Source organism: Thermus oshimai DSM 12092, assembly GCF_000373145.1.
Classification (GTDB): Bacteria; Deinococcota; Deinococci; order Deinococcales; family Thermaceae; genus Thermus; species Thermus oshimai.
Genome location: NZ_KB890621.1, coordinates 110,396 through 165,711, shown reverse-complemented (window position 1 = coordinate 165,711; position 55,316 = coordinate 110,396). Strand labels below are relative to the sequence as shown.

The following is a 55,316-nucleotide window of genomic DNA, read 5'->3' as shown; positions in this document are numbered from 1 at the left end:
AGGGCGACCACTCCGGCTCCGAGCCCTTGGGGTCCACGACGAAAGCCCGCATGGAGGGGCCGATCGGGCCGGTCACCAGCAGGCCGCGCGCGTCGGCGAAGGCCATGGCCCGACCGTCGGGCGCGATCGCGCCGCCCTTGGGTTCGCCCTGCAATGGGAAGCCCCCCTCGGGGATCCAGCCCGGAACGCACTTTCCGCCGCCGAAGCGCGCCGTGCTGTCGCCCCGGCAGGCGCGCATCTCCTCGAGGCTGAACTCATAGACCGCCTGCTCCTCCGGCCGGGCAGGCCGGTAGGCGATGGCGTGCCAGCCCGTGATCTGCTCCTCGTAGCCCACGACGCGATAGGTGGCCCCGATCACCAGGAAGCGCGCCCCGTTGCGGGCTATGTCGTAGGTCTCGTCGCGGAGCGCTGGAACCTCGAACCGGTAAGGGCTGCTCTCGCCCTCCCAGCCGCTCTTCGCCCCGCGCACCAGGTAGGGGTACGACCCGCCGCCCGAGAGGATCAGGCGTTCGCCGGTCATCCAGCGGGCGTGGTAGTAGCTCGAGCTGAACACCCCCCAACTGCCCCCGGCCACCCCGGCGGCGGCCCAGCGGTCGGAGAAGGTCAGGCCCACGCGGGCGGGGTCGGGGCCCAAGGGGGTCACGACCACATAGGCGAAGGCGAAGAGGTCCCCGTCCGGCGACAGCTCGGCGTGCACGAGGTGGATGCGTTCCCCCGGCGGGAAGGCCCGTTTGCGCCCGTCCGGGCGGATGGTCACGAAGTGCGAGCGACCGGCGATCCCCTGCACCGCGCCGATGGTGCCGTTGTCGGCCATGGAGGGGCTGCGGTAGCCGCCGTCTTGGGTTAGCTGCCGCCGCTCCCCGGTAGACGGCGTGAACGCCCAGATGTTGCCCTCACGGATGTAGACGATGGACCCCTTGAGCGAGGCCAAGGGGTTGTCCTGACCCCAGACGGGCGCGAGCGCCAGCCCCAGGGCCAAGCAGGCCGCGAAGCGCTTCACCGCTAGCCCGAGGCGAGGGTACAAAGAAGCAGACGACACCAGGATGACACCTCCTCTAGGCCAAAGGCGGCCCCACGAACTCGATGCCGTAGAGCTGAGCCATCTTCCCCACGCGCTCCAGGTCCTCGGGCGTGGGCAGACCCCCAGGGGGAGGCAACTCCTCCCGCTCCGCCGGGCGGCCCATGGCCCGCACGAAGCGCTCGAAGTCCCGATGGGCGGTGAAGGTGAGCCAGCGGGCCCCCTCAGGGGACTCCACCCGGTAGGTGTGGGGCACCCCCTTGGGGGCCAGCAGGACGTCGAAGGGACGGGCGCGGTGGCTGGCCTCGCCGACCTGCAAACGGAGTTCCCCTTCTAAAACCACGAAGACCTCGTCCTCGGTGTGGTGGACGTGGAGGGGTGGGGCGTCCCCGAAAGGGGCCCGGTGCTCCAGGACGGAGAGGCCGTCCTGGCCCTCCACCTCCGAGACCCACAGGTGAACCAGGGTGTTGAAGAACCAAAGGGCTTGCATGGTTAGCCTCTCCTTCCCCGGTGGGCTCTGCGGCTCTCGCCCACCGGTCAAGGAAAGGCTAGAACGCTCTGGGTGACGGGAGGATGACCGGAGCGGGTTCAGGCCGGGTCCGGAAGGTTTGGGGCTAAGCCGGCCTCGAGGAGGCTTCTGCGGTCGGCGGGGCCCAGGGCTTCGGGGGAAATCCGTGCCAAGAGGGCCTGCACCGCCTCTCCGAGCCGCGAGGCCGCCACCGCCACCTGGGCCAGGGCCCGCGGGGCCCCTTCCAGGCCCTCGGCCAGGGCCAGGGCCTCCTTCAGGGCTTCTCGGGCCGCCGCCTCCTGGCCAAGCCCCAGGTGGGCCTGGCTGCGGTAGGCCCGGCCCAAGCAGGCGTAGGCTGGGCCCAGGACCTCCGCGGGCGAGTTTTGCAAGCACCCCAGGGCCTGGTCGAACTCGCCCGCTTCCAGGTAAGCCCGGGCCAGCACCAGCTCCAGGTACTCGCTCACGTCAAAAGACCCCAAGGCCCGCGCCGCCTGGGCCAGGCTCAGGTGGGTCAAGGGCTGGCCCCGCTCCACGTCGGCCCCTACCAGGAAGGCCGCCACCAGGACCCGCCAGTAGGGGTCCTGCCCTAGGGCCAAGCAGTGGGCCTCCTCCAGAAGGGGATAGGCCTCGGCGAAGCGGCCCTGATGGGCGTAAAGGGCTCCCAGGTAGGCGAAGACGCGGATTCGGTGGCGGGGGTCGGGGTGGGCGCGGGGGAGCTCGGGCTCCAGCAGCCCCACAGCCTCGGCGATGCGCCCTAGCCCCCACAAAGCGGCGGCGTAGGCGGTGCGGGTGAGGTGGGTGAGTTCCTCGTCCCCGAGCTTCTGGGCTAGCCGGTAGGCCTCGAGGGCGTACCCTGCCGCCCGCGGGTGGTCGCCTATGCACAAATAGGTCAGGGCCCGCAGGGCCAGGGCCCGCATCCTGAGGGGCAGGGGGCCCGCGAGCAGGGTCAGGAGCAGGGCCTCGGCCTCGCGGTAGCGCCGCTCCTCACGGTAGACATCGGCCATCTGGAGCTGGGCCTCGGCCCGTGTGGTCTCCTCCTGGCCGTGGGCCAGGGCTTCTTCCAGCATGGCCAGGGCCTCGGCGTATAGCGAGCGCTCCTGGTAGTGCTGGCCGGCCAAAAGCCACCACCGGGCCGCCCTCTCCGCCTCTTTGGCCCAAAGCCAGTGCCGGGCGATCTGGGCGGGGTGGGCTTGGGTCTCTTCGAGGGCGAGGGCCACCTGGCGGTGGAGGTGGGTCTGGAGGGGGGCCGGGATGCCCTCGCGCAGCGCTTCCCGCATCAGGTCATGGGCGAAGCGGCCCTCCCGCAGGATCTGGGCGGCCTCGAGCTCCGCCCAGGGCTCGGCCAGGTCCAGCGGTTCCGCCGCCAGCACCCGCGCGGCCAGCTCCAGGCCAAACCCTTCCCCGGCCACCACCGCCACCTGGGCCAGGCGCAAGGCGGCCGGCGACAGGGTTCCTATGCGGTGGGCGATGAGCTCCTTGACCCGGTGGGGGATGGGGAAGCGCTCCGGGGGCCTTTGCAGCCCGCCCGACTGCCAGAGGGCGCGCAGGGTTTCCAGGAGAAAGAGGGGATTACCGCCGGTGTGGCGGCTGAGGAGGGGGGCCAAGCCGGCGGGGTCCAAACCGGGTAGGCCCAAGGTCTCCAAAAGCCGGCCCACCGCCGGGGGGGAGAGGGGGTTAAGCTCCACCTGGAGGATCAGGCCGGCTTCTGCCAGCTGTTGGACCGTGGCCAGGGCCCCCGGGGCGAGCTCCCCGGTGCGAAAGCTGCCGATAAAGCGAAGAGAAAGGCCTGGTTGGGGGGAGAGGGAGCGGTGGATCAGATGGATGGCCGCCTCGAAGCTGGCCGGATCCATGTACTGCAGGTCGTCGAGGACCAGGGTCTTCACCCCCGCTTCGCCCAGCAGGCGCATCACCTCCCCAAGGGCCGCCAGAAGGCGCAGCCTGTCCTCCCCACCCTCCGCCGAGCGCACGGGGGGTGGGGGCTCCTCGGCCAGGGCCGGCAAGAGGCGGGAGAGCTCGAGCCGCACCCAGTCCGGAAGGGGGAGCACCGGATGATCGCCTAGCGCCTGGGCCAGGCCACGGGCCAGGGTGGCGAAGGGCACGGCCGCGTCCCCGGGGCGGGCTTCCATGAGGAACCAGGGGCCTCGGGAAGCCGCGAAATCCAGCATGAGCCGGCTCTTGCCTATCCCCGGCTCCCCAGAAACGAAAATGGCCTTCCCGCCCTCCCAGGCCCCCTCCAGCAGGGCCCACTCCCCCTCCCGGCCCGAGAGCACCGGCGGGCGCAGCAAGGCGAGGGGGATTTCCCGCCGGAGGGGGGGACCTTGGGCGGGCAGGACCATCCCCTGGGCGATCTCGCGGGCCAGGGCCTGGGTTTCGGGCAGGGGCTCGAGGCCCATCTCGCGCCGCAAGGTGGCCTGCAGGCGGTGGTAGGCGGAAAGGGCCGCCCCCCGGTCGCCCAGGAGGTAGCAAAGCCGCATCAGCCGCCGGCAGCCCTCCTCCGAAACCGGGTCGGCCCGGACCAGGGACGAGACCAGGGCCAGCGCCGCCCTGAGGTCTCCCCCACGCTCCAACCGCTCGGCCTCCTGGACCAACGCCTCGCGCCACAGGTCCGCCAGGTGTTCCCGCTCGGCCAGAAGCCACTCGGCGAAATCGGGGCAGTCGTCGTAGTCGTAGCCCTGGAGCAGTTCGCCCTGCAAGGCCAGCGCCTCGGCGTAGCGGCCCTGAAAGGAAAGGAGCACCAATTGGGCGGCGTCGGCCTCGAGGCCCTCCGCAAGCCGCAGCACCTCGTCCCCCCCCGCCGCCTCATACCCCCAGGCCGCCCGCCGCAACCGGCGCAGGGTCTGGGCCAGGTTGTTGCGGGCGGTGCGCTCGGGGCTATCGGGCCAGAGGAGCCCGGCCATGCGGGAACGGGGGGCGGGGCCTTCCAGGGCCAGGTAGGCCAAAACCCCAGCAGCCCTCCGCTCCAGGCGCAGGGGAGGCCGTCCCTCCACTTCCAAGGAGGCTCCCCCTAAGAGCCGCAAGCGACCGCTGGTCACGGCATCTCCCAGATTCTTTGAGTGTACCCCATCCTCTCCCCCAAAACCCAGATCTCCCAGGGCGGGGAAGCCCTTACTTGGTAATCTTTTTCACCTTTTCGCAGAGAGGCCCAGGTATTATTTAGGAGTCCTAAGGAGATGAGCATGGCGGAGATCCCCGGTTACGCCTATGGAGGTCCCCAGGCCAAGGAAGGGGATTGCTAGGAGGTGAGGCCTATGCGGAGCAAGGCAGCGGTAGGGCTTTTGGCTTTGGGTCTGGGCGTCCTGGCCCAGGAGGGGTTCCCCTACCCCGAGGGGTTCCGCTTCTGGACCCACGTGAAGAGCATGGAGATCCAGCGGGGCCATCCCCTCTACGAGGCCTTCGGGGGGCTGCACCACATCTACGCCAACCCCCAGGCCCTGGCGGGGTACCTCTCGGGCAAGCGGGCCTTCCCTGAGGGTTCGGTCATCGTCTTTGACCTCTTGGAGGCAAGGGCCGAGGGGCAGGCCCTGGTGGAGGGGCCCAGGAAGCTCATCGGGGTGATGGTGAAAGACAGCCGGCGCTACCCGGAAACGGGGGGCTGGGGGTACTACGCCTTCGGGGCCGACGGGAAGCCCCTGGCCATAGACCCCAAGGCCTGCCACGCCTGCCACCAGGGGGCGGCGAACACAGACTTTGTCTTCAGCGCCTTCAGGCCATAATGGGGGGGTGGGACCCGAGGAAAAGACCCTGGAACTCCTGGAGCGCCTGGCCCGGGCGGAGCGGGCCCTCCTCGCCCGGAGGGCCTACGCCTTGGGCCTTTCCGCCACCCAGGCGGGGGTGGTCTTGGAACTCCGGGGGCGGACCCTGAGCCCAGGGGCCCTGGCGGAGGCCCTGAACCTGGCCCCGCCCACGCTGACGGACGCCCTCCACGCCCTCAAGGCCAAGGGGCTTCTGGTGGAGGAGGAAGACCCAGGCGACCGTCGGCGCAAGCGCCTCCGGCTCACCCCCAAAGGGGAGGGGGTGGCGGAGGCCCTAAGGCCCTACCGCGCCCCCCTGGAGGAGGCCCTACGGGGGGTGCCGGATCTGGAGGGCCTCTGGACGGGCCTGGCCCACCTGGCCGCGGGGCTCATCGCCCAGGGGGTTATGGCGGAGACGGGGCTTTGCCTCACCTGCCGCCACCTGGTGCGGGAGGGGAGGGGCTACCGGTGCGCCCTCCTGGGGGTCCCCCTGGCCCCCCTGGAGCTCCGCCTGGCCTGCCCGGACCACGCGCCCCAAGTGGGGTAAGGGTCTCCTCGCGAGCATTGCCTGGAAATCGCGGGTCTAGGTAGGATATACCCCAAGGTGGCCCTCAGCTGGCAAAGCCCGGTCTACCTGGAACGGCCCCGGCTCCTGGACCGGCTACCGGAGGAGCCGGGGTTCGCGGTGGTCCTCGAGGCCCCCGCGGGCTTCGGGAAGAGCGTCCTGGCGGGACAGCTTTCCGCCCGCCTTGGGCTTAGGACCCTTTGGGCCAGCGCCCTCCTCGGGGAAGCCCAGGGCCCTCCTGGCCCGGGCCCTGGGCTTCCCCGAGGAGGCGCCCTGGGGCCCCGTCCTCGAGGCCCTCGCCGCCGAGCCCACCCTGGTGGTCCTGGAGGACCTGAAGGGGGAGGAGGAGCTAAGCCCCCTCCTCCGGGCCCTCCCCGCCCTGGTGGTCCTGGCGAGCCGGAACCCCCTCCCCTACCCTGAGCTCCCCAAGCTCCTCGCCGAGGGGCGGCTGGTGCGCCTGGGGGCGGGGGAGCTGGCCTTCACCCTGGAGGAGGCCCAGGCCCTTTTCGGGGGGCGCCCGGGGGCGGAGGAGGCCCACCGGGCCACGGGGGGCTGGCCCCTGCCCCTCTTCCTCTCCGCCCTTACCGGGGAGCCCCCCGAGCCGGGGGCCCTGGTCCGGGGCCTGAGGGAAAGCCTCAGTCCGGAGGAGTTCCAGGAAGGGCTCCTCCTCGCCGCCCTCCCCCACCTGCCCCTTGAGCTTGCCACCCCGGCCACGGAAGGGCTTTTCGCCAAGGGCCTCCTCCGCCGCCTTCCAGAGGGCTTCCGCCTCCACGACCTCCTGAAGGAGATGGCCCTCAGGAGCCTAAGGGAGGAGGTGCAAGGTGCGGTGAAGGGGGCGGAAGGGCGGCTCCCCCCTCCGCTTCTGGCCCAGGCCTACTTCCAAAGCGGCCTCCACGGGGACCTCCTGGGGCTCATGGAAAAGCCCCTGCAGATGAACCTGCCCCCGGAGACCCTCGTGGCCTGGCGGGAGGTGCTGGAACGGGGGGGGCCCCGGGCCCGGCTGCGGCTCGGGGAGGCCCTTCTCCAGTGCGGAAAGCGGGAAGGGGAGGCCTTCCTAAAGCCCCTGGCGGAGGCGGAGGACCCCCGGATCGCCCTCCTCGCCTGCGGGCACCTGGCCTACTACCTGGCCGAGATCATGCTGGAAAGGCGGCTTCCCGAGGCCCGGGGCTACCTGGAGCGGGGTCTCGCCCTTCTGGACCGGGTGGACGCGGAGCTTGCCGGCCGCTTCCTGAACGACGTGGCCCGGGTGCCCTTTGAGGAAGGGAAACCCGAGGAGGCCCTGGCCCTCCTGGAGGAAGCGCTTAAGCGCCTTCCCCAGGATAGCCCCTTCCGGCTAGCCCCCTTGGTGAACCTGGCCTTCCTGCGGTTTGAGCTCCACGGGGACCTGCTGGGCCGGATCCAGATCACAGAGGAAAGCCTTCCCCTGTACCTGCGCCACATGCCCTGGAACCTCCCCGGCCACCTGCGGGTCCTGGGGCGGCTTTACCTCCTCCTGGGGAAGCGGGCGGAGGCGGAGCGGTACCTGGAGGAGGCGGCCCGGACGGAAGGGAACCCCCTGGCGGCCCTGGAGGCGGCCATGCTCCTCGCCCACCTCAGGGGGGACGAGGGGGCCCTCTCTGAGCTGGTGGCCCGGGCGGAGCTCTGGGAGAGCCCCTACCTGGTGGGCCGGGGCCGGGCCCTTCTCGCCCTCCTCCGCAAAGACCCAAGCCTCCTGGAGGGGCAGGAGGGCTTCCTCCCCGCCCTGGCCCGGGCGGAGCTCACGGGGGACCCCACCCTCCTCCCCCCCTACCCCGAGGGGCGGGAGGAAAGGCTTTACTGGCACGCCCTGCGCTACCGCCTCCTACGGGAGGAAGGGGACCTCGAGGCCCTCCTCGGCCTCACCCAGGTGGGCGCGGGGGTCCTGCCCGGCCTCGTCCCCCTGGGGCTCCTCCCCAAAAAGCGCCCGGAGCTCGCCCGCCCTTACCCCCTCCTCGAGGTGCTCCGCTCCGGCTGGAAGGAGGCCATCGCGCTGCGGCTGGAGGAGATCCCGCCTCTTAAGGTCAGCGTGCTCGGCCGCTTCCAGGTGGAGGGCCCCTTGGGGCCGGTGGCCCTTTCGGGGAAGCTTAGGGAGGTCTTCGCCCTTCTCCTCCTCGGGCTTTCCCGGGAGGAGGTGGCCTTCCACCTTTGGCCCGACGCCTCCGAGGAGGGGGCCCTCAACAACCTTTCCGTGTGGCTTTCGCGCCTAAGGAAGGCCCTGGAGCCCTGGGGGGTGCCCACCTACCTGGGGGAGGAAGGGCTCTTGAGGGTGGAAAGCGACCTGAAGGCCCTGGAAAAGGCCCTGGAAGGGGGGGATGCGCAAAGGGCCTTGGAGCTCTACCGCGAGCCCCTCCTCCCCGGGGTGGACCACCCCCTCCTGGACCGGAAGCGGGAGGAGGTCTACCACCGGGTGCGCCGGCTTTTCCTGAAGGTGGGGGAACCCCCCTACCTGGAGCGCCTCCTGGAGCTGGACCCCTTGGACGAGGAGGCCCTCCTCCTCTGGGCCGAGGGGTGCCTGAAGCGGGGGCAGCGGGGAAGGGTCCTGAGGGCCCTCGAGGCCTACCGCAGGCGGCTTTGGGAGGAACTTGGGGAAAGGCCCTCCCCCGAGGTGGAGACCCTCTTTCGGCACCTGAATCGGTAGGCTCTTATCCCGTCCCTCTCCCGAGCTTCACCGTTGCCTTTTAGGAACTTTGTAGGCCTCCCTAGCTAGGCTGAGGATAAGGGAGGACCTCAAGGAAGGTTGCTTGTAGAAACCCTCAGGGACTCCAACTTCAAGAATGGCCCTACTACGTCCATCCGCTATGACACGGAGCGCTTTGAGCTCAGGCTTTCGGGTTCGGTCCGGCCATGAGGTGGAAATGATGGCTGAAAACGCTTTCAGGGGTGAGGGAGGATGAACAGGAAGCTCCTTCTCCGGATGCTCCTGCTGGCCACGGCTGCCCTAGCCCAGATGGGGCTCCCGGGCCTTCCGGGGACCCCGGGGCCGGCTTACCCCACCGGGCCCAAGCATACCGGGGACGACCCTTCCGAGGCCAGGCCTTCCCGGGGCCCCGGGGGCAGGAGGGATGTACCAGAACCCTAGCCTGGGGATGGCCTTCCCCCTCCCTCCGAGGTGAAACCATGGAAGAAAAAGGAGAAGTCCAGGAGCAGAAACCCCGTCCCAAGCTCCTATGGCCCCGTTCAGGACGGGACTGGCTTTTGGCGGGCCTCCTCGCCTTCCTTGTGCTCGGCATCGTGGGGAACCTCCTCCCGGAGGAGCCGGGGGAGGTGCAGGTGGGTGCGGTGCGCCTCAAGGTGCCGGAGGGCTTTGAGGTGCGCGATGTAGAGGGGGGCAAGGCCCTCCTGGCCCCCAAGGAAGGCCCTCAGGACGGCTTCCGGGAAAACCTTACGGTGCTAAAGGAGGCCCTGCCCCAGGCGGTAAACAGCTTCCAGTACGCCCAGGTGGTGGCCTGGCGGAACCGGCAGGGCCTCGAGGCCTTCCAGGTGGGCGGGGTGCGGCCCGTGCAGGTCCTGGGGGTTCCGGGGGTGGCCTTCGCCGCCCAGGGAACCCACCAGGGGAAGACCCTGGAGTTCCAGGTGGTCGCCTTTGTCCTCGGGGGAGAGGGGTACCAGATCACCCTGACGGGAGAGCCCGGAAAGCTTGCGCAGTACGCCGGCCCCTTCCAGGAGGCCATGGCCCCCTTGGGCCTGGCCCAGGCCGCACAGGCGCCTTCTCCCCAAGGGGGAGCCCCTCTACCCCAAAGCCCGGCCCCGGGGCCCCTGCCGACCCCTGCCCCCCTGCCCTACGCCGCACCGGGACCCACCCCAGACCCCTACGGGGGTGAGCCTGCTCTTCCCTACGACACCCCTGCTCTTCCCTACGACGCCGACCCCTCCGGCGACCTCGGGCTACCCGACACCGGAGACGGCGGCTTCTGGGACAGCTGGAAGCAGGGGGAGGAGTTCAACACCTGGATGTCGGAGGAGTGGAGCCAGGCCCTCTCTGGGGAGACCCCGGACATCACCCACTTTGACGAGCAGGGCAACCCTTACTGGGAGGGCCCCTCGGGCGCCCTGCACGAGTGGGACTGGGGGGGGTGGGACCTTGGGGGTAGCGGCGGAGACGTGCCCTAAGGGATGACCCCCCCAGGGGAAAGGCTTCAGGCCCTGGAGGCCAAGAGGAGATGGACTCTCCTGCGCTTTTTGTCCCTAGGGCTTCTCTCCCTGATCCTTGTGGCTTTCGCCCTCTTCCACCTCGCGTTCGCACCCCTTTGGCTTTTCCTCTCCGGCCTGGTCCTGAGCCTTGTCCCCTTCGCGGTGGGATCCTTTTTGGCCGAGAGCTTTCGGGAGGAGGTCAGGAAGGCCTTGGTCCGCCCGGTGGTGGAGGCCCAGGGGTTCCGCTACACCCCCGAAGGGGGGCTCGGGCTGGAAGAACTCCTCTGGACGGGATTTCTTCCCCCCTGGCCCAGTTACCAAACGGAGGACCTGGTGGAAGGCCGGATGGCGGGGTGCCCCTTTCGGGCCTCGAGGCTCGTCGTTTCTATACCCGTCTCCTTGATGGGAGCGCACATCCTCAACCGGGGAACCGTCTACCTCTTCCGCCTTCCCCGGGCTTATTCGGGAACGCTCCACCTCCAGGACCGGGAATGGGGGACGGGAATGGGGATGCTCCTCTTTTCCGGGGCCTTCTTCCTCCTGGCCCTTCTGGTCCTGGGGCGGGCGTGGCGGGAAGAAAGGACCCTCTTTTTCGGGGCGCTGGCCCTCCTCTTGGCGTGGGGGCTGATGGCATGGGACCGGTTTCGGGCCCTAAAGGCCAAGGCCCCGCCCCTGGAGTCCTTCTTTCGGGTCTATGGGAAAGGGCCCCTGGACTCCTCTCTGGCCGAGGCCCTGGTGGGGCTGCGGCGCGCCCTGGGTCGCCCCTTTCACCTGCACCTAGAGGGGGAAAGGCTGGCCCTCTTCCTTCAGGGGGAAACCTTCCGACCGAGCCTCTTCCAGCCCCTGCCGGAATGGCTGGCCAAAGCCGAGGCAAGGTGGAAGGAGGAGGTTTCCGCCCTGGGGAGGTTTTTGGAAACCGTTGTTCCCGTCATTCAAACACCCAAGTAAGCCTTCTGCACCCACGGGTGGTGGAGGAGGGCCTGGGCCTCCTCCCTCAGGACCACCCGGCCCCGCTCCAGGACGTACCCCCTCCGGGCCACCTGCAGGGCCAGGTGGGCGTTCTGCTCCACGAGAAGCACGCCCACGCCCTTCCGGGCAAAGTGCTCGAGGCTCTCCAGGATGCGGCGGGCAAAAAGGGGGGCCAGGCCCAAGGTGGGCTCGTCCAGCAAGAGGTACCGGGGGGCCTGGACCAGGGCCCGGGCCAGGGCCACCATGCGCTGCTCCCCACCGCTCATGGTGCCCACCCGCTGCTCCAGCCTCTCGGCCAGGGGAGGGAAAAGGGCCAAGGCCTCCTGAACGCGCTCCTTTCGGCCATCCGGCCGCAGAAAACCCCCCAGCAGGAGGTTCTCCCGAACGGTAAGGGTGCGGAAGACCCCGCCCCGCTCCGGCACCAGCACCAACCCCCGGGCCGCCAGGGCCTCGGTGAAGCCCCGCTCCATCAGGGGGCCCACCTCCTCCCCGTCCAGCCGGTAGCTTCCCCGGGCAGGCGCCAGGCCCAAGAGGGCCCGGAGCAGGGAGGACTTGCCCGCCCCGTTGGCCCCCAAGACCGCCACCACCTCCCCCGGGGCCAGGTCCAGGTCCACCCCCTGGAGGGCCACGTGGGCCCCGTAGCGCACCTCCAGGCCCCGGAGGCTAAGCATGGGCCACCCCCAGGTAGGTGGCCACCACCTTGGGATCCCGCAGCACCTCTTCCGGGGTCCCCTCCGCCAGGAGCTCCCCAAAGGAGAGGACGTACACCCGGTCGCAAAGGGCCCGCACCGCGGGCATCACGTGCTCCACCAGAACCAGGGCCCGTCCCTCCGCCTTAAGGCTCCTCAGGAGGTCCATCCCCTCCGTCAGCTCCGTGGGGGAAAGCCCCGCCAGCCACTCGTCCAGAAGGAGGAGCCTGGGGTCCAGGGCCAGGGCGCGGGCCAATTCCAGCCGCTTCTGGTCCAGGTACGTGAGGGATGGGGGGAAAAGGGAGGCCTGCCCCTCGAGGCCCACCCGCCGGAGGAGGCGGCGGGCCTCCTCCTCGGCGCCCCGCACCCCCCGGAGGGCCAGGGGCAGGTACACGTGCTGGTGGACGGTAAGGGAGGGGAAAAGCCGCACCTGCTGGAAGGTCCGGCCTAGGCCCAGCCGGGCCAAGGCTTCCGGGGAAAGGCCCGTGGCCTTCCGCCCTAGGAAGACCACCTCTCCCCCATCGGGAGGCAGGGTGCCGGCGATGAGGCCCAGGGCGGTGGTCTTTCCCGAACCGTTGGGCCCGATGAGCCCCACGATCTCCCCCGGCCGGACCTCGAGGTCCAGGCCCGCCACGGCCAAGACCCCCCCGAAACGCTTGGAAAGCCCCTGGGCCCGGAGCAGAGGGGCGGAAACCGGGGGCTGGATGGGGGCCGGGGAAGGGGGCAGGGAGTGGGTTTCGGAGGGAGGAGGCGCCTTTAGAGGGGCCTTCCATAAGCCGAGGAGGCCCTGGGGAAGGCGATAAACCACCAGCAGGAACAGGAGGCCCATGAGGGCGGTGGTGTGATGGGGAAAGCGACCGGAAAGGAAGTCCCAGAGGAGGACAAAAGGGGGGGCTGCGAGGAAAGCCCCCAAGGGTCCCTGAAGCCCCCCCACGAGCCCGATCACCGCGGTGAGAAAGGAGGTGTTGGGGTTAAAGGCCAGCCCCGGGTCCACGTACACCCAGCGGGGAGCCACCGCGGCCCCCGCCACGCCCATCACCCCTGCGGTGAGGCTGAAGACCAGAAGGCGCACCCGGACCGCGGGCACCCCGCTGTGCCGGGCGGCCAGCTCATCATCCCCGGAGGCCCAAAGGGCCAGCCCCCAGGGGCTCCGCCGCAGGGCCTCGCCCCCCAGGTAGACCAGGGCCGCCAGGAAGAGGAGAAGCCCGTAAATGGCCTCCTGGCCCACCTCCAGGAAGACGTAGCTCCCCACCGACCCCCCTAGGTTGCGCTGGCCCCAGGTGATGAGCTGACGGACCAGCTCGGCCAGGCCGAAGGTGAACACCGTGAAGTACACCCCCTGGAGGCGGAGGGTGGCCAGGCCCACCAGGAAGGCCAAGCCCCCTGCACCCAGGAAAGCCAGGGGCCAGAGGAGGGGCCAGGCCACCCTTTCGTGGAGGAGGGCCACCGCGTAGACCCCCACGCCGAAGAAGGCGGAGGTGGCCAGGCTGAGGTAACGGGAAGGCCCAGTGAAAAGGGCCCAGGCCGCGGCCAAAACGGTGTAGAGAAGGATGGAGATGCCCGTGGAAACCCCATACTCCCCGCCCCAGAAGGGCAGGCTGATCCCCAGGGCAAAGAAGAGGGCAAGGTAGAGCCTCATTGGCGGGCCACCTCCCGGTTGCCCCGCAGGTAGAGAACCGCACCTAGGAAGAGGAGGTAAAGGGCCGCTAGGCTCAGGCCGGGATTCACAAACCGGGCCACCAGCCCCTCCGTGAGCCCCAGGGCTACCCCACCCGCCAGGGCCCCGGGCACCCCCCCTAAGCCTCCCAGGACCACCACCACCAAAGCCTTCAGGGTGAGCTCGGGCCCCAGGGTGGGGGCGAGGGGCTGGAACATGCTGAGGAGAACCCCCGCGGCCCCCGCCAGCCCGCCCCCCAGGGCAAACACCCCGGCGGCCAGGCGGGGCACGGGCACCCCCACCAAGGCCGCCTCCGCAGGCTCGCGGCTCAGGGCCCGGATGGCGGTGCCCAGCCTGCTCCTTTGGAGGAAGGCGTGCAGGCCGAGGGCCAGACCCAGCGCAAGGAGGAAGGCCAGGACCCGGTTCAGGCTCACCTGGGCGGGCCCCAAGGCCACCCCCTGGTGGAGGTAGCTGTAGCTGAAGAGCTGCCCCCCGAGGTAAGCGGCCATGAGCCCTTGGCTCAGGAAGGAGAGCCCAAAGCTGAGGAGGATGATCCGGCCCTCGCGCCCGGGGTCCAAGGCCAACCTAGGCCCCAGGACGGGCAGGAAAAGGAAGCGGAAGAGGAGGAGGTGCAGGCCCATCCAAAGGGGAGGGAGGAGCAGGAGGACCCAGAGGGGTGTGAGGCCCCGGGCAAAAAGGAGCGCGGTGGCGATGCCTGCCAGGACCACCGCCTCCCCGTAGGCTAGGTTCAGCACCCGGGCCACGCCGTACTGCAGGGTGAGGCCGAGGGCCAGGAGGGCGTACACCCCTCCGAAGATGCCGGCCGAGATGAGGGTTTCCAGGAAGGCCATCTCAGCGGGTCCAAGCCGGCTTGGGCACCAGGGGCGTGGCCGCGCCGGGGCGCTCCGGCATCAGGGCCACAAACTCCCCGCCCTGCCACTGGCCGATAAGCCAGTTGCCGCGGAAGACGTTGGCCTCCAGGCGCAAGGGGCCCAGGATGGTGTCGAAGGTGGACTCCCGGAGGAGGCGAACGACCTGGAAGCGATCCACCTTACCCACCCGCTCTATGGCCTGCTGCAGGGCCTGGAGGGAGGCGTAGGTGACGGGGCTGGCCCACCGGTCGGGCTCCTGGTTGGTCACCGCCAGGTGGCGCTCCCGGTAAGCCCTCCAGGAAGCGTTGTTCACCACCCCCCCTAGGCCCATCACCCCCTCTATCCGGGCCCCGTAGCGCTGGCGGAAAACGGGGAAGGCCGTGCCCACCCCCAGGAAAAAGACCGGGGGGTTGAAGCCCACCACCGCAGCGGCCTCGGGGAGGGCTAGGGTTTCCGCCGGGTAGCTGAAGGCCACGAAGGCGTCGGGGTCCCGGCCCTTGACCGCGCTTAGCAGGGACTGGAAATCGCTGAAGCCCTGGGGGTAGCTCTGGAAGTAGACCAGCTCCAACCCACTCCCCTGAAGGGCCTTGCGAAAGGCACCGGAAAGCTCCAAACCGAACTCGTCGTCCGTGTGGACCACCGCCACCCGCCGCCCCACCCGGCCCGCCCCCGCCAGATTGCGGAGAAGCCGGGCCAGGGCCTCGGCGTACTGGGAGGGGAGGCCCAGGAAGGAGAAGTAGTTGGGCCAGCGCTTGACCAGCTCCGGGGTTTTCTCGCTCAGGTTGGTCACCCCCAGATGGGGATACCCGTAGCGGGCGAAGACCGGGGCCACGGCCAGGTTCATGGCGGTGCCCCAGGGGGGCAGGACGATGTCCGCGCGGTCTTGGGTGAAAAGGCGCTGGAGGTTGCGGATGGCCTCCTCGGGGTTGGAGCGGTCGTCGTACTCCACCGCCTCGAGGCGCACCGGCCCGCCCGAAAGCTTAAGCCCCCCGGCCCGGTTCACCTCCTCCACCCAGAGCCGGTAGTTGGGCAGGGTGGTGATCCCCGCCCCGGTGGCGTAGGGACCGGTTTTGGAGATGCTGTACCCCACCCGCACCACCGAAGCCCCCTGTCCCAGGCTCCACCCCAGGAGGCCCGCCCCTAAACCCACCGCCCGACCGAGAAAACGGCGCCGTCCAAGATTCATCCTTCCACCTCCCATCAGAAGGGGTACTGGAGGGGTTCCGTCTGGATGGTGATCCAGCGGAGTTCGGTGAACTCGTGGATCCCCGCCCGACCCCCAAACCGCCCGAACCCGGAAGCCTTCACCCCTCCAAAGGGCATCTGGGGCTCGTCGTGCACCGTGGGCCCGTTGATGTGGCAGATCCCCGACTGGATCTTCTGGGCCAGCTTGAGGCCCTTGGCGATGTCCCGGGTGAAGATGGCCGCGGAAAGGCCGTACTCCGTGTCGTTGGCCACCCTGACCGCCTCCGCCTCGTCCTTGACCCGGACCACGGCCACCACCGGCCCGAAGGACTCCTCCCGATAGAGACGCATGCCGGGACGGACCCCGTCCACCACCGTGGGCCAGAAGAAGGGACCCTCCCGCCGCCCGCCCGTGACCAGCCGGGCCCCTCCTTCCACCGCCTCCCTCACCAGCTCCGCCACCCGTTCCGCCGCCCGCTCGTCCACCAGACAACCCAGAACGGGGGCCTCCTGCGGGGGGCCCACGGTGAGGCGGGCCGCTTTCTGGGCCAGGAGGTCCACCAGAGCCTCGGCCACGGGCTCCTCCACCACCACCCGCTCCGTGGACATGCAGATCTGCCCTTGGTTGGCGAAGGCCCCGAAGGCGATGGCCTGGGCGGCCGCCTCGAGGTCCGCGTCCTTAAGCACCAGGAGGGGAGCCTTTCCCCCTAGCTCCAAGAGCACCGGCTTGAGGTGCCGCCCCGCAAGCTCGGCGATGATCCGGCCGGTGCGGGTGGAGCCGGTGAAGTTCACCCGGCGCACCAGGGGGTGGGCGATGAGGGCCTCCACCACCCGGGGGGCCTCCTCGGGGGCGGTGGTGAGGAAGTTGACCGTCCCGGGGGGCAGGCCGGCCTCCTCCAGGGCCTCCGCGATCAGGGCGTGGGTCCTGGGGCAGATCTCAGAGGCCTTGAAGACCACGGCGTTGCCGCAGGCCAGGGGGGTGGCCAGGGCCCGCACCCCCAGGATCACCGGGGCGTTCCAGGGGGCGAGGCTTAAAACCACCCCCACGGGCTGGCGCACCGCAAAGGCCAGGGTACCCGGCCGGTCCGAGGGGATGACCTCCCCCGTGATCTGGGTGGTGAGGGCCGCGGCCTCCTTGAACATCCCCGCGGCCAGGTGGACGTTGAAGTGGGCCCAGCCGGGCGTGGCCCCGGTCTCCCGGGTCATGGCCTCCACAAAGGCCTCCCTTCGGGCCTCCAGGGCCAAAGCCGCCTTCCAAAGGACCTCCCGCCGAACGCTAGGAGGGGTTTCGGACCAGGCCTCAAACCCCCTTTGGGCAGCCTCCACCGCCTGGAGGGCATCCTCAAGGTCGGCCGCCGCCGCCCGGGTGGCCACCCCGCCTAGGGGGCTCATCCTCTCGAACACCCTCCCTGAGCGGCTGGGCCGCCATTCGCCACCAACGAGGAGCTGAACTCCATCCATCCCTCACCTCCTGCCGTGTGCGGGCAGGATATCCCGGGAAGGGCCTCGAGGGGAAGGCCGCCGTTCATCTATGCGGGAAACCCCGTCCCACAGGACCGCATAGGGCGACCAGAGGTTGTGTAATATTGTTGACAAAATAGGCGACAAAAGGTATCCTGGGGCCAGGAGGTGGACACGGTGGACGCTTCCGAGCTGGGCCGCTGGCCTTACTGCGACCTGGCCCATCTGGGCCACATCGAACTCCTCACCCCCAAGCCAGAGGAGAGCCTCCGTTTCTTCACCGAGGTCATGGGGCTTTCCGTAAGCGGCCAGGAGGGGGATTCCGTCTACCTGCGGGGCTGGGACGACTACGAGTTCCACACCCTAAAACTCACCGCCGCCCCCAAGCCCGGCCTGGGCCACCTGGCCTTCCGGGTGCGGAGCCTCGAGGCCCTAAGGCGCCGGGTCCGGGTCCTGGAGGCCCTGGGGCTTGGGGAGGGGTGGACGGAGGACCTGGGCCACGGGCCCGCCTACCGCTTCCGCACCCCGGACGGGCACCGGATGGAGGTCTACTGGGAAACCCGTTGGTACGAGCCCACCGAGGCCACCCGCCCCGCCCTCAAGAACCAGGCCTCCCGCTTCCCCGCCAGGGGGGCCAACCTAAGGCGGCTGGACCACGTGAACCTCCTAGCTTCGGACGTGAAGGCCATGCGCCTCTTCCTGGAAGAGGCCCTGGGGATGAAGGTCACGGAGCAGATCGTCTTCACGGGAGGGGACGAGCAGGGGGTCTGGGTCACCTGCAACAACAAGACCTACGACCTGGCGGTGACCAAGGACCACCTGGGGGCCAAAGGCCGCCTTCACCACCTCACCTATGCGGTGGACAGCCGGGAAGAGGTCCTCAGGGCGGCGGACATCTGCCTGGAATACGGGGTGCCCATCGAAACCGGTCCCCACAAACACGCCATCCAGCAGACCTTCTTCCTCTACGTCTACGAGCCCGGGGGAAACCGCTTTGAGATCGCCTGCCCTGGGGCGCGGCTCCTCCTGGCCCCCGACTGGAGGTCCATCGTCTGGAACGAGGAGGAAAGGAAGCGGGGCCAGGCCTGGGGGCTCCAGACCATCCCCACCTTCCACACCTACGGGACCCCGCCCGTGGAGGAGGCCTAGGATGCCCACCGCGGAGAAGGCCACCGAGGCCCAGACCGCCTACCGGCGGATCCGGGAGGCCATCCTGGCTGGGGAGCTGTTGCCGGGACAGCGCCTGGTGGAGAAGGACCTAAGCGAGCGCTTCGGCCTGGGCCGGGCGGCCATCCGCACCGCCCTGGCCCGGCTGGAGCAGGAGGGCCTGGTGGAAAGCGCCCCCTACCGGGGGGCCTGGGTGCGGGCCATCTCCAAGGAGGAGGCCCTGGAGGTCCTGGAGGCCCGCATGGCCCTGGAAAGCCTGGCCGCCCGGCACGCAGCCCTCAAGACCACCCCGGAAGGGGTGGCCCGCCTCAGGGCCATCCTGCGGGAGATGGAGGCCAAGAAAGCGGAGGGAGACCTCCTGGGGATGTCCGAGCTCAACGCCCTCCTCCACCGGACCATCGTGGAGCTTTCCGGCCATAAGACCGCGGCCCGCCTCATCGAGGCCCTCAGGGCCCAGGGGGTGCGCCACCAGTACCGGACCGTCCTGGTGCCGGGGCGGCCGGACCGCTCCCTGGAGGAGCACCGCCGGATCGTGGAGGCCATCGCCAAGGGGGACGGGGAGGAGGCGGCCAGGGCCATGGCCGAGCACCTCCAGGGAGTCATGGAGGCCCTGAAGCGGGCCGGGGAATAAGCATGGATGGGATCCAGCCTTCCGAGAAGGCCCGGGCGGCGGTCCGGGGGGGGTACGACCTCCACGTCCACGTGGCCCCCGACCTCCTGCCCCGCAAGACCGACGACCTGACCCTGGCCCGGCGGTGCCTGGAGGTGGGGCTTAAGGGGTTCGTGCTCAAGTCCCACTACGCCCCCACCGCGGAGCGGGCGGCCCTGGTGCGGCAAGCGGTGCCCGGGGTTAACGCCCTAGGGGCCATCGTCCTGAACCGGGCGGTGGGGGGGCTGAACCCGGTGGCGGTGGAGGTGGCCGCGCGGGCGGGGGCCCGGTTCGTCTGGCTGCCCACGGTGGATGCCCTGAACGAGGCCCACCACCTGGAAACCCTGCCCCCCGGAAAGCGGCCCCAGTGGGCCCGCCTCCAGGAGGAGTTCCGGCGGCTGGGCCTGGATCCGGGGCCGGTGGAGGTCCTGGACGAAAGGGGCCATCCCCTCCCCGAGCTCAAGGCGGTCCTGGAGGCCGTGGCCCGGCACGGCCTGGTCCTGGCCACAGGGCACCTTTCGCGGAGGGAGATCTTCCCCGTGGTGGAGGCGGCCTTGGAAGCGGGGGTTAGGTTTCTCGTGATCACCCACCCCGACTACCCCACCCAGGACCTCCCCCTCCCCGAGCAGCGGGAGCTGGCCCGGATGGGGGCTTTCCTCGAGCGGTGCTTCGTCCCCTCGTATACGGGCAAGGTGCCCTGGGAAAGGGTCTTCCGGGCCATAGAGGCCACGGGCCCCGAACGGAACGTCCTCTCCACCGACCTGGGCCAGCCCCAAAACCCCCCTGTGGAGGAGGGGCTGGCCCTCTTCGCCGACAGGCTCTTGCAAGCGGGGTTTGACGAGGGAACGGTGCGGCAGATGGCCGTGGAGAACACGGTTTTCTTGGCAGAAGGAGGCAAGGGATGAAGCGGCTTCTGGTGGTTTCGGCCCACGCGGCGGACTTCGTTTGGCGGGCCGGAGGCGCCATCGCCCACGTGACGGCCCACGGGGGGAAGGCCCTGGTGGTGGCCCTGACCTACGGGGAGCGGGGGGAGTCGGGGGAGCTCTGGAAGGAGGCGGGCCAGACCCTAGAAAGGGTCAAGGCCATCCGCCACCAGGAGGCAAGCCAAGCGGCGGCCATCCTGGGGGCGGAGTTTCTGGCCCTGGACCTGGGGGATTACCCCTTACGGATGACGGAGGAGGCGGTGGAGCGCCTCCGGGCCATCCTGGTGGACTTCGCCCCCCAGATCCTCATGACCCACACCCCTCAGGACCCCTTCAACCCCGACCACCCCGTGGCCTACGCCATCACGGAGAAGGCCCGCCAGCTGGCGGCGGGGGCCGGGGTGGCCAGCGCCTTCAAGACCATCCCGCCGCCCGAATTCCTCCTCTTTGAACCCCATCAGCCGGAGCTTTCGGGCTTCGTGCCTAACCTCTTCCTGGACATCACCCCGGTGTGGGAGAAGAAGCTTAAGGCCATGGAGGTCTTCGCCTCCCAGGCCTATCTGCAACGCTACTACGCGGAGCGGGCGGAGCACCGGGCCAACCACGCCCGCAGGATCTCCGGCCGCAAGGGGATTGAACGGGCAGAGGCCTTCCAGCGGGTTCTGCCCCAAGTGGTGGACCGGCTATGAGCCTGAAGAGGGAGGAACTCGTCCTTCTGGCCGAACTGGGTTCGGCCACGGTCTACGAGGCGGCGGGCCGGGCGGGCCTCCTCGAGGGCCCCTGGCTCCGCCTGGTGCCGGGAAGCCGGGCCGCCGGGCCGGCCCGGACCGTCCTCTGCGCCCCGGGGGACAACCTCATGGTCCACGCGGCCATGGCGGTGCTGCAGCCGGGGGAGGTGCTGGTCCTGGCCCTGCCCACCCCCGAACCGGTGGCCCTCTTGGGGGAACTTCTCGCCACCCAGGCCCAGGCCAGGGGGGCCGCGGCCATCCTGGTGGAGGCCGCGGTGCGGGACGCGGACGAGATCGCCGCCCTGGGCCTGCCCGTCTGGGCGCGCTGGGTAAGCCCAAGGGGGGCGGAACGCAAAACACCAGGGCGGCTTGGGATCCCGGTGCGGGTGGGCGGGGTGGCGGTGGCCCAGGGGGACTACCTGGTGCTGGACGGGGACGGGGTGGTGGCCGTACCCCGGGAAAGGGCCCGGGAGGTTCTGGAAAAGGCCCGGGCCCGGGCGGAGCGGGAGGCGGCCCTTAGGGAGCGCTACCGGCGGGGGGAACTTTCCATAGACCTCTACGGCCTGCGCCCCCTGGTGGAGGAGGAGCTGAGGAAGGCCGATGGGGCTTAGGGTGGCCGTTTTGGGCCTGGGGGAGGCGGGAAGCCTCTTCGCCCGGGACCTCCTCGCCCAGGGAGCGGAGGTGGCGGGCTACGACCCCGTGCCGGAAAAGGGGGTCCCGGGCCTCCTGCGGGCAGGCAGCGAGGCCGAGGCCGCGGCCGGGTCGGACCTCGTCCTCAGCGTGAACTGGGCCCGGGTGGCCCTGGAGGTGGCGGAAAGGGTGGCCCCGGTGCTCCGGCCCGGCCAGGTCTACGCGGACCTGAACACCGCAAGCCCAGCCTTAAAGGAGAGGATCGCCCGTTGCCTTGCCCCCACCGGGGCCCTCTTCGCCGACGTGGCCCTGATGAGCCCGGTCCCCGGCCGGGGCCTCCGCACCCCCGCCCTGGCCGCCGGGCCGGGGGCGGAGGCCTACCGGGCCCTCCTCGCCCCCTTGGGGGCCCCGGTGCGGGTGGTGGGGGAGGAGCCGGGTGCCGCCCAGGCGCGGAAGCTCCTCCGAAGCGTTTTCTTCAAGGGTTTGGCCGCGGCGGTGGGGGAGGCGCTGGAAGGGGCCCGGCGGCTCGGGCTGGAGGAGGAGATCCGGAAGGAGATCGCCCAAAGCCTCAAGGAAGCGGACGAGGGCCTGGTGGAAAGGCTGGTGGAGGGAAGCCGGAAGCACGCCCAAAGGCGGTACGAGGAGATGCTGGCCGCGGCCGAGCTTTTGGAGGGGGTGGGAGTGGAGCCCCTCCTGGCCCGGGCCACCGCGGCCTGGCTCCGTGGGCTGGTAAAGTGAGGGCGTGAACCGGGCCCGGGACTGGCTGGCGCAGGCGGAGCACAACCTGCGCCACGCCCAGGCCTCTTTGGGGTTTGGCGACTGGGCGTGGGCTTGCTTTGCCGCCCAGCAAGCCGCAGAGGCGGCCCTCAAGGGCCTACACCTGGCCCGGGGACAGGTGGCCTGGGGGCATTCCATCCTTGACCTCCTGACGGAACTCCCCCAAGATATAGATGTTCCAGAAGACTTGGTGGAGGCGGCCAAGATCCTGGACAAGTACTACATCCCCACCCGTTACCCCGATGCCCACCCCTCCGGACCTGCCGCCCGCCACTACGTGGCCCGGGAAGCGGAGGAAGCGGTGCAGCTAGCGGGAAAGGTTCTAGACTTCGTTAGGGGGTACCTATGACCCGGGTGTTCCGCCTGGACCGGAGGGCCCGCCTCGAGGAGGTCCGCCGGGGGGCCCAGGCCCTAGGGGAGCTGCACCCGGAGGTCCTGGCCGTGGTCCTCTTCGGCTCCCTGGCCCGGGGGGAGGCCACGGCCATGAGCGACGCGGACCTCCTGGTCCTCCTCGCCCACACCCCCTGGCCCTTTGAGGAACGCCTGGTGCGGTACCGCCCCCCGGGGGTGAGGGGCGTGGAGGTCTTCCCCTACACCTGGGAGGAGGCCGAAGCCTTGCTGGCGGAAGGGCTTGGCCCCATCGGCCCGGCCCTAAAGGAGGGCCTCGTCCTCTTCCAGCGGGAAGGGGCCTGGGAGAGGTTCAGGGAGAGGGCCCCCTTCAGGCCAGGGCCTTGAGGGTTTCCGCCCAGCGCCCCGTGGTGTGGAGGCCCACGTAGTTCTCCGCCAGGAAGGAGAGGAGGTGGGGGCTTTCCCCCAGGTGGCGGAGCTGGGCCAGCCGGAGCCCCTCGGCGAAGGGGTCCTCGTGGGTGTGGAGGAGGGTAGTCATCCAGTAGGAGAAGAACTCCGCCTGCCACACGTGCCGGAGGGCCTCCTCCGTAAAGGAGCCCAGGAAGGTGGGGTCCTTCTCCAGGTAGAAGGCCCTTAGCGCCCGGAAGAGGGCCACCGCGTCGGCCACGGCCATGTTCATCCCCTTGGCCCCCGTGGGGGGCACCACGTGGGCCGCGTCGCCGATGAGGAAGAACCGCCCGTGCTGCATGGGCTCCACCACCAGGGCCCGCATGGGGGTGAGGCTCTTTTCCAAAAGGGGGCCGGGGCGGACCTCGGCCACCCCGTCCAGGCGAAGGGCGAGCTCCTCCCAGATGCGGGCCTCGGGCCAGTCCTCGAGGCGCTCCTCCGGGCCCACCTGCAGGTAGTTCCGGGCCAGGGTGGGGGAGCGCATGCTGAAAAGGGCGAAGCCCCTAGGGTGGCTGGCGTAGATGAGCTCCTCCGCCGCCGGACGGGTCTCGGCCAGGATGCCCAGCCAGGCGAAGGGGTAGGTGCGCCGGTGGACCCTGGCCCCCGGGATGAGGCCCCGGAGGGCGCTGTGGGAGCCGTCGGCCCCCACGGCAAACTCCGTCCGCACCCGCTCCGTCCGCCCCTCTGGGGTGCGGTAGACCAGGACGGGGTTCCGCTCCAGCTCCTCCACCCCCAGGACCTCGTGCTCAAAGAGGATCTCCCCTCCCCCCTCCAGGTGGAGGCGGATCATGTCCCGCACCGCGTACTGCTGGCCATAGACCCAGATGCTCCTGCCCCCGGCCAAGGTGGGGAAGTCCACCCGGTGGAGGGCCCCGTCAAAGGCCAGGTAGACCCCGCGGTGCTCCAGGCCCTCCCGCTCCATCCGCTCCCCCAGGCCCGCGGCCAGGAGGATCTCCTTAGCCCCCCACTCCAAGACCCCAGCCCGGATACGGTGAGGGCTCGTTTCCAGGTACGCGCGGCTCTTGGCCTCCAGGACCAGCGTCTCCACCCCGATGCGGTGGAGGAGATGGGCCAGGAGGAGCCCCGCAGGGCCCGCCCCCACGATGCCCACCTGGACCCTACGCATCCTCCCCCCCAAAGAGGATGAGGTCGGAAAGGGGCCGGCCCTCCACCCCCTCCTCCTCCGGGCCGAAGGGGGTGGCCAGGAGGCGGGAGAAGGTCTCCGGGCTCTGCCAGGTGAGGGCCTCGAGCTCCAGGGGGTCCAGGTCGATGCTGTACCCCGTCCGGGGGGAGGTGATGCGCACCCGCTCCCCCTGGCCGGTGCGGACCTTCTCTATGGTCACGGTGGTGAACTCGTTGGTCAGGGTGATCATGCCGTCCTCCCTAGAGGAAGAAGGAGAGGTTGTGGGTGGGCAGGGTGGCGCTGTCTAGGATGACGATCCGCTGGGCCAGCCGCCACCCCCCCTCCCGGCGGCGCCACACGTCCCGCCTCTCGGCGGAGAGCAGGGTGTAGTCGGGCCGGTCCCAGCGGCTACGGAAGAGGAGGAGGTTGGAGCGCACCGCCACCTCCTCCCCCCGTTCCGTCCGCACCACCTCCCCCACCCGCACGTTGGTCACGAAGTGGCGCAGGCGGGAAGGGGGGTCCTCCGCCCAGGCGAAGCCCGTTTCCAGCCTGGCCACCCGCATCTCCAAGGAGGTGCGGTCCTCGTCCAGGTGGTGCATCCCCTCCGCCACCCCGCTCAGGCCCCCCTCCGGAGGGCGCTCCCGGGTCTGGCGCACCGGCACCCGGTAGACCACCTCCTCGTCCAGAAGGTCCAGCCATTCCCGGTATCGGCCCTCGTCCAGAAGCTCCGCCTCCTTGTAGAGCACCTCCAGGATCTCCCGGGTGGGATCCATGCACACCCCCTAAGCCAAGAGCATCTCCAGGTAACGCCGGTGGAAGTTGCGCAGGTTGGCGTCCGTGAAGTTGAGCCCGTAGGCCACGCCCGGCCCCGGCCAGTTGGGGTCGGGGGCCAGGTGGAGGCCCATGCGGTAGTACAGGCGAACCCGCCCCCCTTGGGTGGAGGCGGCGTTTTGGGCCACGTGGGACCAGATCTCGGTGTCGTCCTGCTCGAAGGTCCCGGAGGAGCCGAAGAAGCGGAGGTAGGAGTGGCGGGCCTTTTCCTTGAACCACTCGGGAGCGTCCTTCTCCACCAGGCCCCAGGAGAAGATCTCGATCCGCCCCGGGCCCAGGGGATGCCAGACCCGGAAGGTGAGCATGGGCACGGGACGCGGGTACTTGTGGTCCGGGCGGCGGATGGGGTTGTGGATGGAGAAGTTGGGAAAGAGGGTGATGAGGAGGATGCGGGTTTCCTTGGCCACCTCCCACTGCTCCTTGGTGGGGTAGGAGGCCCGGGCCCGCTCCATCATCTCCTCGGGGTAGCCCCAGAAGGGGGGGAGCTGGGCCCCCGGGGGGGCCCCCACCACCATGGCCCCGTGGCCTTTTCCGGGAACGTGGATCTGCTCCCCGTACATGGCGTACTTGGCGTCCTTGGGGGCGATGCCGAGCTCGATGAGGGAACGGTGGGTCATGAGGGTGTGGTAGCTGTCGCTTATGAAGGTCTCTAGGGCCAGCTTCCAGTCCGTGGGCACCACCCAGCGCTGGGGCGGGCCCAGCACCTCGAGGCCCGCCGGGCTCCGCTTGGTGATGAGCTCCAGGTACCAGCGGATCTCCCCCAGCCATTCCTCCAAGGACGGGGCCCCGGGGTCCAGGTTGCCGAAGAGGAGGCCGTCAAAGGCCTCGAGGCGGGGCAGGGGCACCAGGCCCCACTCCTCCTTCCTCAGATCCCCCGCAAAGGCTTCCCGCTCCGCGGGCACGCCCACCAGGGCCCCGTCGTTGCGGTAGGTCCAGCCGTGGAAAGGGCAGCGGAAGTGGCTGGCGTTGCCCGCCTCCGCCCGGCAGACCCGCATCCCCCGGTGGCGGCACATGTCCAGGAAGGCCCGCACCTGCCCGTCCTCGCCCCGGACCACGATGTAGGGGTTGTTGAGGATGTAGCGGAGCACGTAGTCCCCGGGCTTGGGGATCTCGGACTCGTGGGCCAGGTACACCCAGGAGCGGCTGAAGATCCGCTCCTTTTCCAGCTCAAAGAGGTCGGGGTCGTTGAAGATCCACGCGGGCAGAAGCCCCTCCTCCACCCCCTGGGCCAGCTCCTCCAGCTTGGCCCGCACCCCATCGGAAAGCCTAAGCACCCCTCCCACCTCCTCTAGACGCCCAGGTGCTCCGCCAGAACCCGGTCCGAGGCCTCCTCCGGCCGACCGGCCCAGACGATCTCCCCGTGCTCCAGGATGTAGACCCGGTCGGCCACGGAGAGGGCCATCTGGACGTTCTGCTCGGCCAGGAGCACCGTTTCCCCTTCCGCCTTGAGGGTTTGGACCACCTCCGCCACCTGGCGGACCATGAGGGGGGAAAGCCCCTCGCTGGGCTCGTCCATGAGGACCACCTTGGGGTTGCGTAGGAGAGCCCGGGCGATGGCCACCATCTGCTGTTCCCCCCCGGAAAGGGCCCGGGAGGCCACCTGCCGCCTCTCCTTAAGCCGGGGAAAGACCTCAAAGACCCGCTCCACGGTCCAGCGGCCCCCCAGGCCCTGGGCGGCCAGGCGGAGCTCCTCCTCCACGGAAAGCCCCTCGAACATCCTGCGCCCCTGGGGCACCAGGGCCATCCCCCGGTGGGCCCGGCGGTAGGGGGGCAGGTGCCCCACCCCCTCCCCCAGGAGGAGCACCTCCCCCCCTTGCAGGGGGAGGAGCCCCATGAGGGCGGAGAGGAGGGTGGTCTTCCCCATCCCGTTCCGGCCCAGGAGGGCCACCACCTCCCCCCGGCGCACCTCCAGGTCCACCCCCTGGAGCACCCGCATGGCCCCATACCCCGCGGCCAGGCCCCGGCAGGCGAGCACCACCTCCCCGGAGGGGTCCTTCCCCCCCTCCCCCACGGCCCAGCCGCTCCCCACGTAGATCTCCTGGACCGTGGGGTCCTGGCGGATGGCCTCGGGAGGACCTTGGGCCACCACCTCCCCGTAGTGGAGCACCGTGACCTGGTGGGCGAAGCGGAGGGCGTAGTCCAGGTCGTGCTCCACCAGGAGAACGGTGATCCTGGGGTCCAGTCCTAGGATGAGGCGGCCGATCCGCTCCCGCTCCGCCCCCGAAAGGCCGGCCAAGGGCTCGTCCAGGAGGAGGACACTGGGGCGCTGGACCAGGGCCATGGCGATCTCCAGCTGGCGTTTTTCCCCGTGGGAGAGGCGGCCCGCCTCCACCCCCGCCCGCTCGGCCAGGCCCACCCCCTCCAGGACCGCGGCCACCTCCTCGTCCGGGGCCAGGGCCTTCCGCCAGGACCCCGCCTGTCCCCGGGCGGCCTCCCGGGCCAGGGCCACGTTCTCCCAGACCGAAAGTTCCGGGAAGAGGCTGGAGCGCTGGAAGGTGCGGGCCAGGCCCAGCCGGACCACCCCTTCCTGGGGCCGCCCGGTGATCTCCCTGCCCCCCAAAAGGACCCGTCCCCGGTCCGGCCTGAGCTCCCCCGCGATGACCTTAAAGAGGGTGCTCTTCCCCGCCCCGTTGGGGCCGATGACCGCCCGGCGTTCCCCCGGGGCCACCTCGAGGCTCACCCCCGCCAGGGCCAGGACCCCGCCGAAGGCCTTGTACACCCCTTCCACCTTAAGCCCGGCCACCGCCACCCCCCACGCGCTTTTCCAGAAGCACCCAAAGCCCCTCCCGGGCGTAGAGCACGCTGAGGATGAGGAGGAGCCCCACGAAAAGCCCCCAGAGGTCGGTCAAGGAGCTCACCCAGGCCTGGAGGAAGACGTAAAGCACCGCCCCGAAGGCCGCCCCCCAGAGCCCCCGCGCCCCTCCCAGGAGGACCATGACCACCAAGACCGCGGAGGTCAGCCAGAAGAGGTCGTGGGGGCTCACAAAGGAGCGGTGGAGGACCAGCCCGGCCCCCGCAAGCCCGGTGAGCCCTCCGGCCAGGGTGTAGGCGGAGAGCTTGTAGAAAAAGGTGGGCACGCCTAAGGCCCGGGCCTTCTCCTCGTTCTGGCGTATGGCCTCCAGGGTCTTGCCGTAGGGGGTGCGGAGCAGGTGGCCCAGAAACCCCAGGACGAGGAGGAGGAGGACCAGGGCCGCCCCGTGGAGGAGGACCGGGTTCAGGGCCATCCCGGAGAGGGAAAGCCCGTCGTCCCCTCCGGTGAGGGCGGTCCACTTGAAGGCTGCGGAGTAGACCATCTGGGCGAAGGCCAGGGTGAGCATCAGGACAAAGATCCCTTGGGCCCGGAACACCAAAAGGCCGGTGAGGAGGCCGTAAAGCGCGGCCACCAGGAAGGCCAGAAAAAGAGCCCCCCCCAAGGGCCAACCCGCCTTCAGGGCCAGGCCCAGGGTGTAGGCCCCGAGGCCTAAGAAGGCGGCTTGGCCCAAGGAAGCGATGCCCGCGTGGCCCATGAGGAAGCTCAGAGCAGCGGCCGCCACCCCCAGGAGGAGGCCCTCGGTGGCCAGGAAAAGGGGGTACCCCCCGAAGAAGGCCGGCAGGAGGAGGAGGGCCACCAGGCCCGCCCGGAGGCCCAGGGTCCGGAGCTGGGCCCGGGGGGTAGCCGTCTTGGAGCGCTGGGCCATCATGCCAGCCTCCTTCCCAGAAGCCCCTCCGGCTTAAGGGCCAGGACCAGGGCCATGAGGGCAAAGATGAGGAACATGGCCACCTGGGGCAGGAAGAGGCGGCCGAACCCGTCCACCAGCCCCACCAGGATGGCCCCGAAGAAGGCCCCCTCCAGGCGGCCCAGCCCGCCGATGACCACCACCATGAGGGCGAAGAGGGTCATCTGGGCGTCCATCCCCGGGGCCAGGGCGATGAGGGGGGCCCCCAGAACCCCCCCCAGGGCGGCCAGCCCCGTGCCCACCCCAAAGGTCAGGAGGCCCACCCGCTCGGGCCGGATGCCCAGGGCGCTGGCCATGGCGGGGTCGGAGGTCACGGCCCGGATCTGGACCCCAAAGGCGGTGCGGGCGAGAAGGAGGCGCACCAGGAAGAAGAGGAAGAGCCCCGTGCCGATGAGGAAGAGGGGGTACTTGGGGTAGATGAGGGGGCCCAGGAAGAGGGGGCCGGCGAGCTCGGGGGGCGGGGGGACGGAGCGCACCGCGGCCCCAAAGGCGGCCCTGAGGAGGTCGGCGATGACGAACCCCAGGCCGATGGTGAGGAGGACCTGCTCCAGCTCCCTCCCGTGGAGCCCCCGGAGGAGAACGCGCTCCAGAAGCGCCCCCAGGAGCCCTACCCCCAGGGGCACCACGAGAAGGGCCAGCCAGAAGTTCCCCCAGGCCTGGGCCAGGGCCAGCCCCAGGTAGGCCCCCAGGAGGTAAAAGGCCCCGTGGGCCAGGTTGACCACCCGGGCCACCCCGAAGATGAGGGAAAGCCCCAGGGCCAGGAGGAAGAGGAGCATCCCGAAAGCCAGGCTGTTGAGGAGTTGGGTCAGGAGAAGGAGGACCATGCCCGTCACTTTCCCGGATCGCGCACCGTGCCCAGATCGGCGATGAGCCGATTGGTGAAGAAGTTCTCCATGCGCACCACTTCCCGGACGTACACGTGCTGGGTGGCGTTGTTGGTCTCCGGGTCCATCTGGACGAAGCCTCGAGGGCTGATGATCTTGGCCGTCTTCAGGGCCTCCACCAACCGCCTGCGGTTGGAAACGTCCCCCCGGACGGTGTTGATGGCGTCCACGATGAACTGCATGGCGTCGTACCCCCGGACGGCGAAGTGGTTGGGCACCCCGCCGTACTTCCGGCGGTAGGCTTGGACGAACTCCCGGTTGGCGCTGTTGTTCAGGGTGTAGACCCAGTGGTCGCAGCTCTTGGCCCCCAAAGCCGCCTCGCCGATGGCCTCCAGAACGTTCTCGTCCGTCACCTCCCCGCTCACCGCCAAGGGGATGGCCCGGTTCAGACCGAACTGGGCGTACTGCCGGAGGAAGATCACCGCGTCGCTTCCGGAAAGCACCCCGAACACCGCGTCCGGCCTGCTGGCGGTGATGCGGGCGATGACCGCGCTGAAGTCCGTGGTCCCCAAGGGGGAGTAGACCTCGCCCACCACCTGGCCGCCGGCCTCGAGGAAGCTCTCCTTGAAGGCGGCGGTGGACTCCTTACCGAAGGCGTAATCCAGGGCCACCACGAAAACCCGCTTGCCCACGTTCCTGGCCACCCAGGCCCCCATGGGGTAGTGCTGCTGCCAGGCGCTGATGGAGGTGCGGAACACGTAGGGGCTCTTGCGGGCCCGGGTGATGTCGTTGGCCGCGGCGTTGGCCACCACCGTGGGGATCTGGCGCTCGTGGACGTAATCCCGGACCGCGTAGGCGGACGAGGAAAGGATGATCCCCGCCAGAAGGTCCACCTTGTCCTGCTCCACCAGCTTGCGCACCTTGCGCACGGCCACCGCGGGGTCGGCCTCCTCGTCCTCCTTTAGGAGCTGGATGGGCCGGCCCCCCGCCTGCCCCCCCACCTTCTCCAGGTACAGTTCCATCCCCCGGGTGATCTCCTGCCCCAGCCGGGCGAAGGGCCCGGAATAGGAGAGGACCACCCCGATGCGGATGGGCTGGCTCCCCTGCCCTAGGGCAAAGGAGAAGCGGCTGGCCGCCGCGGCCCCCAAAAGCCCGAGACCCGCCTTGATCACCTGCCTGCGCCCCAGCTTTTCCATACCTTTCCTCCCTGAGGGTTTGCCCACCATGTTACCCTCCGTCGCCCATATTGTCAACAATATTACCTACCATCTGAAGGCCCCTCTCTCCAGGCCAGGGCTGGCCCACCTGGGCCGCCAAGCGCACCGGCGTATTGGCCGCCCCAAAGTGCTCGTACCCTCCCCTCCGCTCCAAGGCCTCAAAGAAAAACCGCCCGTGGAAAGCGGGGGTGTAGAGCTGGAGGAACTCCCCGCCCCGACCGTCGGCATCGTAGAGCAGGCCGTGGGCCTCCAGCTGTTCCAAGAAGGCCGGTTCCAGGTCGAAGCGGGTGGCCAGGACCCGGTAGTAGGAGCGGGGAACCTCCAGAAGGGGAAGCCCTCGGGCGCGCATCCTTTCGGCCACCTCAAACACGTTGGGGACGGCAAAGGCCACGTGCTGGATCCCCCCTCCCCCCATGGCCCGGAGGAACCGGGTGGCCAGGGTTTCCCCCCCTTCCGCGGTGTTCAGGGGAATCCGGATCCCTCCTTTGGGGCTGTGCACGCACCGGCTGTAAAAGGCCCCGTAGGGGTCCAGGATCTCCACCACAGGCTCCAGCTCAAAGTCAAAGAGGCTCTTATAGACCAGAAGCCAGCTGTACAGCTCGGGGCGGCCCATCACGTTGGTGAAGTGGTCCACCCGGAGGTGGGCCTCGGCGGCCTCCTGGCCTTCGGGAAGGCCCAGGATGGCCTCCACCGAGCCCTCCACCAGATAGATGCGGGTCCGGCCCGGGCCCCGGAGGGCGGGCAGGGGCAACCCCCCACCCCCTAAGGGGTGGACCTCCAGGTTCAGGGCCTGGGCCCGGGCCAGAATGGGGGCCGCCCGCTGGACGCGGAACCCCACCCCACGGAAGCCCGGCACCTCCTGCGGAGCGGCCGCGCTCAGCTCCGGCTCGGCGTTGAGGACCACGCGGGCCCCCCCGCCGCGGTAGAGCCCCACCTCCAGGGCCGGATGCTTCCCCACCCGCAGGAGGCCCAGGGCTTGGAGGAGCTCGGATAGGATGCCCGCGTCCTCCTCCTCCGCAAGGAGCTCCACGAAGGCCACCTCCTCCACGGGCAGGGCCCTGGGCAGGGGGGGGACGACCCGCCCCAGCCTGTCCAGGAGGACCTTCAGGCTCCGGAGGGCGTTCTGGGCCACCTCCTGGGGCGGGGCGGCCCGGAACCACTCGTTGAAGATCTCCAGGGACAGGGGGCCCCTGTACCCCGAGGCCAGAACCGCCTCCAGGAAATCCGCCAGGGGCCAGTCCCCTTGGCCGGGGAAGGAACGGTGGTGGCGGCTTAGGGCCAGGGGGTCCATGAGGAGGTTGGGGGCATCGGAGAGCTGCACCAGGAAAACCCTTTCCCCCGGGAGCCTGGCCAGCTCCGCCACGGGGTTGCCCCGCACAAAGGCATGGAAGCTATCCAGGACAAGCCCCAGGTGGGGGTGGTCCGCCCGCCGGACCACTTCCCAGGCCTGGGGCCAGTCCCGCACGTGGCGCCCCCAGGAGAGGGCCTCGTACCCCACGCGGATCCCCCTCTGGGCGGCCCGTTCCGCCAGCTCCCGAAGCTGGGCGGCCATCCGGTCGGGGTCGCCCTCCGCAAGGGGGGAGGTGTTGGAGCAGACGTAGGTGAGGGCGATCCCCAGCTCCCCCATGAGGTCAAAGGTGCGCTCTATCCGCGCCAGCCGACGCTTTTGCACCTCAGGGGGCATGCCCTCGTAGTCCCGGATGGGCTGGAGGGCCACAAAGGAAAGGCCCAGGCTCTCCGCAAGGCGGCGGAGCTCCCTCGGGGTTCCCCTATAGGTGCAAAGATCGTCCTCGAAGATCTCCACCGCCCTAAAGCCGGCCCGGGCGATGGCCACCAGCTTTTCCTCCAAGGTGCCCCCTAGGCTGCAGGTGGCGATGGACCACTCCACGCCTACACCTCCTTGTGCTCCAGCACCACCTTGGGGACCGGGATGCGCCCTTCCAGAAGGGCCCGGAACACCTCGGGGGCCTCCTCCATGGGGTAGCGGGCCACCAGGCCCTCGGGCACCTCCGCCGTGAGGGCCGTGGCCTCGGCGAAGTCCTGGGGGGTAAAGGTGTAGCTCCCCTGCACCGTTCGTTCCCCCAGGACCAGCTCCTGGAGGGGAAGGGGGGCCTCGAGGGCGCCCAGGCCCACCGCCACCACCTTCCCCCCAGGGGCCACCGCCTTCACCACCCTCTTGAGGCTGGCCTCCGTCCCCACCGTGTCCAAGGCGGCCTCCCACTCCCCCGGCCCCTCCCCCGCGGGCAGGGCCAGGCCCAGGTCCACCAAGTGGCGCACCCGGGAGGGGTTGAGGTCCTCGAGGAACACCTCCGCCCCGGCCCGCCGGAGCAGCCAGGCCAAAAGCCCCCCTAAGGACCCGGCCCCTAGGACGAGCACCTTCCCACCCCGGAGGGGGCCCAAAAAGGACAACGCCCTCAGGGCCACCGCCAGGGGCTCGGCCAGGGCCCCCTTCCAGAGGGGGGTGCCGGGCGGTAGGGGAAAGAGCTGGCCGAGGGGGAGACGGATCCTTTCGGCAAACCCGCCCGGAAGGTGAAACCCCACGTGGCGCCGGTGGGGGCAGAGGTTGGGGCGGCCGCCCCGGCAAAGGGGGCAGGCCCCGCAGGAGAGCAGGGGATGGACGGCTACCCGTTGCCCCACCCACCCCTCGGGCCCCTCCTCCACCACCCCCGCCACCTCGTGCCCCAAGACCAGGGGGGGCCGCCAGCGGGCCCGCATGGCCGGGGTGCCTTTGTACACGCTGAGGTCGCTTCCGCAAAGGCCGCAGGCCCCAACCCGAAGGAGCACCCCTTCCCCTTCCGGAGGGTCAAGCTCCCGCCAGCGAAGCCTCCCGTAATCCTCCAGCACCAAGGCCCGCATCTAGTCCCCCGGATGGAGCCGCTCCTCCATGGCCCGAAGCCGCAGGGCCTGGCGGTAGCGAAGCAGAGGTAGGGCCACCAGAAGCCCCAGGTTCACCAGGGCCAGGAGGACGGCCAGAGGGCGCTCAAAGAAGCTAAAAAGGTTCCAGTGGGTCTTGATCATGCTGGTCATGAAGTGCTGCTCCAGAAGGGGCCCCAGGACCATACCCAGGACCACCTGGCCCAGGGGGAAGCCGCCCCGCCGGAGGACAAAGCCCAGGGCCCCCAAGGCGGCAAGGAGGTAGAGGTCGAAGGGGTTGTTGTTCACGGCGTAGGCCCCCACCGCACAAAGGGCCAGGACCACGGCCATGAGCACCTCCCGGGGCACCTGCAGGATGGCCCGGACGAGAAAGGTGCTCAGGTACCCCACCAGGGGCATGAGAAGGGCGCTGACCAGGAAAAAAGCCCCGTAGATCTGGAAGACCAAGGGGGCGTGGTTCTTAAAGAGGTCCGGGCCGGGGGTGATCCCAAAGGCCAGGAACATGCCCAGCAGGATGGCGGTGAGGGTATCCCCGGGAAGCCCCAACGCCATGGCGGGGATCCAGGCCCCCGCCACGGCGGCGTTGTTGGCGCTGGCCCCGCTCAGGACCACTTCCTCCTTCGGGGCCTTCCGCAGGCGGGCCAGGTTGCTGGTGACCCAGGCGGCGATGTCCGAGCCCGCCCCGGGCAGGAAGCCCACAAAGGTGCCCAGGAGGGAGGAGCGGAGCAAGGCCCCGCGGAACCTCCAGGCCTCGAGGAGCGGCTCCAGAAAGTAAGCCCGGAGGCTGGCGGCCAGAGGGATGGAAGGGCGTCCTGCCCCCCGCTCCTTGCGGTAAAGGTACTCCAGCACCTCGCTGACCCCAAAAAAGGCGATGAGGGCCACGATGAAGTTGATGCCCCCCAGGAGCTCGGGGCGGCCCAGGGTGAAGCGGGGATGGCCCAGGGCCGGGTCGTACCCCACCGTGGCCAGGAGCATGCCCAGCCCAAAGGCGATAAGGGCCTTGAAGACGTTGGGGGTGGCCAAGACGCCGCTGACGATGCCCAAAAGGACCAGCCAGAAGTACTCGAACGAGGAGAACTGGCGCGCCAGCCAGACCAGCCCCAGCGAACCCACGATGAGGAAGAGGAGCCCGACCAGGCTCCCCACGGCGCTGGGAAGGGCGGAAAGGCCCAGGGCCAAGGAAGGGGAGCGCTTCTGGGCCAGCTCGTGGATCTCCTCCGTGTAGGCGGCGGAGGCCGGGGTACCGGGCAGGCGCACCAGGATGGACCCGATGTCCCCCGCGAAGATGGCCGTGGCGCTGATCCCGATAAGGGCCGCCATGGCCACCTCCGGGCCCGTAAAGAGCAGGAAGGGGATGGCCAGGCTTAGGGCCAAGGTGGCGGTGAGGCCGGGAACGGCCCCGAAGAAGGCCCCGTAAAGGGAGCCGAGGAGCAGGGCTAGGAGGGTCTCGGGGCTGAAGAGGCTCACCCGTGCACCCCCAAAAGCCTCACAAAGAAGGCGTAAACGAAGGAGGCCACCACCCCCGAGGCCAGGAGCACCGCCCACCCCCTCCCCTTAAGGAGAACCCCCGCCCAAAGGGTGAGGAGGCCGGCGGTGGCCACCAGCCCCCAGGCCTTAAGGAGGAAGGGGGCCGCCCCCAGCCCCGCCAGGGCCCCCAGGACCCCTGGAAGCCAACCGGACCCCCCTCCTCCCCGGGACCATGGGCGCCCGGCCCAGAGTAGGCCCAGGCTGGAGGCCACCAGGATCCCCCCCAGCAGGCTGGGGAAAAGGGCCGGTCCGGGGTAACCCCCCTCCATCTGGGGAAGGCCCCGGGCCAGGACCAGGGCCGCCCCGCCCAGGACCAGGGCCAAAAGGGCTCCGCAGGCTTCCCAACCCCGATCGGTCATGGGACCTCCGGCCTAGAACTTGAGCTCCAAGGCCTGGACGATCTGGTTCATGGCCTGGGTCCGCTCCTGCAGGAAGGCCAGGCTGGCCTTGCGGTCCAAGTGGTTGATGACCAGGTTGGCGTTGGTCATAAACCGGACGAACTCGGGGTCCTGCACCGCCTTGGCAAAGGCCTTGTCCAGACGGTCGATCACCGAAGGCAGGGTGAACTTGGGGGCCGCGGCCATGAGGAAGGAGGCGAAGGTCCAGTCCACCCCCAGCTCCTTCAGGGTGGGGATGTCCGGGAAGGCGGGGAAGCGCCTATCGGTCATGAAGGCCAGGTAGCGGGCCTCCCCGGCCTTGACCAGGGCGCTGGCCTCCCCGATGGCCACAAAGGCCACGTTGATGCCCCCCGAGATGAGCTCCTGCAGGGCCGCGGCCGCCCCCTGAGTGGGCACCCAGGGGAGATCCGCGTCCTTGAGGCCGAGCTTCCAGAGCAGGCCCAGGCGGGCAAAATCGTAAGAGCCCCACTTGGCCGTACCCGAGGCCTTGTACCTCCCCCGGTTATTTCGCAGATCTGCTACAAATTCCTGGAAGGTCCGCCAAGGCGCATCCTTGCGCACCACAACGGCCACGGGGTTGAGGACCAGGAGGGAGATGGGCGCGAACATGTCCGCGCTGATCTTGGTCTGGGCCACCCACGGGGGAAGGACCACCTCCAGGGTGATGATGCCGATGGTGTAGCCGTCGGGGCGGGCCTGGGCGATGGCCCCGTGGCCCACCGCCCCGCCCCCACCCGTGCGGTTCACCACCTGGACAGGGACCCCCAGGTCCTTTTCCAAAACCGGGGCCAGGGCCCGGGCCGTGAGGTCGGTGGAACCGCCGGGGGACCAGGGCACGATGAGGGTGATGGGCCGGGAGGGGTAACGCTGGGCCCACCCCCTGGATCCCAAAGCCAGGACTCCGGCCAGGGTAAGACCGTCCTTCAAGAGCTTCCGCCGAACCTGGTTCATCCTTAGCCTCCTTTGCCGAGCTGCTCTAGCTTACCGGTTCGGTGGCCTTCAAGGGGGGCGTCCCGTAGGTGTAGAAGGTTTCCGGAAGCTGGCCGCCGAACCAGATGGTGCTCTTCTCCAGGTCGTTCACGTTGGTCACGTCCCAGACCACCGTCTTCCAGGTGGGGTCAAAGATCAGGTAGCCCGTGTCCCCGAAAAGCTCCACCCGGGTCCCCCCGGGCTCAAAGACGTACATGAAGTAGGCCTGGGTGGTGCCGTGCTTGCCGGGGCCGGCCTCGATGCGCACGTCGTACTCCACCAGAAGGTCGGCCAGGTCTAGGAGGTGCTGGGGGTAACCGTACCAGAAGGCGATGTGGTGGAAGCGCCCCTTGGCGCCGGTGGCGTCCCGCATAAGCCCGATCTCGTGGACCAGGGGGCTTACGGAAAGCCAGGCCCCAAGCTCCTCCCCCTCCCCCCGCACCTTCTGCTCCCGGAGCTTGAAGCCCAGGACCTCCTGGAAGAAGCGCCGGTTGGGGGTGACCTCGGAGCACAGGCAGTTCACGTGGTCCAGCCGCCGCACGGGGATGCCCCGAAGGGGCCTCTTGGAGGGGCGGTTTTTGAGCTTGCTCCGCTTCTCCGGAGGGGCCTCGTAGTAGGCCACCTCAAAGAGGAGCTCCATCCGGTGCCCGTCCGGGGTGCGGAAGCGGTAGGCGGGCCCGTGGCCCAGGTCCTCCGTCCACCCCTCCCCAAGCCCCAAGGCCTCTATGGCCCGCACCCGACGCTCCAGGGCCTCCTGGGAAGCCGTGCGCCAGGCGATGTGGCCTAAGCCCGCCTCCTTGGCCTCGGTAACCTTCAGGGTGTGGTGGTACCAGTCCTCGTAAGCCCTAAGGTAGACGGACTGGCCCTCCCGGGCGGTTTCCTCCAGGCCCAAGACCTCCGTGAAAAACCAAAGCGTGCCCTCGGGGTTGGGGGTGTAGATCTCCGCGTGCGCCAGCTGGACCACATCAAACCCTTCCATCTAAAGCCTCCCTTCCTCCTCCATGCGCAGGATCTCCTGGATGACCTCGGCCCCTCGGTTGGCCGCGGGGAGGCCCCGGAAGAGAAAGGCTAGGCCCACCACCGCGGAAAGCTCCTCGTAGGTGGCCCCCGCCCGCCGGGCGGCGATGGCGTGGAGCCGGGCGGCGTCGGACAGGTCCATGAGGAGCATGCCGAAGAGCATGAGCTGGGCCGTCTTCACGTCAAAGCAGGGGGGGTACATGAGCCGGGCCCGGAGCTCCTCCTGTAGCCTCAGGGTTTCCGGGTCCAGGCGGGCGAGGAGATCCGTCCGCGCCTGGATCCTAGGGGGGACGAAGCCGATGAGTTCCCGGTACCGGTCCCGGAGGCGCTCCAGCTCTTCCAAAGGCATCCTGAGGGGCAACTCCGCCACGCTGACCTCCTATAGCGGACCCTTGAGGGTTCAAGGCCAAGGCTAGGCCCTGTGGGGAGGGGGAGGCAAGCCGTTGGTTCGGAATAGATGAACGGACTGTTCCTTTATGATGAACCCAAGGCTCGGCACAGACCCCGCCTTTGGCTAACCTCTAAGGGAGAAGCCCATGCTCGGAACGGTGCAGAAGGTCGGCGAGGTCCTGGAACTCTTCACCCGGGAGCATCCGGAGTGGGGGGTTACGGAGGTGGCCCGGGCCCTGGGCATCCCCAAGTCCAGCGCCCATGCCCTCCTGGCCACCCTAAGCCAGATCGGCCTCCTCAAACGGGGCCGGGAGGGGCGCTACCGGCTGGGCTTCCGGGTCCTGGCCCTGGCCCACGTGCTCCTCTCCACCAGCTCCTGGCGGGAAGAGGCCAGGAAGGCCATGGAGGAGCTGGTGGCCCGCTTCGGCGAGACCACCCACCTGGCGGTGCTGGAGTGCGGCCGGGTGGTCTACGTGGAGAAGCTGGAGGGCACCCGGGCGGTGAAGGTGGCCACCACGGGGATCGGGGTGGAGCTCCCCGCCCACTGCAGCGCGGTGGGCAAGGTCCTCCTGGCCCACCGGCCCTGGGAGGAGGTCCTTAGCATCGTGGAGGCGCGGGGCCTGCCGGCCCTCACCCCCAACACCATCACCACCCTGGACGAGCTCAAGACCGAGCTCCAGGCGGTGCGGGAACGGGGGTACGCCTACGACATCGAGGAGGCCGTGCCCGAGCTCTGCTGCGTGGCCGCCCCCATCCGGGACCACACGGGGGAGGTCATCGCCGCCTTAAGCCTCTCCGTTCCCTTCTACCGCTTCCAGGAGCGCAAGGAGGAGTACCGTAGGGCCGTCCTGGAGGCCACCCGCACCGTTTCCGAACGCCTGGGCCACCTGGAGGAGGCATGGACAAGGTCAAGGTCGCGATTCTAGGCTCGGGCAACATCGGCACGGACCTCATGTACAAGCTCCTCAAGAACCCCGGGCACATGGAGCTGGTGGCCCTGGTGGGGATTGACCCCAAGTCCGAGGGCCTGGCCCGGGCTAGGGCCTTAGGCCTCGAGGCCAGCCCCGAGGGGATCGCCTACATTCTGGAACGCCCGGAGATCAAGATCGTCTTTGACGCCACCAGCGCCAAGGCCCACGTGCGCCACGCCAAGCTCCTGAGGGAGGCGGGGAAGATCGCCATCGACCTCACCCCCGCGGCCCGGGGGCCCTACGTGGTGCCCCCGGTAAACCTGAAGGAACACCTGGACAAGGACAACGTGAACCTCATCACCTGCGGCGGGCAGGCCACCATCCCCCTGGTCTACGCGGTGCACCGGGTGGCCCCCGTGCTCTACGCGGAGATGGTCTCCACCGTGGCCTCCCCCTCCGCGGGGCCCGGCACCCGGCAGAACATCGACGAGTTCACCTTCACCACCGCCCGGGGCCTCGAGGCCATCGGGGGCGCCCAGCGGGGGAAGGCCATCATCATCCTGAACCCCGCAGACCCCCCCATCCTCATGACCAACACCGTGCGGGCCATCCCCGAGGAGGAGGGGTTCGACCGGGAGGAGGTGGTGGCAAGCGTCCGGGCCATGGAGGCCGAGGTCCAGGCCTACGTCCCCGGCTACCGGCTGAAGGCGGACCCGGTGTTTGAAAAGCTCCCCACCCCCTGGGGGGAAAAGACGGTGGTCTCCATGCTCCTGGAGGTGGAGGGGGCGGGGGACTACCTGCCCCCGTACGCGGGGAACCTGGACATCATGACCGCCTCCGCCAGGCGGGTGGGGGAGGTCTTCGCCCAGCACCTCCTCGGGGTCCGGAGGGAGGAGGTGCAGGCGTGAGCTGGACCCTAAAAAGCGCCAGGCCCCCGGTGGTGGTGGACACCACCCTTAGGGACGGCTCCCACGCCCACCGCCACCAGTACACGGAAGCGGAGGTGCGGGCCATCGCCAAGGCCCTGGACGAGGCGGGGGTCTACGCCATCGAGGTGGCCCACGGGGATGGGCTTGGGGGGAGCTCCATCCAGTACGGCTTCTCCCGGGTGGACGAGATGCGCCTCATCCGGGCGGCCCGGGAGAGCGTGGCCCGGGCCAAGGTGGCGGCCCTCCTCCTCCCCGGCATCGGCACCCGCAAGGAGCTCAAGGAAGCGGTGGAGGCGGGGATTGGGATGGTGCGCATCGCCACCCAGTGCACGGAGGCGGACATCTCCGAGCAGCACTTCGGCATGGCCAAGGAGATGGGCCTCGAGGCGGTGGGCTTCCTCATGATGGCCCACATGCGCCCCCCCGAGTTCCTGGCGGAGCAGGCCCTCCTCATGGAGTCCTACGGGGCGGACGTGGTCTACATCGTGGACTCCGCCGGGGCCATGCTGCCCCAGGACGCCTACGCCCGGGTCAGGGCCCTGAAGGAGGCCTTAAGCCGGGCCAAGGTGGGCTTCCACGCCCACAACAACCTGGGCCTGGCCATGGGCAACACCCTGGCCGCCCTGGAGGCGGGGGCGGACTGGGTGGACGCCACCCTAAGGGGCTACGGGGCGGGGGCGGGGAACGCCCCCCTGGAGGTCCTGGCCGCGGTCCTGGACAAGGCGGGGCTCAACCCGGGCCTGGATGTCTTCAAGCTCCTGGACGCGGCGGAGTACGTCCTCGGGCCCATCCAGCACTTCCAGCCCTTCCCCGACCGGGACGCGGTGGCCATCGGCTACGCGGGGGTGTACTCCACCTTCCTCCTCCACGCCAAGCGCATCGGGAAGGAGCTCGGGGTGGACCCCCTGGCCATCCTCCTGGAGCTCGGGCGGCGCCAGGCGGTGGCGGGGCAGGAGGACTGGATCCTCCGGGTGGCCCTGGAGCTCAAGGAGAAGGAAGCGGGGGCGCTGGCGGACTAGAGGAGGTGGATCCGTGGTGGTGCTCAAGGTGACGCTTCTGGAGGGCCGCTCTATGGAAAAGAAACGGGAGCTGGTGAAAAGGCTCACCGAGGCCGCGGCCCGGCACCTGAAGGAACCCCAGGAGGAGATCCGGGTCATCCTCTACGAGGTTCGCCGCGACCAGTGGGCCGCCGGGGGGGTGCTCTTCAGCGACAAGGAGGGAGGATGAGCCTGAGGGAGGCGGTGCGAAAGGCGCGGGAAGAAGGAAAGCCTATCCCCGGGGGGCGGGACTGGGGGGTGGGCCTGGAGGAGGCCTACCGCATCCAGGAGGCCCTCTTCCCGGGGCCCCTCGTGGGGTACAAGCTGGGCCTGGTCTCCCCCGCCAAGCAGGCGCAGATGGGCCTAAAGAGCCCCATCTACGGCCGGGTCCACCCGGGGATGCTCCTGGAGGGGGTTCGGCTTTCCGCCTTCCTCCAGCCGCGGGCGGAGCCCGAGGTGGCCCTGGTCCTGAAGGAGGACCTGCCCCCAGGGGCACCCCCTGGGGAGGCGGGGCGGGCCATCGGCGGGTTCTTCCTGGCGGTGGACCTCCTGGACTCCGTCTGGGAGGGGTACCGCTTCACTGCGGCGGAGGTGGTGGCGGACAACGCCTCCGGGGGCGGCTTCCTCCTGGGCCTTAGGCGGATGGAGGCTCCCCCCAGGGGGAACCTGGCCCTCTACCTAAACGGCCGCCTCCTCTCCGAGGGCCCCGTGGCCGCCCTGGGGGACCCGGTGGAACGGCTCCTCTGGCTTGCGGGGACGGTGGGAGGGCTAAGGGCGGGGCAGGTGGTCTTCCTGGGAAGCCCAGCCCCCGCCGTGCCCCTCACGGAGGAAGGGACCTTGGAAGTCCATAGCGAAGCCGGGGTGATGGTGGCCCCGGTGCGGAGGGAGTAGGCATGGTGGAACCCAAACTGTACAAGGAAACGCTGGAGCGGCTGAAGGCCCTGGGCTTTCCCTTTGAACTGCCCCTCGAGGTCACCCACTACATCGGGGGGGAGTTCGTGAAGGGGGAAAACCCCTTCCCGGTGATCTACCCCGCCACGGGGGAGGTGATCGGTTCCGCCCCCGAGGGCCGGGCCAAGGAGGTGGACCTGGCGGTGGAGGCCGCCCACCGGGCCTTCCAGAGCTGGGGCAAGATGCCCCCCTCGGAGAGGCGGCCCTACCTAAGGCGCTTCGCCGAGAAGATCCGGGAGTACCGCCCGGTCTTTGAGGTGCTGGAGAGCCTGGACGTGGGCCGGCCCATCCGGGAAAACCGCCTGGGGTACGTGGACCGCATGGCCAATAACATAGAGTTCTTCGCCGACTTCGCGGTGACCCACGGCTCCGAGGCCTACCCCATGGAAAACGGCTACATCAACTACGTCCTGCGCTTCCCCGTGGGGGTGGCGGCCCTCATCACCCCCTGGAACATGCCCTCCATGCTGGCCACCTGGAAGATCGGCCCCACCCTGGCCTTCGGGAACACCGCGGTGCTGAAACCCGCGGAGTTCACCCCCTTGGGGGCCTGGCTCCTCGCCCGGTGCGCCCACGAGGCGGGCCTGCCCCCCGGGGTCTTCAACGTGGTCCACGGCTTCGGGCCGGACTCCGCGGGGGAGCTCCTCACCAAGCACCCCCTGGTGCGGCTCATCTCCTTCACCGGGGAGACGACCACGGGGCGGATCATCCTGAAAAACGCCGCGGATACCCTCAAGCGCACCTCCATGGAGCTTGGGGGCAAGGCGGCCAACCTCATCTTCGCCAGCGCAGACCTGGACCGGGCGGTGGAGGTGACGGTGCGGGCGGCCTTCTTCAACCAAGGGGAGGTGTGCCTGGCGGGCTCGAGGCTCCTGGTGGAGCGCCCGGTCTACGAGCCCTTTGTGGAAAAGCTGGTGGCCGCGGCCCGGGCCCTGAGGATCGGGGACCCCCTGGACCCCGAGACCCAGATGGGGGCCCTCATCGCCGAGGAGCACCTGGAGAAGGTCATGGGCTACGTGGAGCACGCCAAGCGGGTGGCCACGGTCCTCACCGGCGGGAAGCGGCCCGACCTTCCCCACCCCCTGGACAAGGGCTACTTTCTAGAGCCCACGGTGGTGGTGGACGTGGCCCCCTCGGACAAGGTCTGCCAGGAGGAGATCTTCGGCCCCATGGTAGCGGTCCTTCCCTTTGACACCGAGGAGGAGGCCATCGCCCTGGCCAACAACACCCCTTACGGCCTGAACGCCATCGTCCAGACCCGGGACGTGGGCCAGGCGGTGCGGGTCTCCGCCGCCCTGGAGGTGGGCACGGTCTGGGTGAACGATTGGTTCGTGCGGGACCTGAGGGTGCCCTTCGGTGGGGCCAAGCAGTCCGGCATCGGCCGCGAGGGGGGGCACTACGGGTACGAGTTCTACTACGAAACGAAGAACGTCTGCATCGCGAACCGCTAGAGGGGTGGACCTTGACCGAAGCCTTTGCCGAGGAGCTGGAACGGGCCTGGCGGGAGGGGAAGCCCATAGAGCCCCTCTCGGAGCGGGGCCTTAGGGGCCTCGAGGCCGCCTACCGGGTGCAGGAGGCCTGGAACGCCCTGCGCCTGAGGGCGGGGGACCGGGTGGTGGGGCGGAAGATCGGCCTCACCTCCAAGGCGGTGCAGCAGCAGCTCGGGGTGGACCAGCCGGACTTCGGGAACCTCTGGGAAAGCCGCTTCTTCGGCCAGGGGGTGCGCCTCGAGGCCTCAAGCGACCCCTTCCTCCAGCCCCGGGTGGAGGGGGAGCTGGCCTTCCTCATCGGCAAGCCCATCCAGGGCCCCCACGCCACGCCCCAGGAGGTCCTGGCCAAGACGGAGGCCCTGGCCTTCGCCCTGGAGATCGTGGACTCCCGCATCCGGGACTGGAGGATCCGCCTGGAGGACACCGTGGCCGACAACGCCTCCTTTGGGGGCTTCGTCCTCCTCCCCTGGGAGAGGAAGCTCCTGGAGGAGGACCTCTCCACCCTGGGCCTGGCCCTCTACAAGAACGGGGAACTCCAGGTCCAGGGCACGGGGGCGGCCTGCCTGGGCCACCCGGCGCGGGCGGTGGCCTGGCTGGCCAACACCCTCTCGGGCTTTGGCCTGAGGCTGGAGCCGGGGGACATCGTCCTCTCCGGGGCCTGGGCGCCGGTGGTGCCCGTGGGTCCGGGGGACCTGGTCCACCTCACGGCCACGGGGGGAAGGGCCCTGGCCCTGCGCTTTTCTTGAAGCCCCTGGGGGAGGGCGCATGCCGTTGCTGGAGGTCATCCTGGTGGGCGAGGGGGAACGGGAGGTAAGGGCCTTCGTGGAGGAGGCCCACCGCATCTTCAAGGAGGTGCTGGGCACCCCGGAGGGGCGGCTCAGGGTGGCGGTCTACCCCTTGCCGGACCCCTTGGAGGAGGCAGAAGGGCCGGGCGAGGGGTAGGCTTTTCCCGTGAGCCCGCGCCTTCTCGCCCTCCTCCTGGGGGTTCTGGTATCCACGGTCAACGAAAGCGCCCTGGCCCCCGCCCTGCCCTTCCTGGCGCGGGACCTGGGGATCTCTGCCGGGGAGGCCCAGGGGGTGGTGACCGCGGGGCTTCTGGGGGCGGCCTTGGCCTACCTGCCCCTTACCTTTCTTTCGGGGCGGGTGGGGGCGGGGCGGGTGTACCGGACGGGCCTCCTCCTCCAGGCCCTCCTGGGCTTCCTCCTCTTCCTCTTCCCCTCCCCCACGGCCCTCTACGCCCTCCGCTTCCTCCAGGGCCTGGCCACCGCGGGGGTGGTGGGGCTCGTCCCGGGCCTGGCGGCGAGCCTCTACCCCGGACGGCGGGGGTACGCCCTGGGCTGGGTGGCCAGCACCGTGGCCGCGGGCACCCTTCTCGGCCCCGCCCTGGGGGGGCTCCTCACGGGGGCCTTGGGGTGGCGGTGGGTTTTCCTCCTTCCCCTGCCCTTCGGCCTTTTGGCCTTGGCCCAAAGTGGGGGCCTGCCCGAGCTTCCCCCCCAAGGGGGGGACCTGGGGCGGCTTTTCCGGGCTAGGGCTTTTCTTCGGGCCCTCCTGGCCACCGCCCTTTACTTCGCCCACACCCTGGGCACCACCCTGGCCCTGGCCTTCTTCCTCTCGGGGGAGGGCCTGGGGCCGGAGGCGGTGGGGGGGTTTCTCCTCCTCTCCCCTTTTCAGCTCCTCCTCCTCGGGGCCTGGGCCGGGCGGACGGCGGACCGGGCGGGCTACGCCCGGGTGGTGCGCCTGGGAGGGGTCCTCCTGGTGCTGGGCGGGGCCCTCCTCGCCTTCCTGGCCCTTCTAAGCCCCCTTCCGGGGGCGGTCTTGGGCCTGGTCCTCCTGGGGGTAGGGCGGGCCCTCTTCCAGGCGGCCAACAACGCCCAGGTGCTGGGCCTGGCCCCCAAGGGGGAGGAGGCCCTGGCCTCGGGGGCCCTCTCCGTGGCCCGGGTGCTGGGGCAGGGCCTAGGGGGCTTCCTGGCGGGGGTGGGCCTCGAGGCCCTAAACCCCCTAGGCCACCGCCTGGCCTTCGCCCTGGTGGTCCTCTCCTTAAGCGGGCTCATGGGGGTGGGCCTCCTCCTGCAGCGGGAAGCGGATAAGAAACTTGCTTAGGAAGGGCTCCCCAAGAAAAGGGTCTGGCAAGCCTACCGCCACACCCCCCGCTCGCGGAAGTAGCGCACGGCCCCCTCGTGGTAGGGCACCTTCCCGCCCCGGGAACGGACCGCGTTCTCCAAGGTGGTGTCCCGGGCCGGGGCCACGGCGGTGTGCAGGAGGGAAAGGTTCTCAAAGACCGCCTTCACCATGGCGTAGGCCACCTCCTCGGGAAGGCTCTCTGGGCATACGAAGACGTTCCAGAAGGTCAGGGTGGGGGTGTCGTAGCGGGTGTTGTACACGCTCTTGGGAATCGTCCCCGTGTCCACCACCCCCGGGAAGCGCGCCTTCAGCATCTGCACCGGCGTGCTCTGGGGAGGAAGGGGCACCAGGAAGAGGCGCTTCCCCTTCCGGGCCAGGCTCCCCGAGAGCTCCACCAGGCTCCCCGTGGGGAGCCCCCCGGACCAGAAGAAGGCGTCCAGGTTGCCCTCGGAGAGCATCTGGGCGCTCTCCGCCACCCGGACCCGCTCCCATTTCCCGAAGTGGACCCGGGGGTCAAAGCCGGGGATGGCCGCGGCCATGAGGATGCGGGCCTCGTACTCGATGATCCCGCCGGGGACCTCCGTGGAGACCCGCTTGCCCTTCAGGTCCTGGAGGACGCGGATCCCGCTGTCCTCCGTGGTCACCACGTGGAAGTAGTTGGGGTACATGGTGAAGAGGATGCGCACCGGCGCGGGCTTGCCCTGGAAGCGCTCCTCCCCCTGGAAGGCCAGGAGGACCGCGTCGGGCAAGGCGGTGCCGCAGTAGTAGAGGCCCCGCGCGGGGTCCGTGCGGTCCCGGAGGAGGAGAAGGTTCTCCATGGAGCCCCCCGACTGCATGGCCTGGGCCTGCACGGCCCCGCCCTTGTTCAGAATCTCGGCGATGGCGGTGCCGTAGTAGAAGTAGACCCCGCCCACGCCCCCTGTGCCGATGACCACCTGGGGCTTCTGGGCCAGCGCCCCACCCAAAAGAGCACCCAAGAGGAGCCAGCGCCTCATCCCTCACCTCCGATGAGGGGCAGTGTGACGACTCCCCGTTGTGACGACTCCTCGTTCTTTAGAACGGGGCTTCGCGGTTCTAGGGGTACGGATTTATCCGTACCCATCCCCGCAGGCTCCGTCCGAGCCTTAGCCAGGATATTTAGTGCAGCAGCCACGTCCCGGTGCTGGGGGGCGCCGCACCGGGGGCAGGTGTACTCCCGCACCCAGAGAGGGCGTTTTTCCCTGTGGCCGCACACCGGACAGTCCTGGCTGGTGTGCTTGGGGTCTACCCCGACGACCCGCCTACCAGCCTCCTCCGCTTTGTAGGCGAGGATTTTAAGAAACTGCCCCCAGCCCGCATCCAGCACCCCCTTGGCCGTGCGACTGCGGGCCAGGCCGATGACGTTCAGGTCTTCGTGGACGATGGTGCCGTACCGGTTGACAAGCCTCCTCGCTATTTTGTGGTGGAAGTCCTTACGCTGATTGGCGATTTTTCGGTGCAATTTAGCCACTCGTCGTTGAGCTTTACGACGGCGATTGCTACCGGGCTTTTTCCTGGACAAACTGCGTTGAGCGCTGGCAAGTTTTGCCTGAGCCTTCTGAAGGTATCTAGGAGCTTCAATCATCTCCCCGTCTGAGGTAACGAGGAAGTTGGGGTTGGTGCCCAAATCAATCCCCACCGCTTTGTCGCTTTCCGGAAGTGGTCGGGGTTCAACTTCGCAGACAAAGATGATATACCATTGATCTCCTTCTCGTTTTACCGTTGCCGTCTTGATCTCCCCCTCCAGGGGGCGGTGCATCTTGAGCTTGACGGAGCCAACGCCGTGGATGAGGACCCGCTTGCCCCCCTCCTGGAGTTTTACCCCGGTAGTCCCGGCCTGGGGGAAGGTGAACGAGTCGTAGCGCGCCTCCCCCTTGAAGCGGGGGTAGCCCGCTTTCCCTCTCTGTTTGACCCGCCGGAAGAAGCCTTGGAAGGCTTTGTCCACCCGTTCGATGACGTTCTGCAAGACCTGGGAATGAATGCGCCTGTACTCCGGCAAGTCGGCCCGTATCTCCGGCAACCCCCTCTTTTGTTCGTAGAAGTTTACCGTCTTGCCTGCCTTGCGGTAGGCGTCTCTACGCTCCTGCAAGGCCGCGTTGTAGAGGCGGCGGCACAGCGCAAGGGTGCGCTCCAGGTCTTTGCGCTGGGGCTGGGTGGGATACAGGCGGTACTTGAACGCCTTCCTCGTCATGGAGCGTGCAGTACGCTCTTTAGGCACGTGCATATGATAGTACATCCGCCGACCGCTATGCTATGTGCTCCTGCGGAGCGCGTGGGGGAGTCCATGTATCCCCGGTTTGAAAACCGGGGGATTATAGCTCCCCCACACCCCCCCTTTTCTCTAAGGGACACGTGAACGCTTCCGCAAGGGGACCCTCACCACCGCTCCACCGCCACCTTCCTGCGGGTGTAGAAGAGGAAGGCGTCCGGCCCGTGGGGGTGCAGGTCCCCAAAGAAGCTCGCCCGCCACCCCGAGAAGGGGTAGAAGGCGAAGGGCTGGGCCACCCCCACGTTCACCCCCACCATCCCCGCCTCCACCCCCTCCCGGAAGGCCCGGGCCGCCCGGCCCGAGGCGGTGAAGATGCAGGCCATGTTCCCGTAGGGCACCGCGTTGGCCATGCGGATGGCCTCCTCCACGTCCCCCGCGTAGGCCACCCCCAGCACCGGCCCAAAGATCTCCTCCCGCCCCACCGCCATCCCCGACGATACCCCCGCCATGACCGTGGGCCCCAGGAAAAACCCCGGCCGCCCCATCTCCTTCCGCCCGTCCAGGACCAGCTCCGCCCCCTCCGCCAGGCCCCGCTCGATGTACCCCACCACCCGCGCCCGGTGCTCCGCCCGGATGAGGGGGCCCACCTGCACCCCCTCCTCCCATCCCGGGCCTACCTTGAGCCCGGAAGCGGCCTCCACCACCCGCTCCAAAAGCCTAGGCCCCGCCTCCCCCACCCCCACGGCCACGCTCCCCGCCAGGCACCGCTCCCCCGCGTTGCCGAAGGCGGAGTTCAGGATGGCCGGCACCGCCAGCTCCAGGTCCGCATCCGGCATCACCACCAGGAAGTTCTTGGCCCCACCCGCCGCGGACACCCGCTTCCCCCCCTGGGCCGCCAGGGCGTAGATCCGCCGGGCCACGGGCTCCGAACCCACGAACTGCACCGCCCGCACCCCCGGGTGGGCCACCAGGGCCTCCGCCGTCTCCTTGCCCCCGTGGACCAGGTTCAGCACCCCCTCGGGGAAGCCCGCCTCCAGGAAGAGCTCCGCCAGCCGCACCGCCCCCAAGGGGGTCCTCTCCGAGGGCTTCAGCACAAAGGTGTTCCCCGCCACCACCGCGATGGGGATCATCCACAGGGGGATCATCACCGGGAAGTTGAAGGGGGGGATCCCCGCCACCACCCCCAAGGGGTAGTGGAAGAGGTTCTGGTCCACCCCGCCCGTGACCTCCCGCAGGGTCCGGCCCTGGAGGAGGGTGGGGGCCGAGAGGGCGAAGTCCACCACCTCGATCCCCCGCCGCACCTCCCCCCGGGCCTCCTCCAGGGTCTTCCCGTGGTGCAGGGTCACCAGCCGGGCCAGCTCCTCAAAGTGCTCCTCCAAAAGGGCCTTGAAACGGAACATGAGCCGCACCCGCTCCAGGAGGGGGGTCCGGCTCCACACCGGGAAGGCCCGCTCCGCCGCCCGCACCGCCCGGTCCACCGCCTCCGGCCCCGAGAGGGGCACCTCCTCCAACACCTCCCCCGTGGCCGGGTTGTACACCGGTAGGGCCGGGCCCGAAACCGCCTCCCACTGGCCGCCGATGAGGTTTTTAAGCATGGGGTCCTCCAGGTTCAAGGCTACACCTTCCCGCAAGGGAAAGGAGAGGCTAAGCTGGAGGAAACATGACCAACTACCGCGAGCTCATGGACCTGACGGGGCAGGTGGCCCTGGTGGTGGGGGCGGCCTCGGGGATCGGCCGGGCCTCCGCGGAGGCCCTGGCGGCCTTCGGGGCCCAGGTGGTGCTGGCGGACCGGGACGAGCGGGGCCTCCAAGAGGCCCTGAAGGGGGTGCCCGGGGGGGAGGCCCACCCCGTGGACCTCACCGAAAGGGGGGCGGCGGAGGGGCTGGTGGAGCGGGTCCTAAAGGGCCACGGCCGGCTGGACACCCTGGTCTCCACCCCGGCCATCAACGTGCGCAAGCCCCTTCTGGACTACACGGACGAGGAGGTGGACCGGGTGGTGGACCTGAACCTCAAGTCCACCCTGCGCCTCCTAAGGGCCGGGGGGCGGGCCATGCGGGCCCAGGGGTCGGGCAGCCTCATCGCCCTGGCCTCCATCCGGGCCCTGGTGGTGGAGCCGGGGCAGGGGGTGTACGCGGCCACCAAGGCGGGGATCCTCCAGCTCATCCGCGCCCTGGCGGCGGAGCTTGGGCCCCATGGGGTGCGGGCCAACGCCATCGCCCCCGGGCCCATCGAAACCCCCCTCACCGCCCCCATCAAGGCCCACCCCGAGTGGTACCGGGCCTACGCGGAGAAGACCGCCTTGGGCCGCTGGGGCCGGCCCGAGGAGGTGGCCATGGCCGTGGTCTTCCTGGCCTCGAGGGCCTCGAGCTACATCACGGGCACCCTCTTCCTGGTGGACGGGGGGTGGACGGCCATCGACGGCCGCTTCACCCCGCCCCTCTAGGCGCCATGGAAAAGGCCCTGCGCGCGGCCGAAGCGGTGGAGGAGAAGGAGGTGGTGGGCCTCCTCCAGGCCTTGGTGCGGATCCCCAGCCACTACCCGGGGCCCGGGGAGGCGGGGGTGGCCGCCTTCCTGGCGGAATACCTAAGGGGGCGGGGGCTTAGGCCCTTCCTCCAGGAGGCGGCCCCGGGGCGGCCCAACCTGGTGGCCGACCTGGGGGAGGGGGAAGGGGGGCTCATCCTGGAGGGGCACACGGACGTGGTGACCCCGGGGGACGAGGCCCGCTGGACCCACCCCCCTTACGGGGCGGTGGTGGAAGGGGGGCGGCTTTACGGCCGGGGGGCCTGCGACATGAAGGGGGGCCTCGCGGCCCTGGTGGGGGCCCTGTTGGCGGTGAAGCGGGCCCTTGGGCCCCTAAAGCGCCCCTTGCGCCTGGCCGCCCTGGCGGACGAGGAGGGGATGATGCTGGGGGTGAAGGCCTTCCTACGGGCGGGCCTCGCCCAGGGCTTCCGGGGGGCAGTGGTGGCCGAGCCCGAGGAGATGGAGGTCTGCCTCTGGCAGAAGGGGGCCCTGCGCCTCCGCCTCCTCTTCCCCGGACGGATGGCCCACGGGGCCATGCCCTACGCGGGGGAGAACCCCATCCCCAAGGCGGCCCGGTTCGTGCTGGAACTGAAGGCCCTGGAGGAGAGGCTCCAAAGGGCCTTCCCCCACCCCTTCCTGGGCCCCCCCTACCTCACCCCCACCCGCTTCCTAGCCAGCGCCGGCGAGGGCCAGCTCAACGTCCTCCCCGACCGGGCGGAGGTGGCCCTGGACGTGCGCACCGTGCCGGGGGTGGACCACGCGGGCCTGGTGGCGGAGATCGGGGCCCTGGCGGGGGTGGGGGTGGAGGTCCTGGAGGACCGCCCCCCCGTGGAGACCCCCCGGGAGGACCCCCTGGTCCAGGCGGCGGAGGAGGCCCTAAGGCTCCTGGGCCTCCCCGTGCGCCACGGGGGGGTGCCGGGGGCCACGGACGGCACCTTCCTCCGGGCCTGGGGGGGTCTGCCCGTGGTGGTCATGGGCCCCGGGCGGAAGACCCTACCCCACCAGGTGGACGAGTGGGTGGAGGTGGAGGAGGTGGTGCGGGCGGCCCGGGTGTACGCCGCCCTGGCGGTGCTTTACCTGGAGTAGGCGCATGGTAGCGTGGAGAGGAGGGAACCTATGAGAAAGGCTTGGATGGCCCTCTTGGCCTGGACGCTGGCCTTGGCCCTGGCCCAGACCCGGGGCGGGGAGCTTAGGGTGGCGGTGCTGGCCGAACCCCCGGTGCTGGACCCCTCGGCCTCCACCAGCCAGGAGATCCCCCGCATGCTCTACGACAACGTCCTCCAGGGGCTGGTGAAGCTGAACGAGAAGGGGGAGATCGTCCCCGCCCTGGCGGAAAGGTGGGAGGGGAGCCCCTCGAGCCTCACCTGGACCTTCCACCTGAGAAAGGGGGTGCGCTTCCACAACGGGGCCCCCTTCACCGCGGAGGACGTCCTCTTCAAGTTCAACCGGGCCCGGGACCCCAGATCCGGCCACACCCACCCCGAGTACTACCGGGACATCCAGAGCGTGGAGGCCAAGGACCCCTACACCGTGGTCTTCCGCCTGCGCCAGCCGGACCAGGACTTCCTCTTCAACCTGGCCCGGCCGGACTCCGTCATCGGGCCCAAGGGGCGGGTGGAGGAGCAGAAGACCCAGCCCATCGGCACCGGGCCCTTCCGCTTCGTGGCCTGGGAGCGGGGGGTGGGGGTGCGGCTGGAGCGGTTTGAGGGCTACTACGAGCCCGGCCTCCCCTACCTGGACCGGGTCTTCTTCCGCTTCCTCCCCGACCCCAACGCCCAGATCGCGGCCCTAAGGGCAGGGGACATCCACGTGATCGGCCTGGGGGTGAGCCCGGAGGCGGCCCTCACCCTGGGGCGGGACCCCGCCTTCAAGGTGGTGAGCGGGACCACCACCACGGAGATCACCGTGGGGATGAACAACGCCCGCCCCCCCTTCAACGACCCCCGGGTGCGCCGGGCCATCCAGCACGCGGTGGACAAGAAGGAGCTCATCCAGGGGGTGATGCTGGGCTTCGGCACCCCCATCGGGAGCCACCGCTCCCCCGGCGAGCGGTGCTACGAGGACCTCTCGGGCCTCTACCCCTACGACCCCGCCCGGGCCCGGGCCCTCCTAGAGGCGGCGGGCTACGGCCCGGGCAACCCTCTGCGCTTCACCTTCACCCTGGCCGCCCCCTACCCCTACGAGCGCCGCCTGGGGGAGGCCATCGCCGCTAAGCTCGCGGGGATCGGGATCCAGGCCCGGCTGGAGGTGGTGGAGTGGGCCACCTGGCTCTCCCGGGTCTTCCGGGGGGCGGACTACCAGATGACCATCATCGGTCACTCGGAGCCCCACGACATCGGGGTCTACGCCAACCCGGGCTACTACTTCCGCTACGACTCCCCCCGGTTCCGGGAGCTCTACGCCCAGTACCTGCGCACCCCAGACCCCAACCGGGCCTGCGAGCTCATGAAGGCCATGCAACGCCTCCTGGCCGAGGACGCGGTGAACCTCTGGGTGATGAACGCCCCCTACATCGCGGCCATGCGCCGGGAGGTCATGGGCTGGTGGCAGAACCAGCCCACCCCCAGCCTCAACGTGACCCGGGTGTACCTGGCCCGTTGATGGCCGCCTACGCCCTGCGCCGCCTCCTCCTGGCCCTCGGCACCCTGTGGCTTGCGGGGAGCCTCGTGTTCCTCACCCTCCTCCTCCTCCCCGGGGACCCCGTCCAGGCCATCCTGGGCCTCGAGGCGAGCCCCGAAGCCCGGGCCGCCCTGGAGCGGGCCCTGGGGCTGGACCGGCCGCCCCTCCCCCGCTACCTGGACTGGCTCTGGGGGCTTCTCCGGCTGGACCTGGGGGAGTCCATCCGCTACGGCAAGCCGGTGGGGGAGCTTCTTGAGGAGAGGCTTCCCCTCACCCTGGCCCTGGTGGGGCTGGGCCTTTCGGGGGCCCTCCTCCTGGCCCTGCCCCTGGCCCTCCTCGCCCTCCGCTCTCCCCCCTTGGACCTCCTCCTAAGCGGCCTCATGGCCTTCCTCCAGTCCCTGCCTACCTTCTTCCTGGGGGTGGTCCTCCTCTACGCCTTCGCCGTCCACCTCCCCCTCCTCCCCGCAAGCGGCTTCCCGGGGTGGGAACGGCCCCTGGAGGCCCTCCGCCACCTCCTCCTCCCCGCCCTCACCCTGGCCCTGGCCCGGGCGGCCATCCTCTTCCGCATGGCCCGGGGGAGCCTCCTGGAGGTCCTCTCCCAGGACTACATCCGCACCGCCCGGGCCAAGGGGGTGCCCGAGGGGCGGGTCCTCCTCAAGCACGCCCTCAAGCCCGCAAGCCTCCCCCTGGTCACCCTCCTGGGCCTGGAGGGGGGGTTCCTCCTCACGGGGGCGGTGGTGGTGGAGGCGGTCTTCGCCCTGCCGGGCCTGGGGAGCCTGGCCCTCACCGCCCTCGAGGCCCGGGACTACCCCCTCCTCCAGGGCCTGGTGGTGGCCATGGCGGCCCTCATCGTCCTCTTCAACCTGGCGGTGGACCTCCTCTACGGCCTCCTGGACCCCCGGATCGAGTATGCGTAGCCCAAGCCTCCTCCTAGGAAGCCTCCTCTCGGGCCTCTTCCTCCTCCTGGCCCTGGCCTCCCTCCTCTACCCCGTGGACCCCAACGCCCCGGACTTCCTCCGCCGCCTGAGCCCCCCCTCCCTCGAGCACCCCCTGGGCACCGACCCCTTGGGCCGGGACCTCCTGGCCCGCCTCCTCCACGGGGCCAAAAACGCCCTCCTGGTGGGGGGGGTTTCCGTGAGCCTCGGGGCCGGCCTGGGGGTGGCCCTGGGCCTCCTCGCGGGGTACCTGGGCCGGGGCTGGGACGGGGCCCTAAGCCTCCTCACCGAGGCCCTCTACGCCCTCCCCGGGCTCCTCCTGGCCCTCCTCCTCGCGGCCCTCCTGGGCCCCGGGGCCCTGAGCAGCACCCTGGCCATCGGGCTCGCCCTGGTGCCCGCCTTCTTCCGGGTGGCCCGGGCGGGGGCCCTGGCCCTGAGATCGGCCCCCTTCGTGGAGGCGGCCCTGGCCCTGGGGGCCCCCTGGGGCCGGGTCCTCCTCCGCCACCTCCTCCCCAACCTCCTGGGGCCCCTTTTGGTCCAGGTGAGCCTGGCCTTCGCCGCGGCCCTCCTCAGCGAGGCCGCCCTCTCCTACCTGGGCCTTGGGGTCCAGCCCCCCCACCCGAGCCTGGGGCGGATGCTCCGGGAGGCCCAAAGCTTCCTCCCCCTCTCCCCCTACCCGGCCCTGGTGCCGGGGCTGGCCCTCTCCCTGGGGGTCCTGGGCTTCAACCTCCTGGGGGATGGGCTCCGGGACCGGCTGGACCCCAGGACCTGGCGGTAGGCCATCCGGAGCAGGTCTACCCCGCTCCTTGTTTTTACTAGCTTGGTCTAGTAAAAATACTAAACGTGCCGTCCTCCCTTCCCCCCTACACCCGCCCCCAGGCGGGAACCCTCCTCCAGCGCCTCCGGGAACCGAGGCGCTTCCTACAGGCCCTTTTCGGCCCCCGGCAGGCGGGTAAGACCACCCTGGTGCGGCAGGTGCTGGAGCGCCTGGGCCTCCCCCACCACTACGCCAGCGCGGACCAACCGGGCCTGGTGGGGCCCGGCTGGGTGGAGGTCCAGTGGGCCCGGGCCCGGGGGCTTCTGGGGCAGGGGCTGGGGGAGGCCCTCCTAGTCCTGGACGAGATCCACAAAGCTCCGGACTGGGCCGAAGCGGTAAAGCGCCTCTGGGACGAGGACACCCTGAAAGGCCACCCCCTCAAGGTGGTCCTCCTGACCTCCGCCCCCCTCCTCCTGCAGAAGGGGCTTTCCGAAAGCCTGGCGGGCCGCCTTGAGACCCTCCCCATCCCCCACTGGAGCTTCGGGGAGATGGCCACGGCCTTCGGCTACACCCTGGAGGACTACCTCTTCTTCGGAGGCTACCCGGGGGCCGCCCCGCTTAGGGGGGAGCCCGACCGGTTCAGGCGCTACATCCGGGACAGCCTGGTGGAAGCGGCCCTGGCCCGGGACATCCTGCTCCTAAGCCGTATAGAAAAGCCGGCCCTTCTCCGCCGCCTCTTCCACCTGGCCTGCCACCACGCGGGGCAGGTCCTCTCCTACACCAAGATGCTGGGCCAGCTCCAGGAGCGGGGGAACACCGTGACCCTGGCCCACTACCTGGACCTCCTGGAGGGGGCCGGGCTGGCCGCCGGCCTGGAGAAGTACGCCGCCCAGGCGGTGCGACGGCGGGCCTCGAGCCCCAAGCTCCTCATCCCCAACCCCGCCCTCCTCACTGCCCTCCGGGGCCTGGAACCCGAGGACTTAGGCGACCCCGCGCTACGGGGGCGGCTTTTGGAGAACGCCGTGGGGGCCCACCTCTGGAACGAGGCCTTCCAAAAGGGGTTTGAGGTCTTCTACTGGCGGGAGCGGAACCTGGAGGTGGACTTCGTGGTGCGGAAAGGGCGGCGCCTGTTGGCCCTGGAGGTCAAAAGCGGGCGCCCCCGGGAGGCCTTCTCTGGCCTCGAGGCCTTCCGCAAGGCCTTCGGGGCGGAGGTCCTGGTGGTGGGCACGGGGGGGATTCCCTTTGAAGAGTTCCTAGCGAGGCCCCTGGAGCTTTAACACCCGTGGGGCTTGCCCGCCCGGGAAGGGGTGTGGTAACCTCCTCCTCCAAAGGAGGCCAAGATGTGCGCCCCCTTGGTGATGGATGCGGTGAACCGCGCCCTTTCCCGGCGGGCCTTCCTGGGCGCGGGGCTGGGGCTTTTGGCGGCCCCCGCCCTGGCCCAGGCGGAGGTCCCCGGCAAG

General features: G+C 69.9%; 54 protein-coding genes and 2 pseudogenes (2 of these 56 running past the window's edge). 29 read left to right on the top strand and 27 right to left on the bottom strand.

The genetic code is table 11. From position 1 onward, the window contains the following. From B043_RS0110160 to B043_RS12430, 3 genes are all read right to left on the bottom strand, one after another. Positions 1–1,000, bottom strand: partial view of a hypothetical protein gene (locus tag B043_RS0110160; RefSeq protein WP_026234227.1) — the 5' portion only. Its footprint begins 11 nt before the window's first position; the window shows 1,000 of its 1,011 coding nt (coding positions 1–1,000); its start codon is at positions 998–1,000; its stop codon lies beyond the left edge, outside the window. A gap of 55 nt (positions 1,001–1,055) precedes the next feature. After that, the gene (locus B043_RS0110155) at positions 1,056–1,508 is read right to left on the bottom strand and encodes a cupin domain-containing protein (RefSeq protein ID WP_018461924.1); all 453 of its coding nucleotides are present in this window, start codon (positions 1,506–1,508) and stop codon (positions 1,056–1,058) included. A 98-nt stretch (positions 1,509–1,606) separates the two neighbouring features. Then, a complete protein-coding gene (locus B043_RS12430) occupies positions 1,607–4,513 on the bottom strand; it encodes an ATP-binding protein (RefSeq protein WP_018461923.1) in 2,907 nt (968 codons plus the stop codon). Positions 4,514–4,774: 261 nt separating this feature from the next. Between B043_RS12430 and B043_RS0110145 the strand changes: the two genes are divergently transcribed. From B043_RS0110145 to B043_RS0110120, 5 genes and pseudogenes are all read left to right on the top strand, one after another. Continuing rightward, positions 4,775–5,239: a cytochrome P460 family protein gene (locus B043_RS0110145; protein ID WP_018461922.1), complete on the top strand. Its 465-nt coding sequence runs from the start codon at positions 4,775–4,777 to the stop codon at positions 5,237–5,239. A gap of 7 nt (positions 5,240–5,246) precedes the next feature. Further along, entirely contained in the window at positions 5,247–5,804 is a 558-nt protein-coding gene (locus tag B043_RS0110140) for a MarR family winged helix-turn-helix transcriptional regulator (RefSeq protein ID WP_018461921.1), read from the top strand. Positions 5,805–5,861: 57 nt separating this feature from the next. Continuing rightward, a pseudogene (locus B043_RS12425) lies at positions 5,862–8,478 on the top strand (AfsR/SARP family transcriptional regulator). 479 nt (positions 8,479–8,957) lie between these two features. Beyond that, positions 8,958–9,950 carry a hypothetical protein gene (locus tag B043_RS0110125; protein ID WP_026234226.1) on the top strand — a complete coding sequence of 331 codons (993 nt, stop codon included), beginning with the start codon at positions 8,958–8,960 and terminating at the stop codon, positions 9,948–9,950. 3 nt (positions 9,951–9,953) lie between these two features. Continuing rightward, on the top strand, positions 9,954–10,919 hold the full coding sequence (locus B043_RS0110120; protein WP_018461918.1) for a hypothetical protein: 966 nt from the start codon (positions 9,954–9,956) through the stop codon (positions 10,917–10,919). On the opposite strand, the gene B043_RS0110115 is transcribed toward B043_RS0110120, so the two are convergent. The 5 genes from B043_RS0110115 to B043_RS0110095 are packed head-to-tail and all read right to left on the bottom strand — an operon-like array spanning position 10,904 to position 16,804. Continuing rightward, entirely contained in the window at positions 10,904–11,611 is a 708-nt protein-coding gene (locus B043_RS0110115) for an ABC transporter ATP-binding protein (protein ID WP_018461917.1), read from the bottom strand. The genes B043_RS0110120 and B043_RS0110115 overlap by 16 nt on opposite strands. Beyond that, positions 11,604–13,268 carry a branched-chain amino acid ABC transporter ATP-binding protein/permease gene (locus tag B043_RS0110110; protein WP_018461916.1) on the bottom strand — a complete coding sequence of 555 codons (1,665 nt, stop codon included), beginning with the start codon at positions 13,266–13,268 and terminating at the stop codon, positions 11,604–11,606. The genes B043_RS0110115 and B043_RS0110110 overlap by 8 nt, the downstream gene beginning before the upstream one ends. Beyond that, a complete protein-coding gene (locus tag B043_RS0110105) occupies positions 13,265–14,137 on the bottom strand; it encodes a branched-chain amino acid ABC transporter permease (RefSeq protein WP_018461915.1) in 873 nt (290 codons plus the stop codon). Before B043_RS0110105 ends, B043_RS0110110 begins: the two co-directional genes overlap by 4 nt. 1 nt (position 14,138) lies before the next feature. Further along, on the bottom strand, positions 14,139–15,344 hold the full coding sequence (locus B043_RS0110100) for an amino acid ABC transporter substrate-binding protein (protein WP_026234225.1): 1,206 nt from the start codon (positions 15,342–15,344) through the stop codon (positions 14,139–14,141). 14 nt (positions 15,345–15,358) lie between these two features. Beyond that, on the bottom strand, positions 15,359–16,804 hold the full coding sequence (locus B043_RS0110095; protein ID WP_026234224.1) for an aldehyde dehydrogenase: 1,446 nt from the start codon (positions 16,802–16,804) through the stop codon (positions 15,359–15,361). A gap of 168 nt (positions 16,805–16,972) precedes the next feature. On the opposite strand from B043_RS0110095, the gene B043_RS0110090 reads away from it, so the two are divergent. Genes B043_RS0110090 through B043_RS0110055 form a run of 8 tightly spaced genes read left to right on the top strand, consistent with a single transcriptional unit; the run spans position 16,973 to position 22,413 of the window. Next, a complete protein-coding gene (locus B043_RS0110090; RefSeq protein WP_018461912.1) occupies positions 16,973–17,953 on the top strand; it encodes a catechol 2,3-dioxygenase in 981 nt (326 codons plus the stop codon). Between the two features lies 1 nt (position 17,954). Further along, the gene (locus tag B043_RS0110085) at positions 17,955–18,602 is read left to right on the top strand and encodes a GntR family transcriptional regulator (protein ID WP_018461911.1); all 648 of its coding nucleotides are present in this window, start codon (positions 17,955–17,957) and stop codon (positions 18,600–18,602) included. A gap of 2 nt (positions 18,603–18,604) precedes the next feature. Then, positions 18,605–19,525, top strand: coding sequence for a DUF6282 family protein (locus B043_RS0110080; protein ID WP_018461910.1), 921 nt, complete (start codon positions 18,605–18,607; stop codon positions 19,523–19,525). Further along, on the top strand, positions 19,522–20,232 hold the full coding sequence (locus B043_RS0110075) for a PIG-L deacetylase family protein (RefSeq protein ID WP_018461909.1): 711 nt from the start codon (positions 19,522–19,524) through the stop codon (positions 20,230–20,232). Before B043_RS0110080 ends, B043_RS0110075 begins: the two co-directional genes overlap by 4 nt. Continuing rightward, positions 20,229–20,882 carry a 4-carboxy-4-hydroxy-2-oxoadipate aldolase/oxaloacetate decarboxylase gene (locus B043_RS0110070; protein ID WP_018461908.1) on the top strand — a complete coding sequence of 218 codons (654 nt, stop codon included), beginning with the start codon at positions 20,229–20,231 and terminating at the stop codon, positions 20,880–20,882. The genes B043_RS0110075 and B043_RS0110070 overlap by 4 nt, the downstream gene beginning before the upstream one ends. Next, on the top strand, positions 20,872–21,639 hold the full coding sequence (locus B043_RS0110065) for an NAD(P)-dependent oxidoreductase (RefSeq protein WP_018461907.1): 768 nt from the start codon (positions 20,872–20,874) through the stop codon (positions 21,637–21,639). Before B043_RS0110070 ends, B043_RS0110065 begins: the two co-directional genes overlap by 11 nt. Positions 21,640–21,643: 4 nt before the next feature. Then, positions 21,644–22,027 carry a HEPN domain-containing protein gene (locus B043_RS0110060; protein ID WP_018461906.1) on the top strand — a complete coding sequence of 128 codons (384 nt, stop codon included), beginning with the start codon at positions 21,644–21,646 and terminating at the stop codon, positions 22,025–22,027. Then, complete coding sequence (locus B043_RS0110055) at positions 22,024–22,413, top strand: nucleotidyltransferase domain-containing protein (protein ID WP_018461905.1); 390 nt, start codon at positions 22,024–22,026, stop codon at positions 22,411–22,413. The genes B043_RS0110060 and B043_RS0110055 overlap by 4 nt, the downstream gene beginning before the upstream one ends. Here the strand turns inward: B043_RS0110055 and B043_RS0110050 are convergent. The 16 genes and pseudogenes from B043_RS0110050 to B043_RS0109980 form a co-directional block, all read right to left on the bottom strand. Further along, positions 22,397–23,599 carry a 4-hydroxybenzoate 3-monooxygenase gene (locus tag B043_RS0110050; protein WP_018461904.1) on the bottom strand — a complete coding sequence of 401 codons (1,203 nt, stop codon included), beginning with the start codon at positions 23,597–23,599 and terminating at the stop codon, positions 22,397–22,399. The two genes, B043_RS0110055 and B043_RS0110050, sit on opposite strands and share 17 nt — an antisense overlap. Continuing rightward, positions 23,592–23,846 carry a hypothetical protein gene (locus tag B043_RS0110045; RefSeq protein ID WP_018461903.1) on the bottom strand — a complete coding sequence of 85 codons (255 nt, stop codon included), beginning with the start codon at positions 23,844–23,846 and terminating at the stop codon, positions 23,592–23,594. Before B043_RS0110045 ends, B043_RS0110050 begins: the two co-directional genes overlap by 8 nt. A 10-nt stretch (positions 23,847–23,856) precedes the next feature. Next, positions 23,857–24,369, bottom strand: a complete 513-nt coding sequence (locus B043_RS0110040) for an aromatic-ring-hydroxylating dioxygenase subunit beta (protein ID WP_015065210.1) — start codon at positions 24,367–24,369, stop codon at positions 23,857–23,859. A 9-nt stretch (positions 24,370–24,378) separates the two neighbouring features. Then, positions 24,379–25,701 (bottom strand): aromatic ring-hydroxylating oxygenase subunit alpha, encoded by a 1,323-nt coding sequence (locus tag B043_RS0110035; protein ID WP_018461902.1) that lies wholly within the window; start codon positions 25,699–25,701, stop codon positions 24,379–24,381. Positions 25,702–25,715: 14 nt separating this feature from the next. Continuing rightward, positions 25,716–26,513 (bottom strand): ABC transporter ATP-binding protein, encoded by a 798-nt coding sequence (locus B043_RS13495; protein WP_413217813.1) that lies wholly within the window; start codon positions 26,511–26,513, stop codon positions 25,716–25,718. 156 nt (positions 26,514–26,669) lie between these two features. Then, positions 26,670–27,116: pseudogene (locus B043_RS13490) on the bottom strand (ATP-binding cassette domain-containing protein); the annotation flags it as partial. 40 nt (positions 27,117–27,156) lie between these two features. After that, on the bottom strand, positions 27,157–28,107 hold the full coding sequence (locus B043_RS0110025) for a branched-chain amino acid ABC transporter permease (RefSeq protein WP_015065207.1): 951 nt from the start codon (positions 28,105–28,107) through the stop codon (positions 27,157–27,159). Then, the gene (locus B043_RS0110020; protein WP_015065206.1) at positions 28,104–28,967 is read right to left on the bottom strand and encodes a branched-chain amino acid ABC transporter permease; all 864 of its coding nucleotides are present in this window, start codon (positions 28,965–28,967) and stop codon (positions 28,104–28,106) included. Before B043_RS0110020 ends, B043_RS0110025 begins: the two co-directional genes overlap by 4 nt. Positions 28,968–28,972: 5 nt before the next feature. Then, a complete protein-coding gene (locus tag B043_RS0110015; protein WP_018461900.1) occupies positions 28,973–30,163 on the bottom strand; it encodes an ABC transporter substrate-binding protein in 1,191 nt (396 codons plus the stop codon). 31 nt (positions 30,164–30,194) lie between these two features. Then, positions 30,195–32,072, bottom strand: coding sequence for a bifunctional sugar phosphate isomerase/epimerase/4-hydroxyphenylpyruvate dioxygenase family protein (locus B043_RS0110010; RefSeq protein WP_018461899.1), 1,878 nt, complete (start codon positions 32,070–32,072; stop codon positions 30,195–30,197). Positions 32,073–32,074: 2 nt separating this feature from the next. Then, complete coding sequence (locus B043_RS0110005) at positions 32,075–33,040, bottom strand: zinc-dependent alcohol dehydrogenase (RefSeq protein ID WP_018461898.1); 966 nt, start codon at positions 33,038–33,040, stop codon at positions 32,075–32,077. Further along, positions 33,041–34,525: a tripartite tricarboxylate transporter permease gene (locus B043_RS0110000; protein ID WP_018461897.1), complete on the bottom strand. Its 1,485-nt coding sequence runs from the start codon at positions 34,523–34,525 to the stop codon at positions 33,041–33,043. Then, positions 34,522–34,944 carry a tripartite tricarboxylate transporter TctB family protein gene (locus B043_RS0109995; RefSeq protein WP_018461896.1) on the bottom strand — a complete coding sequence of 141 codons (423 nt, stop codon included), beginning with the start codon at positions 34,942–34,944 and terminating at the stop codon, positions 34,522–34,524. The genes B043_RS0110000 and B043_RS0109995 overlap by 4 nt, the downstream gene beginning before the upstream one ends. 12 nt (positions 34,945–34,956) lie before the next feature. Continuing rightward, complete coding sequence (locus B043_RS0109990) at positions 34,957–35,934, bottom strand: tripartite tricarboxylate transporter substrate binding protein (RefSeq protein WP_018461895.1); 978 nt, start codon at positions 35,932–35,934, stop codon at positions 34,957–34,959. Between the two features lie 25 nt (positions 35,935–35,959). Further along, positions 35,960–36,931 carry a catechol 2,3-dioxygenase gene (locus B043_RS0109985; protein WP_015065199.1) on the bottom strand — a complete coding sequence of 324 codons (972 nt, stop codon included), beginning with the start codon at positions 36,929–36,931 and terminating at the stop codon, positions 35,960–35,962. Continuing rightward, entirely contained in the window at positions 36,932–37,339 is a 408-nt protein-coding gene (locus B043_RS0109980) for a carboxymuconolactone decarboxylase family protein (RefSeq protein WP_015065198.1), read from the bottom strand. A 166-nt stretch (positions 37,340–37,505) separates the two neighbouring features. Between B043_RS0109980 and B043_RS0109975 the strand changes: the two genes are divergently transcribed. The 9 genes from B043_RS0109975 to B043_RS0109935 are packed head-to-tail and all read left to right on the top strand — an operon-like array spanning position 37,506 to position 44,777. Beyond that, positions 37,506–38,285, top strand: a complete 780-nt coding sequence (locus tag B043_RS0109975; RefSeq protein ID WP_015065446.1) for an IclR family transcriptional regulator — start codon at positions 37,506–37,508, stop codon at positions 38,283–38,285. Next, positions 38,258–39,178 (top strand): acetaldehyde dehydrogenase (acetylating), encoded by a 921-nt coding sequence (locus B043_RS0109970; RefSeq protein WP_018461894.1) that lies wholly within the window; start codon positions 38,258–38,260, stop codon positions 39,176–39,178. Before B043_RS0109975 ends, B043_RS0109970 begins: the two co-directional genes overlap by 28 nt. Beyond that, positions 39,175–40,218, top strand: a complete 1,044-nt coding sequence (gene dmpG / locus B043_RS0109965) for a 4-hydroxy-2-oxovalerate aldolase (RefSeq protein ID WP_018461893.1) — start codon at positions 39,175–39,177, stop codon at positions 40,216–40,218. Before B043_RS0109970 ends, dmpG begins: the two co-directional genes overlap by 4 nt. A gap of 13 nt (positions 40,219–40,231) precedes the next feature. Then, positions 40,232–40,426: a tautomerase family protein gene (locus B043_RS0109960; protein WP_018461892.1), complete on the top strand. Its 195-nt coding sequence runs from the start codon at positions 40,232–40,234 to the stop codon at positions 40,424–40,426. Beyond that, on the top strand, positions 40,423–41,127 hold the full coding sequence (locus B043_RS0109955) for a 2-keto-4-pentenoate hydratase (protein ID WP_018461891.1): 705 nt from the start codon (positions 40,423–40,425) through the stop codon (positions 41,125–41,127). The genes B043_RS0109960 and B043_RS0109955 overlap by 4 nt, the downstream gene beginning before the upstream one ends. Before the next feature lie 2 nt (positions 41,128–41,129). Further along, complete coding sequence (locus B043_RS0109950; RefSeq protein WP_018461890.1) at positions 41,130–42,638, top strand: aldehyde dehydrogenase; 1,509 nt, start codon at positions 41,130–41,132, stop codon at positions 42,636–42,638. 11 nt (positions 42,639–42,649) lie between these two features. After that, complete coding sequence (locus B043_RS0109945) at positions 42,650–43,423, top strand: 2-keto-4-pentenoate hydratase (RefSeq protein WP_018461889.1); 774 nt, start codon at positions 42,650–42,652, stop codon at positions 43,421–43,423. A 19-nt stretch (positions 43,424–43,442) separates the two neighbouring features. Further along, entirely contained in the window at positions 43,443–43,619 is a 177-nt protein-coding gene (locus B043_RS12960; RefSeq protein ID WP_015065439.1) for a hypothetical protein, read from the top strand. Positions 43,620–43,628: 9 nt separating this feature from the next. Then, positions 43,629–44,777 carry an MFS transporter gene (locus B043_RS0109935; RefSeq protein ID WP_018461887.1) on the top strand — a complete coding sequence of 383 codons (1,149 nt, stop codon included), beginning with the start codon at positions 43,629–43,631 and terminating at the stop codon, positions 44,775–44,777. A 32-nt stretch (positions 44,778–44,809) separates the two neighbouring features. On the opposite strand, the gene B043_RS0109930 is transcribed toward B043_RS0109935, so the two are convergent. From B043_RS0109930 to B043_RS0109920, 3 genes are all read right to left on the bottom strand, one after another. Further along, the gene (locus tag B043_RS0109930) at positions 44,810–45,793 is read right to left on the bottom strand and encodes a TAXI family TRAP transporter solute-binding subunit (protein WP_018461886.1); all 984 of its coding nucleotides are present in this window, start codon (positions 45,791–45,793) and stop codon (positions 44,810–44,812) included. Continuing rightward, positions 45,790–47,007: an RNA-guided endonuclease InsQ/TnpB family protein gene (locus tag B043_RS12420; protein WP_018461885.1), complete on the bottom strand. Its 1,218-nt coding sequence runs from the start codon at positions 47,005–47,007 to the stop codon at positions 45,790–45,792. Before B043_RS12420 ends, B043_RS0109930 begins: the two co-directional genes overlap by 4 nt. A gap of 185 nt (positions 47,008–47,192) precedes the next feature. Next, positions 47,193–48,620, bottom strand: a complete 1,428-nt coding sequence (locus B043_RS0109920; RefSeq protein WP_026234222.1) for a CoA-acylating methylmalonate-semialdehyde dehydrogenase — start codon at positions 48,618–48,620, stop codon at positions 47,193–47,195. Positions 48,621–48,685: 65 nt separating this feature from the next. On the opposite strand from B043_RS0109920, the gene B043_RS0109915 reads away from it, so the two are divergent. The 7 genes from B043_RS0109915 to B043_RS0109880 form a co-directional block, all read left to right on the top strand. Beyond that, a complete protein-coding gene (locus B043_RS0109915) occupies positions 48,686–49,468 on the top strand; it encodes an SDR family NAD(P)-dependent oxidoreductase (protein WP_018461883.1) in 783 nt (260 codons plus the stop codon). Positions 49,469–49,473: 5 nt separating this feature from the next. Then, the gene (locus B043_RS0109905; protein ID WP_018461882.1) at positions 49,474–50,631 is read left to right on the top strand and encodes a M20 family metallopeptidase; all 1,158 of its coding nucleotides are present in this window, start codon (positions 49,474–49,476) and stop codon (positions 50,629–50,631) included. A 30-nt stretch (positions 50,632–50,661) separates the two neighbouring features. Further along, positions 50,662–52,146, top strand: coding sequence for an ABC transporter substrate-binding protein (locus B043_RS0109900; RefSeq protein WP_018461881.1), 1,485 nt, complete (start codon positions 50,662–50,664; stop codon positions 52,144–52,146). Beyond that, on the top strand, positions 52,146–53,081 hold the full coding sequence (locus B043_RS0109895; RefSeq protein WP_018461880.1) for an ABC transporter permease: 936 nt from the start codon (positions 52,146–52,148) through the stop codon (positions 53,079–53,081). Before B043_RS0109900 ends, B043_RS0109895 begins: the two co-directional genes overlap by 1 nt. Then, positions 53,074–53,877: an ABC transporter permease gene (locus B043_RS0109890; protein WP_018461879.1), complete on the top strand. Its 804-nt coding sequence runs from the start codon at positions 53,074–53,076 to the stop codon at positions 53,875–53,877. Before B043_RS0109895 ends, B043_RS0109890 begins: the two co-directional genes overlap by 8 nt. 65 nt (positions 53,878–53,942) lie before the next feature. Further along, entirely contained in the window at positions 53,943–55,133 is a 1,191-nt protein-coding gene (locus B043_RS0109885) for an ATP-binding protein (protein WP_018461878.1), read from the top strand. Positions 55,134–55,196: 63 nt separating this feature from the next. After that, positions 55,197–55,316, top strand: partial view of a cyclase family protein gene (locus B043_RS0109880; RefSeq protein ID WP_018461877.1) — the 5' portion only. It continues 690 nt past the right edge of the window; only the first 120 of its 810 coding nucleotides appear in the window; its start codon is at positions 55,197–55,199; the stop codon falls past the right edge of the window.

Excerpts from the sequence above, each read along its gene's own strand:
- B043_RS0110005 (WP_018461898.1), bottom strand. The coding sequence starts at position 33,040 with ATGCGGGCCTTGGTGCTGGAGGATTACGGGAGGCTTCGCTGGCGGGAG.
- B043_RS12960 (WP_015065439.1), top strand. The coding sequence starts at position 43,443 with ATGCCGTTGCTGGAGGTCATCCTGGTGGGCGAGGGGGAACGGGAGGTA.
- B043_RS0110045 (WP_018461903.1), bottom strand. The coding sequence starts at position 23,846 with ATGATCACCCTGACCAACGAGTTCACCACCGTGACCATAGAGAAGGTC.
- B043_RS0109990 (WP_018461895.1), bottom strand. The coding sequence starts at position 35,934 with ATGAACCAGGTTCGGCGGAAGCTCTTGAAGGACGGTCTTACCCTGGCC.
- B043_RS0109890 (WP_018461879.1), top strand. The coding sequence starts at position 53,074 with ATGCGTAGCCCAAGCCTCCTCCTAGGAAGCCTCCTCTCGGGCCTCTTC.
- B043_RS0110120 (WP_018461918.1), top strand. The coding sequence starts at position 9,954 with ATGACCCCCCCAGGGGAAAGGCTTCAGGCCCTGGAGGCCAAGAGGAGA.
- B043_RS0110080 (WP_018461910.1), top strand. The coding sequence starts at position 18,605 with ATGGATGGGATCCAGCCTTCCGAGAAGGCCCGGGCGGCGGTCCGGGGG.
- B043_RS0110070 (WP_018461908.1), top strand. The coding sequence starts at position 20,229 with ATGAGCCTGAAGAGGGAGGAACTCGTCCTTCTGGCCGAACTGGGTTCG.
- B043_RS0110050 (WP_018461904.1), bottom strand. The coding sequence starts at position 23,599 with ATGCGTAGGGTCCAGGTGGGCATCGTGGGGGCGGGCCCTGCGGGGCTC.
- B043_RS0109930 (WP_018461886.1), bottom strand. The coding sequence starts at position 45,793 with ATGAGGCGCTGGCTCCTCTTGGGTGCTCTTTTGGGTGGGGCGCTGGCC.
- B043_RS0110055 (WP_018461905.1), top strand. The coding sequence starts at position 22,024 with ATGACCCGGGTGTTCCGCCTGGACCGGAGGGCCCGCCTCGAGGAGGTC.
- B043_RS0110105 (WP_018461915.1), bottom strand. The coding sequence starts at position 14,137 with ATGGCCTTCCTGGAAACCCTCATCTCGGCCGGCATCTTCGGAGGGGTG.
- B043_RS0109895 (WP_018461880.1), top strand. The coding sequence starts at position 52,146 with ATGGCCGCCTACGCCCTGCGCCGCCTCCTCCTGGCCCTCGGCACCCTG.
- B043_RS0109950 (WP_018461890.1), top strand. The coding sequence starts at position 41,130 with ATGGTGGAACCCAAACTGTACAAGGAAACGCTGGAGCGGCTGAAGGCC.
- B043_RS0110075 (WP_018461909.1), top strand. The coding sequence starts at position 19,522 with ATGAAGCGGCTTCTGGTGGTTTCGGCCCACGCGGCGGACTTCGTTTGG.
- B043_RS12420 (WP_018461885.1), bottom strand. The coding sequence starts at position 47,007 with ATGACGAGGAAGGCGTTCAAGTACCGCCTGTATCCCACCCAGCCCCAG.
- B043_RS0109955 (WP_018461891.1), top strand. The coding sequence starts at position 40,423 with ATGAGCCTGAGGGAGGCGGTGCGAAAGGCGCGGGAAGAAGGAAAGCCT.
- B043_RS0110020 (WP_015065206.1), bottom strand. The coding sequence starts at position 28,967 with ATGGTCCTCCTTCTCCTGACCCAACTCCTCAACAGCCTGGCTTTCGGG.
- B043_RS0109985 (WP_015065199.1), bottom strand. The coding sequence starts at position 36,931 with ATGGAAGGGTTTGATGTGGTCCAGCTGGCGCACGCGGAGATCTACACC.
- B043_RS0110095 (WP_026234224.1), bottom strand. The coding sequence starts at position 16,804 with ATGGATGGAGTTCAGCTCCTCGTTGGTGGCGAATGGCGGCCCAGCCGC.
- B043_RS0109970 (WP_018461894.1), top strand. The coding sequence starts at position 38,258 with ATGGACAAGGTCAAGGTCGCGATTCTAGGCTCGGGCAACATCGGCACG.
- B043_RS0110025 (WP_015065207.1), bottom strand. The coding sequence starts at position 28,107 with ATGATGGCCCAGCGCTCCAAGACGGCTACCCCCCGGGCCCAGCTCCGG.
- B043_RS0110040 (WP_015065210.1), bottom strand. The coding sequence starts at position 24,369 with ATGGATCCCACCCGGGAGATCCTGGAGGTGCTCTACAAGGAGGCGGAG.
- B043_RS0109920 (WP_026234222.1), bottom strand. The coding sequence starts at position 48,620 with ATGCTTAAAAACCTCATCGGCGGCCAGTGGGAGGCGGTTTCGGGCCCG.
- B043_RS0110115 (WP_018461917.1), bottom strand. The coding sequence starts at position 11,611 with ATGCTTAGCCTCCGGGGCCTGGAGGTGCGCTACGGGGCCCACGTGGCC.
- B043_RS0109905 (WP_018461882.1), top strand. The coding sequence starts at position 49,474 with ATGGAAAAGGCCCTGCGCGCGGCCGAAGCGGTGGAGGAGAAGGAGGTG.
- B043_RS0109975 (WP_015065446.1), top strand. The coding sequence starts at position 37,506 with ATGCTCGGAACGGTGCAGAAGGTCGGCGAGGTCCTGGAACTCTTCACC.
- B043_RS0110145 (WP_018461922.1), top strand. The coding sequence starts at position 4,775 with ATGCGGAGCAAGGCAGCGGTAGGGCTTTTGGCTTTGGGTCTGGGCGTC.
- B043_RS0109995 (WP_018461896.1), bottom strand. The coding sequence starts at position 34,944 with ATGACCGATCGGGGTTGGGAAGCCTGCGGAGCCCTTTTGGCCCTGGTC.
- B043_RS0110125 (WP_026234226.1), top strand. The coding sequence starts at position 8,958 with ATGGAAGAAAAAGGAGAAGTCCAGGAGCAGAAACCCCGTCCCAAGCTC.
- B043_RS0109915 (WP_018461883.1), top strand. The coding sequence starts at position 48,686 with ATGACCAACTACCGCGAGCTCATGGACCTGACGGGGCAGGTGGCCCTG.
- B043_RS0110015 (WP_018461900.1), bottom strand. The coding sequence starts at position 30,163 with ATGGAAAAGCTGGGGCGCAGGCAGGTGATCAAGGCGGGTCTCGGGCTT.
- B043_RS0110155 (WP_018461924.1), bottom strand. The coding sequence starts at position 1,508 with ATGCAAGCCCTTTGGTTCTTCAACACCCTGGTTCACCTGTGGGTCTCG.
- B043_RS0109900 (WP_018461881.1), top strand. The coding sequence starts at position 50,662 with ATGAGAAAGGCTTGGATGGCCCTCTTGGCCTGGACGCTGGCCTTGGCC.
- B043_RS0110110 (WP_018461916.1), bottom strand. The coding sequence starts at position 13,268 with ATGAGGCTCTACCTTGCCCTCTTCTTTGCCCTGGGGATCAGCCTGCCC.
- B043_RS0110100 (WP_026234225.1), bottom strand. The coding sequence starts at position 15,344 with ATGAATCTTGGACGGCGCCGTTTTCTCGGTCGGGCGGTGGGTTTAGGG.
- B043_RS0110065 (WP_018461907.1), top strand. The coding sequence starts at position 20,872 with ATGGGGCTTAGGGTGGCCGTTTTGGGCCTGGGGGAGGCGGGAAGCCTC.
- B043_RS0110085 (WP_018461911.1), top strand. The coding sequence starts at position 17,955 with ATGCCCACCGCGGAGAAGGCCACCGAGGCCCAGACCGCCTACCGGCGG.